Origin of the sequence: Aquipuribacter nitratireducens (assembly GCF_037860835.1) — a bacterium.
Classification (GTDB): domain Bacteria; phylum Actinomycetota; class Actinomycetes; order Actinomycetales; family JBBAYJ01; genus Aquipuribacter; species Aquipuribacter nitratireducens.
Genome location: NZ_JBBEOG010000008.1, coordinates 111,094 through 155,405 on the forward strand (window position 1 = coordinate 111,094; position 44,312 = coordinate 155,405).

Consider the following 44,312-nt stretch of genomic DNA (forward strand, 5'->3'; position numbering starts at 1 on the left):
GTGGCCGCGACCGTCAGCGCCTGGCTGCAGCGCTCGGGGGCCTCCGCGCCCGCCGTGACCTTCACCACGAGCGAGGCACCAGGGAGCGGTCCGGGCAGGTCCGTCATGGCCGCGAGGCTACGATGGCCGCATGCTCGAGGCCGTCTTCACCGGACTCCTGGTCCTGTCCTCCCTCGCGATCGGCTGGGTCGGCGTCCTGGTCCTCTACAAGCTCTTCGCCGGCCAGCGCTGAGCGGCCCGTGAGCCCCGCGCGCCCGATCGAGATCCCCGCCGACCTCGCCCGTCCCCTCGTCGCGATCGGCTGGCTCGTCGGCACCTGGCAGGGCGCCGGTGAGGTGACGTACCCGTCGATGGACGAGGCCGTGCCGTTCGGTCAGGAGCTCGTCGTGAGCCACGACGGCCGGCCGTTCCTCCGCTGGGACTCCCGTACGTGGCGCCTCGACGACGAGGGCCGCCTCGGCGCGCCGCTCGCCACCGAGACCGGGTTCTGGCGCGTCCCCGGCGGCGAGGCCGGGCTCGAGGGGACCGAGGTCGAGCTCCTCCTCGCCCACCCGATGGGCTACGTCGAGCAGTACCTGGGGCGCGCGCACGCCGGCAAGATCGAGCTCACCACGGAGCTCGTGGCCCGCTCCGCCGACGCGAAGGAGTACTCGGCGGCCCAGCGCCTCTACGGGTTCGTCCAGGGCGACCTGCTGTGGGCGATGGACATGGCGGCGGTCGGCCACGCGATGACCTCCCACGCCTCGGCGCGGCTGAAGAAGGTCGCGTGAGCGGCGTGCCCTCGACGGCCGACGGCGCTGTCCTCGTCGGCGAGGGTCTCGACGCCGGGGTCCCGGCGCACTACGGCGACCCCGTCCGCGAGCAGCGCCTCCTCGAGGAGGGGCTCGCGCACGTCGACCTGTCCACCCGGGGGGTCGTGACGGTGTCGGGGCCGGACCGGCTCACGTGGCTGCACAGCCTCAGCACGCAGGAGCTCGCCACCCTGCCGCCGCGCACGTCGGTCGAGGCGCTGCTGCTGAGCCCGCACGGTCACGTCGAGCACGAGCTCCACGTCGTCGACGACGGCGCGACCACGTGGCTCGTCGTGGAGCCCGGCACCGCGCCCGCGCTCGTCGCCTTCCTCGAGAGCATGCGCTTCATGCTCCGTGTCGAGGTCGCGGACGTCACCGCGGACTGGGCCGTCGTCGGGGAGCCGCTGGCCCGCGAGTCGGTCGACGGCGAGCCCGTCGCCTGGGTCGACCCCTGGCCCCGCACGGGCCCGGTGAGCGCGGGGTACGGCGCCGCCGACGACGCCCACCCCGGTCGCGACCGGCGCTGGCGGGAGCGGCTCGTACCGCGCGACGACCTCGAGGCCGCGCTGGCCGAGCGCCCGCGCGCCGGCGTGTGGGCGGCGGAGGCCCTGCGGGTGGCGGCCGGGCGGCCGCGCCACCTGCGCGAGACCGATCACCGCACCATCCCGCACGAGCTCGACTGGCTCCGCACCGCGGTCCACCTCCAGAAGGGCTGCTACCGCGGCCAGGAGACCGTCGCGCGCGTCCACAACCTCGGCCGCCCGCCGCGCCGGGTCGTGCTGCTCCACCTCGACGGGTCCGGGCACGTGCTCCCCGAGGCGGGCACGGACCTCCGCCTCGGCGAGAAGGTCGTCGGGCGGCTCACGACGGTCGCGCGGCACCACGAGCTCGGCCCTGTCGCGCTCGGGGTGGTCAAGCGCAACACCCCGACCGACGCCGTGCTGGTGGCCGACGGGATCGCCGCCTCCCAGGACGTCCTGGTGCGGCCCTGACGGGCTGATCGCACGGCACCGGTGACCACGCCGGGTCCCCTAGTGTCCCGGGCGTGAGCCGCTTCCTCCGCGCACCGTCGCGCACCATGATCACCGTCGCCCCCACGGGAGCGGAGTCGAGCAGGGCCGACGTGCCGGACCTGCCCACGACGCCGGAGGAGATCGCGGCGACCGCCGCGGCGTGCGAACGGGCCGGCGCGGCGATGGTCCACATCCACGTCCGCGACGAGCAGCACCGACCGACCCTCGACCTCCCCCGGGTCCGCGACACGCTCGCGGCGGTCCGCGAGGCGTGCGGCCTCGTCGTCCAGCTGTCGACCGGCGGCAGCGTCCACGACCCGCTCGACGCCCGGCTCGCCGTGCTCGAGGCCGCCCCCGACTCCTGCTCCCTCACCCTCGGCACCGTGAACTTCGGCGACGACGTCTTCATGAACCCGTGGGGCTTCGTCGTCGACCTCTACCGGGAGACCCGCGCCCGCGGGATCGTCCCCGAGTTCGAGGTCTTCGACCTCGGCCAGCTCACCACCCTGCGCCGGCTCCTGGACCGGGAGGGGCTGCCGGCCGGCGGACGCGTCCACGTCGACCTCGTGACCGGTGTGCCCGGCGGCATGCCGGGGACCGCCGACACCGTCGTGGCGTGCGTCGCCGCCCTGCCCACGGAGGTCACGTCGTGGTCGGCGACGGGCATCGGCCGGTCGCACCTCACGGTCCTCGCCGCGACGCTCGCGGCGGGTGGGCACGTGCGCGTCGGCATGGAGGACGTGCTCGTGTGGGCGCGGGGACCGGAGGGGCCGGTCCCCGTGCGCTCGAACACCGACCTCGTCGAGCGCGCGGCCCGTGTCGCCACGGAGCTGCAGCGCCCCCCGATGGACCCCGCTGACGCGGCCGACCTGCTCGGTCTCGAGGCCGCCCGGGCCGCGGTCGCCTGACACCGAGCGGGTCGCCAACCGGTGGCCGTGGGTGACCGTGCGGACGCGAACCGTGCCGGAGCCGTATCCAGGGCCGGGGTCGAGGGCCTACCCTTCCCGGCATGTCGTCCCCGATCGAGCCCCAGGCCGGCGGTCGCCGTCGCCTCGACCACGTGCTGGGCGAGGGCTTCCTCGACGACCTGCCGCAGCTGCCGGTCGAGGAGCTGAGGGCCCGCCGGGCCGAGGCCGAGCAGGAGGAGACCGACCTCAGCTACGCCCGGCGCCTGCTCCACGGCCGCCTCGACCTGCTCCGTGCGGAGCAGGAGCAGCGACGGGGGGACGGGGGCGCCAGCGGGACCCGGACGACCGAGGAGCTCGTCGCGACGCTCGCGCGCACGCTCGCCGACCCGCCGGGACCCAGCCACGGCCTGGGGCGGCACAACCTCGCGGAGCCCAGCCGCGTCGGTGAGCACCGCCGCGCCGCCGAGGCCGCCGTCGCCGACCCGTCGATCAGCGACCCCGGCGGTCTCGACGACGACGCGCTCGCCGCCGCGGTCGCGCGGCTGGAGGCGCTGGCCGACGCGGTCGGCACCCAGCGGACCGCCGTCCAGCAGGCCGCCGACGCCCTCGTGCAGGAGATCGGGCGCCGCTACCGCGAGGGGCTCCTCACCGTCGACGACGTGCTCGAGACCCCGACCTCCGGCTGACCGGAGGTCGCCGGCCCCCGGACGGCTCGACCGCACCTCCCACCGCGCCCTCGCGTCCGGAAACCGGACCGCCGGGCCCCACCAGCCCTCGACGACGCGCCACACCGTCCGGAAACCGGACCGCGGGGCCGCACAAGCCTCCGCCACCGCGCCACACCGTCCGGAAACCGGACCGCCGGGCGCCCTCGCTCGTGACGCGCGTCACGAGCGCTTGCATCTGCTAGCACTTTGCTAGCACCTTGGGGCCATGGCACGGACGGGAGCGCGCGCGGCGGAGGGCGAGGAGCCCGCGCGCAGCACGACGTCGTCCGTCGCCGGGTCCGTCTCGGACGCCGTCTCCGACGCCGTCTCCGAGGCCGTCACGGCCGTCGGGGGCGCGGTGGGCGGCGCCCGCACCAGGGTCGGCGACCTCGGGACCTTCCTCAAGGACCAGCGCACGCAGGCACGCATGTCGCTGCGGCAGCTCGCCGAGGCGGCAGGGGTCAGCAACCCCTACCTCAGCCAGGTCGAGCGCGGGCTGCGCCGGCCGAGCGCCGAGGTGCTCCAGCAGATCGCCAAGGGTCTGCGGATCTCCGCGGAGGCGCTCTACGTGCGCGCCGGGCTGCTCGACCAGGTCGACGCCCCCGGCGTACCGACAGCCGTCGCGGCGGACCCGTACCTCACCGAGCGGCAGAAACGTGCGCTGCTCGACCTCTACGCCTCGCTCGTCGCCGCCCGGGTCCCCACCGGGCCCGACGACCTCGGGCCCACCGACCAGCCGGAGCAGACCGGCGACACCACGAGCCCCACCACGACCACCGGTCCCACCACGAACCGTCCCAGGAGGACACGATGAGCACGACCACCTCCCGTACCCAGGCCGACGAGACCCGCAAGGTCGTCGTCGACGCCGCCACCACCGGCGCCTACGTCGCCATCGGCGCGACCGACCTCGTCGTCGCGCGGCTCCGCGAGGTCGCGACCGACGCCGAGAAGCGTCGCGACCAGGTCCGCGGCCTCGACACCAAGGAGCTGACGGAGCGCGTCACCAAGGCGTTCCAGCAGCTGCCGACGCAGGCCGTCAGCACCGCCCTCGACCTCGCCGGTCGCGCGGAGAAGCAGGTCGACGACCTCGCCGCGCGCGGCAAGGACGTGGCCGGGCGCATCCGCGGCCAGAAGGCCTCCGAGGAGCTCGTGCGCCGTTCCCGGATCGCCGTGAGCCGCACCAAGGCCGCCGTGACGACCGTCCGCGGCGCCGCCACCTCCACCGCGGCCGCCGGCGTCGCCACCGTCGCCGCGGAGGTCGCGGAGACCGCCACCGAGGCCGCCGACAGCGCCACGGGCACGACGGGCCGCGCGCGTCGCACCGCCCGCACCGGCACCCCCGCCTCGGCGCGGAAGACGACCACGCGCTCGACCTCGGCGACGACGACCGCGGCGAAGAAGTCCACCGCCAAGAGCGCGAGCGCGAAGAAGACCACGGCGAAGAGGACCACCGCGCGGAAGACCACCGCCGCGGGCTCCCCGACGGCCGCCGCCGCGCAGGCGCGCAAGGCCGCCGCGGCGAAGGTCGACACCGCCCAGGCGACCGTCAAGGCCGCCACCACGAGCACCACCCGCGCGGCCGAGGCCGCCGGTGACGCGGTCGCCGCGGGCGCCGACAAGGTCGGCAGCTGACCGACCGGGCACCTGCCCTGATCGTGGGCCCCGCGCACCGTCCGGTGCGCGGGGCCCTCGCACGCCCGGGGGCACCCCGTCGGTCGCCCTCCCATACGCTGGTCCGGTGAGCTTCCTCGGTCCGGCCCAGGGCGTCGTGCTGCTCGTCCTGACCCTCGCGGCCTTCGCCGTGTGCGTGTTCGCCCTCGTCGACGCGCTCCGGCGCCCCGCCCAGGCCTTCGAGTACGCGGGCAAGCGCACCAAGCAGTTCTGGGGGATCCTCCTCGGCGTCGCGAGCGCGCTGTCGTTCGTCTCGATCGGGGGCGGCGGCTTCCTCTTCCTCGTCGTCCTCGCCGTCGTCGCCGCGGGCGTCTACCTCGCCGACGTCCGCCCGGCCGTCCGCTCCTACGGGGGCGGGGGCGCCGGCGGACGCGGCCCGTACGGCGGCTGGTGACGGGAGCGGCCTCGCCGTGCGCGCCGTCGTCCAGCGCGTCCTGACCGCCGCCGTCGACGTCGTCGACCCCGACGGCACCCGCTCCCTCGTGGGGGAGCTCCGCTCGCCGGGGCTCCTCGTGCTCGTCGGTGTCGCGCCCGACGACGGGCCGGAGCAGGTGCGGTGGCTCGCCGACAAGCTCGTCGGCCTGCGCATCATGCGCGAGGAGCGTTCCGTGCTCGACGCCGTCCCCGAGGGCGCGGGCGTGCTGCTCGTCAGCCAGTTCACGCTGTACGGCGACGTCCGGCGCGGCCGCCGCCCGACGTGGGCCGCCGCGGCGCCGCCGCAGGTCGCGGAGCCGCTCGTCGACGCCCTCGCCGCCGCCGTCCGGGAGCGCGGCGTGCCGGTCGCGACCGGCCGCTTCCGCGCCGACATGCGGGTCCGGTCCGAGAACGACGGCCCCGTCACCCTCGTCGTCGACACCCCCTGACGCCCCCTCGACCGTGTCGCGTCCCCCAAAGAGGGGACACGAGGATCCGCCTTGTGACACTCCCGCGTGAGGGGCGGGGGCCGTATCTTGTGACTACCAGCCGGCAGGCAGGGGCAAGGGGAAGCGAGGGCGGTACCGGCGACGACGGTCGCGGGTGCCGCCCTCACCCGTGTCGCGGGTCGTCGGTGACGACCGGCGAGCACTCCGTGACGGCGCGCCACCCGACCGGCTCCCTGCCGGGCCCCAGGAGCGCGGACCGCCGGCGACGGTGGCACCCTGGGCGCACCGGCGCGCCCGTGACCTGCAGCGACGCCCCGACCAGCGACAGGAGCACCGACGATGCCGCGCGCCGTCGACGACCCCGGCCCCGTGACCGTGGCCGCCGTCGACGACCACGTCCCGGTGCGCCGCGGCCTCGCGGCGATGCTCGACGACACCGCCTCCGTCCGGGTCGCGGGCACGGCGGACTCCGTCCCCGCGCTCCTCGCCGTGACGGGCGGTCTCGCCGGGGTCGACGTCGTCCTCCTCGACCTCCACCTCGCCGACGGCTCGCGCCCCGCGGACAACGTCGCCGCGCTCGCACGGGCCGGTACCGCGGTCCTCGTGTACTCGAGCCTCACCGACCCCGCGCTCCTGCGGGAGGCGCTCGTGGCGGGGGCACTCGGCGTGGTGGACAAGGGCCAGGACACCGACGTCCTCGTCTCCGCGGTGCTCGACATCGCCTCGGGCCAGCCGCTGCTGACGACGGAGTGGGCGGCGGTCCTCGACGCCGCCCCGCGCGTGGAGCGGCCCGCCCTCAGCGAGCGCGAGGCCGAGGCGCTGCGCCTGTACGCGAGCGGCCTGCCGATGAAGTCGGCCGCGCGACGCATGGAGATCACCCTCGGCTCGTTCCGGGAGTACCTGCTGCGGGTGCGACGCAAGTACGCCGAGGTCGACCGCCCGGCGTCGACGAAGCTCGACCTCTACCACCGTGCCGTCGAGGACGGCTACGTCGACACCCCTGCCCGGTCCTCGGGCCCGGTCCCCGCACCGGAGCCGGGGGCCGAGGACGGTCGGTGGCCGCGTGGCCGCCGCTGACCCCGGCGACGCGCGCGGTCCCGGCAGCCGCGCCGTCGCCGACATGACCTCGCGCCTGGTCGGCGTCCTCGTGCTGCTCACCGTGCCCGCGTGGGGGCACGGCGCGCTCGACCAACGCGACCTGCTCGCACCCTGGTGGAACGTGCTGGCGCTCGCCACCGTCGTCGCGCCCGCGGCGTGGCTCGCGATCCAGTCGGCGCGCCGCCGCGGGGACGTCCGTCCCCCGGCCGTCGTCCTCGCCGCGGGCGTGGCCCTGTGCCTCCTGCTGTGGCCGTACGGCGTCGTCGACGTCGACGGGGCCGCCCAGGGACTGCCGTGGCTGTGGCTCGTGCTGCCGCTCACCCTGTCCGTGCTGGGGACGCTCGGCTCGGTGCCGGTCAGCCTCGGCTACGGCCTCGCGGTCGGGGTGGAGTACGCGCTGGTCCGCGTCGAGCCGTACGGCGGCTCCGGGCCCCTCAGCATCGTCCTGCTCGAGGTCGCCCTCATCACCGCCCTCGCGGCCGGGCCCGCTCTGCTCGTCGTCGCCGCCGGTCGGGCGGCGACCCGCCTCGACGTCATCGCCGCGGAGGCCGCGGCGGCCAGCGCCGCCGCCGCCCGCGCCAACGCCGCTCTGCAGACCCGGCGGGAGCTCGACGCCACCCTCCACGACACCGTGCTCGCGGCCCTCCACTCCGCCGTGCGCGACCCGGCGGCGCCAGAGCTGCCCCGCCTCGCCGACCGGGCGCTGCGGACCTTCGGCGAGGCTCCCGAGCGCACGTCGCAAGGGGCGGTCGACCCGCACGCGCTCGCGCAGCACCTCCACGACGGCCTCGCGGTCGTCGCGCCCGACGCCGACCTCGACGTCCGGGGCGGGACCGCGGTCCCCGCGGAGGTGGCCCGCGCCCTCGTCGAGGCGGCGCTCGAGGCCGCCCGCAACGCCCGGCGCCACGGTGGCGGCGCCGGGGCGACGCCGGACATCGCCGTCCACGTCGACGCGACGACCGACGGCTCCGGCGTCGCGGTGGTGGTGCGGGACGACGGCGTGGGCTTCGACCCGCGGCTCGTGCCCCCGCACCGCATGGGCCTGGCCGTGTCCGTCCACGCGCGCATGGAGCGGGTCGGCGGCCGCGCCGAGGTGGTGACGGCCACGGGCTCGGGCACCACGGTCCGCCTGTCGTGGCGCCCGGCCGCTCCCTCCCCCGACGGGGGCCCGCCCGCAGGGCCGCTTGCCGAGGACGCGACGGAGACCGACGACGGCGTGCCGACCACCGGGACGACCGAGCCGTGATCGGCCAGCTGTCGGGCCGGGTGGTCGCCCTCGCCACGTGCGGGATCGTCGTGGTCGTGGCGGCCCTCGCCGCGCTGAGCCTCGGCGAGGTCCGCAACGCGCCCGTGTACCTCCTCGCGCTCCTGCTCGGCGGCGCCTCGGTGGTCACGGTCCTGCTGCCGTGGTCGGCGCAGCGGTCCCGCGCCGTCGCCGTCGCCGTCGCCGTCGCGGTCGTGGCGGTGGGCCTGCTCGTGGTGGCAGTCCTGCCGGACGGCCGACCCGGCTACGCCCTGTGGTACCCGGCGTTCGTGTGGCTGCCGCTCGCCGGCCTCGCCCTGCGGGGCTTCCCCGTGCTCGCGGTCACCGGTGCGGTGCTGAGCGGGACCACGACCGTGCTGTGGGCCTGGCAGGAGCCGGAGGCCGCGGCGGTGCAGGACGGGCTGTACCGGGTCGTGTCGCCGACCGCCGCTGTCGTCGTCGCGGTGGGCATCGCCCACCTCCTGCGCCAGTACGGGCGCGAGGTGCAGCGCGTCCACGCCGAGCAGCTCGAGGCGGCACGGCTCAGCGCGGGCGCCCACGCGGCGGAGCAGGAGCGGCGCCAGCAGCTGTCCCAGGTCGAGCTCATCGCGGTGCCGGTCCTGCGGCGGCTGCGCGACGGCGCCCCGGTCGACACCCGGCTGGCGACCGAGTGCCGGCTGCTGGAGGCGGCGGTCCGCGACGGCATCCGCGGTCGCCACCTCGTCGACCCCGTGGTGCGGGACAGCACGTGGGCCGCCCGCAGCCGCGGGGTCGACGTCACGCTGCTCGACGACTCCGGCACCGAGCCCGGCGCCGAGCCGCCCCCGGTCGCCGACGTCGTCCGCCGCTGCCTCGTCATGCTCCTCGAGCAGCTGGAGGGCGGCAGCGTGACGGCCCGCCTCGCCGGCCGCGGGACCGGCACGGTCGTCGTGGTGGGCCCGAGCGTCGCCGAGCTCGCGGGCGTGTGCCGCCGCGAGGCCGACCGCGTCGAGGGTCCCGTCCGTCTCGTCGTCGACCCCGTGGAGCCGGGGGGCAACGAGCTCGTGCTCACCGTGGAGGAGCGCCCGGACCGCTGAGCGGTGACACCGCCGCCCACGGCACCTCGACGACCCCCTCGCGCCACCCTGCAGGGTCGTGCCGGACCGGCCAGCCCACCTCCACCACCCGCGCGACGGACGCCCGCATGCGCTGTCGCGCCCCGAGGGACCCGACGGGAGCCTCGCGCTCCCACGCCTCGTCCAGCGCCGCGAGGAGGCCGTGGACGCGCTCGCCGGGCACGTTGCGGTGGATGAGGGCCTTCGGCAGCCGCGCCGCCACCGCACCCGGGCGGTCCAGGCCCGCGAGCCGCCACGCGAGGACCAGCGAGCGCGGACCGGTGCCGTCGAGCACGACCCACGAGGCGAGCCGCCCCGGTTCGTCGCACGTCCCCTCGACGACGACGCCGCCGGGCGCGAGCCGGGAGCGCAGCAGCGCCCACGCCGCCGCCACCTCGTGCTCCTCGTACTGCCGCAGCACGTTGAACGCGCGCACGAGGACCGGACGCCGGTCCCCGAGCGGCCCCAGCTCGAAGCCCCCGATGTCGAAGCGCGGCCCCGGGAGGTCCGGGTCGACGAGCGCCCGCGCGGCGGCCACCCGCTCCGGGTCGATCTCGAGGCCGTGGACGTCGACGTCGGGCCGCACGACCGCGAGCCGCTGCGCGAGCTCGACGACCGTCACGGGGTGCCGGCCGTACCCGAGGTCGACGACCAGCGGGTCGAGGGCGTCGCGCAGCGACGCGCCGTGACGGCGCACGAGCCACCGGTCGACGCGCCGCAGGCGGTTGGGGGCGGTCGTGCCCCGCGTCACCCGTCCCGCCGGCGCCCCGGCGGGACGGCCCCGCGGGCGCGGCCGCCGGTCCGGGCGGGGGGACGGCGCGGCCACCCCCCGAGCGTAGGAGCCGGGACCCCGCGCGCCGAGGCGTCCGGGCGGGCGTACGGTCGGCCCGTGGCGCACCACTCCCCCGACGTGCGGCGGGTCCTCATGGTCTCGGTCCACACGTCCCCGCTCGAGCAGCCGGGTACGGGTGACGCGGGCGGCCTCAACGTCTACGTCGTCGAGCTGTCGCGGCGGCTCGCGGCCCGGGGCGTGGCCGTCGAGGTCGCGACCCGCCGCACGAGCTCGTCGCAGCCGGAGCTCGTCGAGCTCGAGCCCGGCGTCCACGTCCGGCACGTCGACGCCGGGCCGTACGACGGCCTCGCGAAGGAGGACCTGCCGGGGCAGCTGTGCGCGTTCTCCGCCGGCCTCATGCGGGTCGCCGCCCGCGTCCCCGCGGGTCACCACGACGTCGTGCACACCCACTACTGGCTGTCGGGCCAGGTCGGCTGGCTGTTCGCCGAGCGCTGGGGTGTCCCGCTCGTCCACACGATGCACACGATGGCGAAGGTGAAGAACGCCTCCCTCGCCGACGGGGACACCCCTGAGCCGTTCGGCCGGGTCATCGGCGAGCAGCAGGTCGTCGAGGCCGCGGACCGCCTCGTGGCGAACACGCAGGAGGAGGCCGACGACCTCGTCCGCCACTACGGAGCCGACCCGCGCCGCACGGGCGTGGTGGAGCCCGGGGTCGACCTCGACGTGTTCCGGCCCGGCTCCCGCGCCCGGGCCCGCGCCCGCCTCGGTCTGCCGCCCGACGCCGACGTGCTCCTCTTCGTCGGCCGGCTCCAGCCGCTGAAGGCACCGGACGTCCTCGTGGCGGCCGCCGCCCACCTGCGCCACCGCCGAGCGGGAACCGGACGCCCGCTCGTCGTCGCGGTCCTCGGCGGCCCGAGCGGGACCGGCCTCGCCCGGCCGACCGCGCTGCTCGAGCAGGCGCGGGCGCTCGGCGTCGACGACGTCCTCCGCACCTCCCCGCCCGTCCCGCGGCCCGCGCTCGCCGACTGGTACCGGGCGGCCGACCTCGTGACCGTGCCGTCGTACAGCGAGTCGTTCGGGCTCGTCGCGCTGGAGGCGCAGGCGTGCGGGACACCGGTCGTGGCCGCCGCCGTGGGCGGGCTGCGCCGGGCCGTCGTCGACGGGACCACCGGTGTGCTCGTCGACGGCCACGACCCGGTGATCTGGGCGGACGCCCTGGAGGCCTTGCTGGCCGACGAGACCCGGCGGGCCCGGCTCGGCGCCGCGGCCGCGCGTCACGCCGCCGGCTTCGGCTGGGACGTCACCGCCGAGCGGGTCCTCGCCGAGTACCGCCGCGCCGTCGCCGACTTCCGCCGGTACCCGACGCCCGCGCCCGCCGCCGCCGTCACCGGCCTGCCCGCGGAGGGCGGGCGGCTCGAGGCCTCCGGGTGAGCGACGCCTGGTCGGCGGTGCTCGCGTGGTGCGAGGAGGCCGGCGTCGACCACGAGCCCGGCGCCCGCGAGGGCGAGGTCGTCGTCCGGCTGCCGGGTGAGCACCGCCTCACGACGACGGCGTCCGTGCTCGTCGGCGACCGCTCGCTCAGCCTGTCCGCCTTCGTCGTGCGGCACCCGGAGGAGAACACCGAGGCGGTGCTGCGGTGGCTCCTGCGCCGCAACGCCCGCCTCCGCGGGGTCGCCTTCGCCGTCGACGGCGACGGGGACGTCTTCCTCGTCGCGCGGCTGCCGCTCGTCGCCGTGGTGCCGGACGTCCTCGACGAGCTGTTCGGGACCGTGCTCGCGACCGCGGACGACGCCTTCGACGAGCTGCTGCGGCTCGGTTTCGCCGGCAGCATCCGCCGGGAGGCGCGATGGCGCGCCGAGCGGGGCCTCGACGCCCGCAACCTCGCCGCGTTCTCGCGGCTCCTCGACGACGACGGGGAGGACGACGGGGAGGACGACGGGGAGGACGACGGGGGCGACGACCGGGACGCGGACGGACGCGACGCGCCCTGACCCGCCTGCCAGGATGGCGCGCATGAGCGACACCTTCACCCTCGTCCTGCTCCGCCACGGCGAGAGCGAGTGGAACGCGAAGAACCTCTTCACCGGCTGGGTCGACGTGCCCCTGTCGGAGAAGGGACGGCAGGAGGCCGTCCGCGGCGGCGAGCTGCTGAGCGAGGCCGGGGTCCTCCCGGACGTCTGCCACACGTCCGTCCTGCGCCGCGCGATCATGACGGCGAACCTCGCCCTCGACGCGTGCGAGCGGCACTGGGTGCCCGTGAAGCGGTCGTGGCGTCTCAACGAGCGGCACTACGGCGCGCTGCAGGGCAAGGACAAGAAGCAGACGCTCGAGCAGTTCGGCGAGGAGCAGTTCATGCTGTGGCGCCGCTCGTACGACGTGCCGCCGCCGCCCATCGACCCCGGCGACGAGTACGCCCAGACCGGCGACCCGCGCTACGACGACATCGACGGGACGATGCCGAGCGCGGAGTGCCTGAAGGACGTCGTCGAGCGGATGCTGCCGTACTGGCGCGACGCCGTCGTGCCGGACCTGCGGGCCGGCGAGGTGACGCTGCTCGCGGCCCACGGCAACTCCCTGCGCGCCCTCGTCAAGCACCTCGACGGCATCGACGACGACACCATCGCCGGGCTCAACATCCCGACCGGCATCCCGCTCGTCTACGAGCTGGAGGACGTCGACGGCGAGCTCCGGCCCGTCGAGCGGGGCGGGCGCTACCTCGACCCGGACGCCGCCGCCGACGCCATCGAGGCGGTCGCGAACCAGGGTCGCTGAGGCTCACACCGGGGGCAGGCCCGGGCCGCCGACGCGGTCCGGGTCCTCCCCCGTGATCTGGTACACCACCTGGTTGGCGACGTTGACGGCGTGGTCGGCGAACCGCTCGTAGAAGCGGCCGATGAGCGTGACGTCGATGGCGGTCGACACCGCCTCGTCCCAGCGCGGGGACAGCATGACGGTGAAGAGCTCGCGGTGCAGGCGGTCCATCTCGTCGTCGATGCGGTCGACCTCCCGCGCGAGCCGGCTGTCGTTGCGCGCGAGGACGTCGCCGGTCTTGAACGCGATGCGCTCCGCGACGTCACCCATCGACTCCACGTGACGGCGGACGGCGTCCGGCACGACCGGCTCGGGGTACTTCAGGCGCGTGACCTGGGCGAGGTGGCGGGCGAGGTCCCCCATCCGCTCGAGGTCGGCCGTGATCCGCAGGCCCGCGACGAGCTTGCGGAGGTCGCCGACGAGGGCGCCGTGGCGGGTCATCATCGAGATGATCTGGTCGTCGAGGGTCCACTGCCACGCGTCGACGCGGTCGTCCTCGGCGATCACCGCCTCGGCGAGCTCGAGGTCGCCGTGGAGCAGGGCGAACGACGCCCTGGAGATGGACTGCGCGACCAGCCCCGTCATCTCGACCGTCCCCGACACGAGCGAGGCGAGGTCCTCGTCGAACCTGCTCACGTCTCACCATCCTGGTGCACCACGGCGTCCCTGTCCCGTCCTGGTACGTACGACGGCCCGGACGGCGGCACGGCCCGCCGCCGTCGGCCGCACCCGTAGGCTGCCACGACGTGGCCGCAGCGGACGTCGTCCTCGTCGTCGTCGCCGTGTCGGCCGGTGCCGTCCTCGCCCTCGTCGCCGCGTTCGCGCTCGGCGTCCGCTGGGCGTCGCCGTCGAGCGGGCGTCGCACGCGGCCCGGCGCCGTCGACGTCATGGCCCGGGCGCTGGAGGAGACCGACCGTCCGCTGCTCGTCGTGACGCGCGGGGCGCGCGTCGTCCACGCGTCCCGCGAGGCGGTCGGCCTCGGTCTCGTGCGGGCCGGGTTCCTCACCCACGACGAGGTCCGCGACATCGTCCGCGCCGCGCTCGAGGCCCCCGGCGACCGCCCCGGTGGGGTCGAGCACCGCCTCGCGCTGTCCCGCGGCCCGCTCGGCCCCGGCACGGTCGAGGTGCGGCTCGTCGTGCGGCGCCTCGACGCCGACCACGTGCTCCTCGACGTCGAGAACCGCAGCGAGGCGATGCGCGTGGAGGACGTGCGGCGCGACTTCGTCGTCAACGTCAGCCACGAGCTCAAGACCCCCGTGGGCGCCATCAGCGTCCTCGCCGAGACGCTGGAGTCCGCGGCCGACGACGCCGACGCCGTCCGGCGCTTCTCGGGCCGGCTGCGGCAGGAGAGCCACCGCCTCGAGCGGCTCGTCGCCGACGTCGTCGAGCTGTCGCGGGTGCAGGTGGTCGACCGGCCGGGCGCGCGCGACGTGGTCCGCCTGGACGACGTCGTCGACGACGCCCTCGACCAGGTCCGCGTGACCGCCGACGAGGCGGGCATCGCCCTCGCCCGCTCCCGTCCCTCCGACGTCCGGGTCGTAGGGGACCGGGAGCTGCTCACCACCGCGGTCCGCAACCTGCTGTCGAACGCGGTCGCCTACAGCCCGGGCGGCACGCGGGTGTCGGTGGCGGTCGGGCGACGTGACGGCCTCGCCCTCGTGCAGGTCACCGACCGCGGGATCGGCATCCCGGTGCAGGAGCAGGAGCGCGTCTTCGAGCGCTTCTACCGCGTGGACCCGGCCCGCTCCCGCCGCACCGGCGGCACGGGGCTCGGCCTCGCGATCGTCAAGCACGTCGCCGAGGACCACGGCGGCGACGTCACGCTGTGGAGCCGCCCCGGCCAGGGCTCGACGTTCGGCCTGCGGCTGCCCGATGCGGACTCCCCCGCCCCGAGGGGGCATGATTCGCCCGACGCCGGACCACCCCGCAGCGGCACCCCCGGAGGACACGAGTGACCCGCATCCTGGTCGTGGAGGACGAGCCGTCGTTCCACGAGGCGCTGTCGTACCAGCTCGAGCGCGAGGGCTACGAGGTCGGGGTCGCCGAGACCGGCGACGACGCCATCGGGACCTTCGACCGGGAGGGCGCGGACCTCGTGCTGCTCGACCTCATGCTGCCCGGTCTGCCCGGCACGGAGGTGTGCCGCCGGCTGCGCTCCCGCAGCCGCGTCCCGATCATCATGCTGACGGCGAAGGACACCGAGGTCGACAAGGTGGTCGGTCTCGAGCTCGGCGCCGACGACTACGTGACGAAGCCGTACTCCGTCCGCGAGCTCGTCGCGCGCATCCGCGCGGTCCTGCGCCGGCACGAGGACACCGACCCGGGCGCCGGCGCCCTCGTCGAGGCGGGCCCGGTCCGGATGGACGTCGACCGGCACGTGGTGAGCGTCGACGGGCAGCAGGTGGCGCTCCCGCTCAAGGAGTTCGAGCTGCTCGAGCTCCTCGTCCGCAACGCCGACCGGGTCCTCACCCGGGCGCAGATCATCGACCGGGTGTGGGGCGCGGACTACGTCGGCGACACCAAGACCCTCGACGTCCACGTCAAGCGCCTGCGCGCGAAGGTCGAGCCCGACCCGTCGCGGCCGCGGCACATCGTGACGGTGCGCGGCCTCGGCTACAAGTTCGAGACCTGACGCGCCTCGGTCCCCGCGTCAGCTCGTCGCCGGCGAGGGCTCCTCGCTCGGCTCCAGCGCCTCGTCCGTCGGCTCCCCGGTCGCCTCACCGGTCGCCTCACCGGTCGGCTCGCCCGTCGGCTCCACGACACCGGCGTCGGGGTCGGTGCTGTCCTCGCCCGGCTGGCCGGCGGCCGGTGGGGGCGTGATGCCCTCGTAGGGGCCCTCGGGCAGCTGGACGGGCACCTGGAGCGTCACGGCGCCCGTCGCCTCGTTCGTCACCCGGAGGTCGACGTAGGAGCCGGGCGCGCCGTCGACGGAGTCGACGACCACCTGCTCGCCGTCCGGGGTGCCGAGCAGGACGCTCTCGCCCGCGTCGAGCTCGACGACGATGCTGCTCCCGCCCACCTCGAGGAGGACGTCGGTCGCCTCGTCGCTGCGGCTCACGAGGGCACCGGCGACGACGCCCGGCTCGCCCTCGCCGTCGGACACGACGAGCACGTTGCGCACGAGCACGTCGCCGAGGTCCGCGTTGATCCCGTCGGAGGCCGAGTACGGCTCGAGGGTGACGTCCGGCGACCAGAACGAGCACCCGCCGAGGAGCGTCGCGGCGGCGAGCGCGCCGGCCCCGACGACGAGGCGACGGGACGATCGGGTCCGGGCAGCGGGGCGCGACGGCGACATCACGGTGGCGATGCTATCGAGTGCGCCCGACCGCACCCGCGGAGCACCGCCGACGCAGCCGCGCCGGAGCGTTCCGAGGAGGGGCGAAGAGGCCGCAGAGACGCGCGCGTAGCGCGCCAGGTCCCTCCGTGTCAAGAGGTCCTGACACCGGCCTCAGCGCCCTGACCAGCACAGATGATCGTCCGCGATCTTCACCGCACCTCCGCGCGGTGATACCCTTCTCGTCGGAAAGGGGCATACAGCTATGGCGTTTGCAGTGGGCGAGACCGTCGTCTATCCACACCACGGAGCGGCCCTCATCGAGGCCGTCGAGACCCGGACCATCAAGGGGGTGGAGAAGTCGTACCTCGTCCTCAAGGTCGCCCAAGGTGACCTGACGGTGCGCGTCCCCGCCGAGAACGTCGACCTCGTCGGCGTGCGCGACGCCGTGGGCAAGGAGGGCCTCGACCGGGTCTTCTCCGTCCTGCGCTCGCCCCAGGCGGAGGAGCCGACCAACTGGTCGCGGCGCTTCAAGGCCAACCAGGAGAAGATCGCCTCGGGCGACGTCATCCGCGTGGCCGAGGTCATCCGCGACCTCCACCGCCGCGACGGGGACAAGGGCCTGTCCGCCGGCGAGAAGCGCATGCTCGCCAAGGCGCGCCAGATCCTCGTCTCGGAGCTCGCCCTGTGCGAGAAGACGGACGAGGTGGCCGCGGAGACCATGCTCGACGAGGTCCTCTCCTCCTGAGCACACCGCCGTCCACCGGGCGGCCGGTCCCGACGCTCGTCGTCGAGATCCTCCGTCTGTGCGTCGTCGTCCTCCTCGCGGGAGTCGGCGCCCAGGTCGGCGAGGTCCTCGCCGACGACCCCGAGCTCGCGAGCCTCCCCCTGGCGGCTCCGACGCTCGGGGTGCTCCTCGGCGCCTGCCTCGGCTACGTGCTCGGGGGGTGGCTCGCGCGGCTCGTGGCGCGCGGTGTGCGCACGGCCGACCGCGCGTTCGTCGGCCGCTCCGCCGAGCAGCTGCTGTCGGGGCTGCTGGGCGCGGTCGTCGGGGTGCTCGCCGCGGGCTTCGTCACGTGGCCGCTGCTCGTGCTCGGGCCGCCGCTCGTCGTGCTGCCCGTGTTCGTCTTCGTCCTCGTCGTGACGGGCACGGTCGGCTACCGCGTCGGTCTCGCCCGCCGCGAGTCGGTGCTGCGCCTCATCGGCTCGGAGAGCCCCGACGGACCCGGCGCCGAGACCGTCGCGCCCCGCGCGCGGCTCCTCGACACCTCCGTCGCGATCGACGGCCGCATCCTCGACGTCGTCCGGGCGGGCTTCGTCCACGGCCGTCTCGTCGTCGCGACCGCCGTCCTCGCCGAGCTCCAGGGCCTCGCCGACTCCGCCGACGACACCCGCCGCGCGCGCGGTCGGCGGGGCCTCGACACCCTGACGGCGCTGCGCAACGAGCGGGTCGTCGACGTCGAGGTCGTCGACCTGTCGGTCCCGGGCGTGACCGAGGTCGACGCGCTCCTCGTGCGCGCGGCGCTCGCGCGGGACGAGCCGCTCCTCACCCTCGACACGAACCTCGCGAAGGTCGCGGCCCTCGCCGGGGCCCGGGTGATGAACCTCCACGCCCTCGCCCTGGCCCTGCGCCCGCCCGTCGGCGCGGGGGACGACGTGACCGTCCACCTCCTGCGCGCCGGCCGTGAGCCGGGCCAGGCGGTCGGCTACCTCGACGACGGCACGATGGTGGTCGTCGAGCAGGCCCGCCGCCTCGTCGGCGAGGACGTCGTGGTGACGGTGACGAGCGTCCTCACCACCGCGAACGGCCGCATGGTGTTCGCTCGCACGGCGCGCACGGGTCCCGGTGCCTGAGCGGGGGCCGCTGCTCGTCGTCGTGCCCGTGCCCCCGGGCGGCGCGGACCGCCGGCTCGTCCTCGCCGGGAGCGCACCCGGCGACACGCTGCTCGAGCGCGCGCTGGGTCTCGGCCGGCACCTCCTCGCAGCGGCCGGGGACCCGGGACGACCCGTCGTCGTCGACCTCGCCGACCCGTCCCCGGCCGACCCGACCGCCGACGGGCCCGACGGGACCGACGTCGTCGTCGTCCACCCGCTGTGCGCCTTCGCCGACCCCGACGAGGCGGTCGCGCTCGTGCGGACCGCGCTGGCGGACGCGACGCCCGCGGCGGCGGTCGTGCCCGTCACGGACACGATCAAGCGGCTCGAGCGACCGGCCGACCTGCCGGTCGTCGCGGGCACGGTCGACCGCGACCGGCTGGCCGCCGCCGCGACCCCGGTCGTCCTGCCGGCCGGCTGCCTGCCACCGGGGAGCTGGGCGAGGCTGCCTCTGGCGGACCCCGCGTCGACCCTCGTCGCCGTGCTCGCGGCCACGGGCGGGGGCACCCGGCTGGTGCCGGTCGGTGGCACCGCGCGGCGCCTCCACGACCCCGACGACGTCTCCGTCGTCGCCGCCGTCCTCGCCGCCGGGTGACGTGCCGGGTCGTCCCGCCGGGACGACCCGCCGGATCAGCCGCCGGATCAGCCGCCGGATCAGCCGTCGGATCAGCCGCCGAGGAGCGCGGCCGCGACGGGCAGGTCGCCCGCGAAGGTGACCTTGAGGTTGCGGCGGGAGCCCGGCACCGCGACGACCGCCCCACCCCCGCCGTAGCGCTCGACGCACGCCGCGGTGTCCGTCCCCTCGAAGCCGTCACGCGCCGCGCTCGTGTATGCGGCGAGCAGCGGACGGGCGGCGAAGGCCTGCGGCGTCTGCACCGACCCGACGTCCGCGAGCGCGAGCGGGTGCCCCCCGTCCCACGGGCCCTCGACGGGCACGAGGTCGTGGCGCGCCACCACCGGGACGGCGCCGCCGCTGCGGGCCGCCGCACCCACGACCGCGTCGAACAGCGCGGCGTCGGCCAGCGGCCGGGCGGCGTCGTGGACCACGACGACCTGCACGCGCCCGGCCGCGACGTCGTCGGCGAGGACCGTGAGGGCGGCCGCCTCGGAGGCGTGCCGGCTCGCGCCGCCCGCGACGACGTCGACGGGGCCCGGTCGCGGGTCCGCCGCGGCGACGACGGCCGCGACCTCGTCGAGCTCGTCGGCGCGGGCGACGACCACGGTGCGCGCGCACCAGGTGGCGCCTGCCGTGCGGTGCAGCGACCACGCGAGGACCGGTCGGCCGGCCAAGGGCAGGAGGGCCTTGTTCGTGCCCGCGCCGACCCGCCGACCGCTTCCCGCGGCGAGGACGACGAGGGCGCTCGGCGGCAGGGCCTCGTCACGTGTGGCGCCGACGGCGTCGGCGGCGGGGTCCGGTCGCGCCGGGAGGTCGCTCACGGGGGCACGATGTCACCCATGGAGCCACCCGCGGACCCGCCCGCGACCGTCCCGGACCTCCGCGTCGGCACGGGCGTCGACGTCCACGCCTTCGCGCCCGGTGTCGCGTGCCACGTCGCCGGGCTCCACTTCCCCGACGAGCCCGCGGGACTGGCCGGGCACTCCGACGGGGACGTCGCGGCCCACGCGGCCTGCGACGCCCTGCTCTCGGCCGCGGACCTCGGTGACCTCGGCGCCGTGTTCGGCACGAGCGACCCGCGCTGGGCCGGCGCCTCGGGCACGGCGCTCCTCGCCGAGACCGCCGAGCGCGTGCGCCGGGCGGGCTGGCGGGTCGTCAACGTGTCGGTGCAGGTCGTGAGCCAGCGACCGCGGCTCGGCCCGCGTCGGGCGGAGGCGCAGCGGGTCCTGTCCGAGGCGGTCGGCGCCCCCGTGACGGTCAGCGGCACGACGAGCGACGGGCTCGGCCTCACCGGGCGCGGCGAGGGCGCCGCCGCGGTCGCGACCGCCCTGCTGGTCCGCGCGTGAGCGCCCCCCGCCACGCCGGCGAGCCCGACGACCGGCCCCTGCCCCCGACGGCCGAGCTGGAACGGGTGGCGTTCCTCCTCGAGCGCGCGCAGGCCGCCACCCCCCGGGTCAAGGCGTTCCGCGGTGCGGCGGCGCGGCTCGACGCGCTCGGCGAGGCGGAGGTGCGGGCTCGCGTCGCCGACGGGACGCTCACCGAGCTCCCGGGCATCGGGGCCAGCACGGCCGGAGTCGTCGCCGACGCCGCCGCGGGCCGGGTGTCGGAGTACCGGGCTCGGCTGGAGGCGCAGGTCGCGCCGCTCGTGCGCGACGGGCACGCGCTGCGGGCGGCGCTGCAGGGCGACCTCCACAGCCACACGCTCGCGAGCGACGGGGGCAGCAGCATCGAGACGATGGCCCGGACCGCGGCCGCGCTCGGTCACCGCTACCTCGCCGTCACCGACCACTCGCCGCGGCTCACGGTCGCCAACGGCCTGTCGGCGGAGCGGCTGCTCGCCCAGCTCGACGAGATCACCGAGGTGCAGGAGCGGCTCGACGCCGACGGCGTCGACCTCCGCGTGCTCAGCGGGATCGAGGTCGACGTCCTCGACGACGGCGCCCTCGACCAGGACGACGACCTGCTCGACCGCCTCGACGTCGTCGTCGCGTCCGTCCACTCGAAGCTCCGGATGCCCCGCGACGCCATGACCCGCCGCATGCTGCGGGCCGTCGCGGACCCGCGCGTCGACGTCCTCGGGCACTGCACGGGACGGCTGCTGGCCGGGCGGGCGGCGGACTCGCCGGGCGCAGGTCGGGGTCGCGGCGGGCGTCCCCAGTCGGAGTTCGACGCCGAGGCGGTGTTCGCGGCGTGCGCCGACCACGGCACCGCCGTCGAGGTGAACGCGCGCCCCGAGCGCCTCGACCCGCCGACGGACCTCCTCGCCCTCGCCCGCGACGCCGGGTGCCTGTTCAGCATCGACTCCGACGCGCACGCCCCCGGCCAGCTCGACTGGCAGCAGCTCGGCTGCGCGCGGGTCGAGCACGCCGGCATCGACGCGGACCGGGTCCTCACGACGTGGGACGTCGACCGTCTCCTGGCGTGGACCGCGACGTGATCCGCGGCGTGCGCGACGGCGTCCGGGGCGGCGTCGCCGTCAGCAGGTCGCGCACCGTCAACGACCGGTCACCGAGCGGCTACCGTTCACCGCGATGAGGCCCGACGTCCCGACGCCGACGCTCCCGCCGGGTTACCGGATGCGACCGCTGCGCGCAGCCGACACACCCCTCACGGCGCGACTGCACCGGGAGCTGCTCGGCAACGGGCTGTTCCCGAGCCTCGGCACCGCGTTCGTGGCCCGCTGGCACCGGACGTTCCTCGACACCCCGGCGGCGCTGGGGCTCGCCGTCGTCCACGACGGCCGGCTCGTCGCGTTCCTCCTCGCGAGCCTCGACCAGCGCCTCTACCTCCACCACACGCTGCGCCGCCACCGCCGCGCCCTGCTGTGGCGAGGGGCCCTGGGGCTGCTCGCGCGGCCGCACGTGCTCGTGCGCTTCCTCCGGACGCGCGTCCCCAGCTACGCCCGCCACCTGCTGCCGCGCCGGCTCGGGGGTCGCGGGCCGGACGGGGGTGCCGCGTCGGACGAGGGCCCGCCCGTCGAGCGCCGCGTCAGGGTCGCGGTCCTCCACGCCGTCGTCACGGTGCCTCTCGCGCGCGGCCACGGGTGCGCGCGCGAGCTCGTCTCGACGCTCGTCGCGGCGGCCCGCGCCGCTCGCGCGGACCACCTCGCCCTCGTCACCGACACGACCGACCCCGCCCTCGGCCTCCCCGCGGCGGGCGCCGCGGCCATGTACGAGAAGATGGGGTGGGTGCGGACGGGCGTGCGACGCCACCGCGACGGCCGGTGGGTGGCCGAATACCGGTACGAGCTCGCGGGGGACGCGGGGGATCGCCAGGAGGGTGTCGAGAGGCAGGCATGAGGGGACGAGCGTGGACGCGCCGGGGACTGCTCCTGGCGGCGGCCGCGGCCGGGGGGTCGGGCCTCGCCGCGTGCACGAGGGCCGACGTCACCGGCGGCGCCGCGCCGTCGACCGTGCCGGGGCCGACCGTCACGGTCGAGGGCGCCCCGCCGCCGCCCGTCACCGTCACCGCGACCCCGTCACCCGACCCGGTCCCGACGCTGCCGGAACGGCCCGAGCCGTACCGGAACCTCCCCGGGGAGGTGCAGCCGCAGTGCAAGCGCGACGCGGTCGCCTTCCTCGAGGCCGTCATGACCTTCGACGACCTCGGCCGCGACGAGGCCGCCCTCGCCGAGCGGCTCGCTCCCACCGGCCACGACCCCGCGACGGCCCGCCCGCTGCTCGGGCTGCTGCCCGAGCGGGGCCCGGCGGCGCTGCGGCTCACGTACCCCCAGTACGGGGGCCTCACGCCGCAGCTCGACCGGGCCAGCGTCCTGGCGGTCGGTGACCTCCTCGTGCTCGACGGCGCCGGGGAGCCCGCGCGACGACCGGTCGGGGCGGACGTCCGGCTGGCGCGCGAGGGCGACCGGTGGTTCGTCACGTCGGTGGTGCCCGCCTACCCCCAGCCTCCGCTCCCGCCCCTGCCCGCGCCGGTCCGCGCCCTCCTCGACGACGACCGGGTCGAGCTGTCGGGCGTCGCCGCCGCCGACCTCCGCGCCGGCGTCGTCGACGAGTCCGTGTGCCGGGGGCTGCTCGCGCTCGCGGAGGGCTGGCGCATCCGGGTCCACGTCTTCGTGTCCGCCCACCCCGTCAACGTGTACCCGACGCTGAACCCGTCCGCGCACAGCGTCGGCCGGGCGGTCGACGTCACCGCCCTGGACGGCGTCCCCGTCATCGACCAGGACCGCTCGCCGTGGCGCGCGTTCATGGCCGCCGCCCTGGACGCGGGCGCGACCAACATCGGCGGGCCCGTCGAGCTCACCCCGGTCGACCGGTACTTCACCGACCGCGTCCACCAGGACCACGTGCACCTCGCCTTCCCCGCGGGCTGACGAGCGGCACGACCGGTCGGCGAACGGGGGGTTGCCCCCACTGCCGGACCCGGAGAGGCCGACGTACCGTGGACTCATGTCCGCCGCCTCCCGCTGGCTCGTCCCCGCCGCCGTCGCCGCGCTGGTCGTCGGGGGCGGGGTGACCGCCACCGCGTCCTCGGACGGCGTCCCCGACCTGCCCGAGCGCAGCGCGGCGGAGCTCCTCGTCGCCGTCCACGAGGCCGAGCCCACGCCCTTCTCCGGCACCGTCCGGACCGTGGCGGCCCTCGGCCTGCCCGACCTCGCGGGGCTCGCCGGCGCCTCGGGGCGGCCCGACGGCGGCTCCACCGCGGACCCGACGAGCGTCCTCACCCGGCTGCTGTCGGGCGAGAACGAGCTGCGGGTGTGGGTCGGTGGCCCCGAGCAGCAGCGCGTCTCCCTCGTCGACGACTTCAGCGAGCTCGACGTGGTCCGCGACGGCGACGTCGTGTGGTCGTACTCCTCGACCGAGGACACCCTCACGCGCCTCGACCTCGCGGAGGCGGAGGACCGGGCCGAGGCCGCGGCGGCCGAGCGCGAGGCGTCGCTCACGGACGCGGAGCGCGCCGCCCGCGACGAGGCCGTCGCGGAGCTCGAGGCGCGTCGCGCCGAGGCGGAGGCCGCGAACCCGTACGCGGGGCTCACCCCGGACGAGGCCGCCCGGCAGCTGCTCGCCGACGCCGAGGACACCGACGTCAGCGTCGGCGCCGCGCGCGTCGTGGCGGGCCGTGACGCGTACACGCTCGTCGCGACGCCGCAGGACGACGACACCCTCGTCGGCGGGGTCGAGGTGTCCGTCGACGCCGAGACCGGGCTCGTCCTGCAGGTGTCCGTCGTCGCACGCGGCGCCGCCGAGCCGGCGTGGGTCTCGGGCTTCACCGCACTCGACCTCGGCGCGCCCGACCCGTCGGTGTTCGCCGTCGAGCCGGCACCCGGCACCACCGTCGTCGACGCCCTCGAGGCCGCCGACGAGAAGGCCGCCGAGGAGGCCGCCGGGTCCGGTGGCGCGGCGCCCGGCGACGAGGCCGCGCCCGGCGCCGGCGACGCCACAGAGCGAGCCCGGCCGGAGCCGGTCGTCCACGGCGAGGGCTGGTCGACGGTCGTCGAGGTCGAGCTGCCCCGACCCGGCGACGCGGCGGGCGACGTCGCGGAGGCACCGTCGGCCGGGACCGGCGAGGACCCGCAGGCGCTGCTCGAGCAGCTGACCACGCCCGTCGAGGGCGGGCGCGTGCTCACGAGCGCGCTGGTCAGCGTGCTCCTGACGGACGACGGCCGCGTGCTCGTGGGGTCGGTCCGGCCGGAGACCCTGCTGTCGTACGCCGGCTGAGCGCATCCCCGTGACCGACCTCGCGGTCCGCACGTCGGGGCTGGGCAAGCGCTACGGGAAGCAGGTCGCCGTCGACGGCGTCGACCTCGCCGTACCGGCGGGAGCCGTCTACGGCTTCCTCGGCCCGAACGGGTCCGGCAAGACGACGACGATCCGCGTGCTGCTCGGCCTCGCGCGCGCGAGCGCCGGCGAGGTCGAGCTCCTCGGGCGCCCCATGCCCGCCTCGTGGCGGGAGGTGCTGCCGCGCGTGGGCGCGCTCGTCGAGGGCCCGGCGTTCTACCCGTGGCTGTCCGGCCCGGCCAACCTGGCCCGCCTCGACGCCGCCGACCGCGACGCCGACCCGCGCACCCGCCGCGAGCGTGTCGCCGCCGCCGTCGAGCGGGTCGGGCTGACGGCAGCCGGGGGCAAGGTCGTGAAGGCGTACTCCCTCGGCATGAAGCAGCGCCTCGGCATCGCGGGGGCGCTGCTGCGCCCCCGCGACCTCCTCGTGCTCGACGAGCCGACGAACGGGCTCGACCCGCAGGGCACGCGGGAGGTGCGCTCCCTGGTCCGCTCGCTCGCCGCGGACGGCACGACGCTCGTCGTGTCCTCGCACCTCCTCGCGGAGGTCGAGCAGGTGTGCAGCCACGTCGGGGTCATGAGCGGCGGCCGGCTCGTCGCCCAGGGCACCCTCGAGGCGCTGGCGGCGGAGGGCGAGCGCGAGGTCGTCCTCCGCACCCCTGACCCCGGCCCGGCGCGGCAGGTGCTCGTGTCCGCCGGTCTCGCGCCGACCGACCTGGGCGCCCCGGCGGTCGACGACAGCACCGCGACCCTCGTCACGACCCTGCCGCGGACGGGCGCCCCACCGGTGGAGGACCTCGTCGCGCGCCTCGTCGCGGCGGAGGTACGGGTCCGTGGCGTGCAGGTGCGGACGCAGACGCTCGAGGAGCGCTTCGTCGCGCTCACCGGGGAGGGGTTCGAGGTCCGTGGCTGACACCCTGCTCCGCAGCGAACTCGCCGTGATGTTCCGCCGCCGGCGCCACCTCGCCGTGCTCGCGGTCCTCGCCGCCGTCCCCGTGCTCATCGCCGTGGCCGTCCGGCTCTCCGACCCCGTCGGCGCGGGCGAGGGTCCCCCGTTCCTCGACCGCGTCACGCAGAACGGCCTGTTCGTCGGGATCACGGCGCTCGTGATCTGCGTGCCGTTGTTCCTGCCCCTCGCGGTCGGCGTGGTGTCCGGCGACGCGGTGGCGGGCGAGGCCTCGCACGGCACGCTGCGCTACCTGCTCGTCGCCCCGGCCGGGCGCACCCGGCTGCTCGTCGTCAAGCTGCTGGGCGTCGTCGCGTTCTGCCTCGCCGCGACGCTCACCGTCGTCCTGTCCGGTGCGGCGATCGGGCTCGCGCTGTTCGGCGCCCAGGACGTCGCCGTCCTGTCCGGCGGCACCATCACCCCGGTGGAGTCGATCGGCCGGGCGCTGCTCGCCGCCGGCTACGTCACGGTGTCGCTCGTGGGCCTCGGCACGGTCGGGGTGTTCGTCTCGACCCTCACCGACGTGCCGGTCGGCGCCATGGCGGCGACGGTGACCGTCGCCGTCGTCGCCCAGGTCGTCGGCCAGATCCCGCAGGTCGACTGGATCCACCCGTGGCTGCTCACGTACCGCTGGTTCGACGTCGCCGACGTCCTCCGCGACCCCGTGGCGTGGGAGTCCTTCCGCCTGAACGCGCTCCTGCAGGCCGGCTACGTCGCCGTGTTCGGCACGCTCGCGTGGGCGCGTCTCACGTCGAAGGACGTGCTGAGCTGAGGCGCTCGGTCCGAGCCGCCCGCGTCCCGCGTCGCACGACCCAGGTCCACAACCACTGCGCCGCAGGGAACGTGGACCCCGAAACGGTCATCCGCCGTCCACAACCACTGCGCCGCAGGGAACGTGGACCCCGAAACGGTCATCCGCCGTCCACAACCACTGCGCCGCAGGGAACGTGGACCCCGAAACGGTCATCCGCCGTCCACAACCACTGCGCCGCAGGGAACGTGGACCCCGAAACGGTCATCCGCCGTCCACAACCACTGCGCCGCAGGGAACGTGGACCCCGAAACGGTCATCCGCCGTCCACAACCGCTGCGCCGCAGGGGTCGAGGGCGGCGTACACGGCTCAGGCGGCGAGGGGGAGGACGAGCGCACGGCGGACCGCCGACGGGATGGTGGCGGGCTCGATGGTGTCCACGGTGGTGAACCGGACGAGCCTGTGTCCGAGCGCGGTCAGCCCGTTCCCGCGGACGCGGTCGTGCGCGAGGACCTCCGGCATGGAGTGCGGCCCCACCCCGTCCGCCTCGACGACGACGAGCACGCGGGACCCGGGCACCAGGAACGCCATGTCGACGCGCGCGATCAGCACCCCGCGCGCGTCTCGGATCTCCAGCTGCAGGTGGTCGGGCCGCAGACCGTCGTCGACGCACCGCAGCCGCACCTTGCTCTCGAGCGACGACTCGGCGCGCCCGTCCGCCTCCACCCAGATGTCCTCGACACCCACCGAGCCCGGCAGCCCGCGGGCGACGTCCCGCAGACCGAGGAGCTGGGATCGGGTGAGCACGCCCCGACGCAGGGACTCGTCCAGCAGCGCCAGGCCGTCGAGCCGGCCGGCGAACCGGACGGCGTCGAGCACGCTACGAGCGGGTGTCGTGACGGGGATCCCGCGGATGGACGTCACGTCGTCGGCAGCGAGGCGCCACTGGTGGGGCCGGAGGTCGGGCTTCGCTCGCAGAGTGCCCCGAGGCGGCACGACAACCTCCGGCACGGCCGGCCGCTGAGAACGGAGACCCCACAGCTGGGTGGCGCTCGCCCCGGCGATGACCGCGTTCGGCGTCGTCAGGACGACGGCGCGGCACTGCACGAGTGGATGGGACAAGGAGCGCCCCGGATCCACGAGATAGGCACCACGACGGACCCGCCTCCACTCACCCGAGGCGAGCAGGCTCCGCACCGAGCTCTGGCTGTAGCCGGCGTCCCGCGCCTGCTGCCAGGTCACGACCCCGTCCTGGCGACGGGAGAGCATCACGATCTGCATCGCCGGAGCCTTGCCGCGACCGCCGTCGCACCGAGGTGGCCGCCCTCGTCGCTGTGGAGGCCGGGCACCGGCACGGCGCTGTGGAGACGTCGCCGAAACCGGCGGGCCCATCCGCTCCCGGGCGCCCCGCTGCTGCAGACGTCGACGGCCCGCCCCGCACCCACCATCCCTGCGGCACAGCGATCGTGGCGCGCGGGCGGGCCCTTTCGGCGCCATGACCCCTGCGGCACAGCGATCGTGGCGCGCGGGCGGGCCCTTTCGGCGCCATGACCCCTGCGGCACAGCGATCGTGGCGCGCGGGCGGGCCCTTTCGGCGCCATGACCCCTGCGGCACAGCGATCGTGGCGCGCGGGCGGGCCCTTTCGGCGCCATGACCCCTGCGGCACAGCGATCGTGGCGGGTGTAGTGGCCGATGCGCTCGGTGCCCGGTGCGGTCAGCCCGGGTGGACCGTCACCTCGGTCGCCTTGACGCCCGCCCACACGGGCGCCCCGGGGCGCAGGTCGAGGTCGGCGACCGCGAGGGCCGTGACGTCGGCGAGCGCCTCGGTCCCGTCCTCGGCGACGACACGCACCCGCACCGTGTCCGCGTGCGGCTCGAGACCCGCCACCCGGGCCGGCCACACGTTGCGCGTGGAGGCGCCGTGCGGCGCCTCGGCCCACAGCGTCACCGCGTGCGGGGGGAACGTGAGGAGCACCGGACCGGCGTGCCCGCCGACGACGTGCACCTGCCGGCCACCGGCCAGCCGGGCGACGCCGCCCGCGGCGACGCCCTCCCACCGGTTGAGCCCGACGAGCCGCGCGACGTAGTCGGTGCGAGGCGCGCGGGCGACCTCCCGCGGGGTGCCGGACTGCACGACGCGGCCCGCCTCGACGACCACGACACGGTCGGCGAGCACCATCGCGTCGACGGGGTCGTGCGTGACGAGCAGCGTGGGCACGGCGACGTCGGCCAGGTGGTGCCGCAGCTCCGCGCGGACGTGGACGCGGGTGCCGGCGTCGAGCGCCGCGAGCGGCTCGTCGAGGAGCAGGGCGTCCGGCTCGGGGGCGAGCGCCCGGGCGAGCGCCACCCGCTGCCGCTGCCCCCCCGACAGGCGGCCGGGCCGGTGCCGCACCTCGTCGGTGAGCCCGAGCCGCGTGCACCACCGCTCCGCGACGGCGCGCGCCGGCGCCGCCCGGGCCCCGGCCGCCCGCAGCCCGAAGGCGACGTTGTCGCGGACGTCGAGGTGGGGGAAGAGCTGGAGGTCCTGCGGCACGAGCCCCACCCGCCGCGCCGGCACGGGCAGCCGCACGCCCGCCGCCGGGTCGTCGAGCACGCGACCGGCGAGCGCGACCCGGCCGCGGGCGGGGGCCACGAGCCCCGCGACGACGTGGAGCAGCGTCGACTTGCCGGCGCCGTTGGGACCGACGACGACGACCACCTCCCCCGGCGCGACGTCGACCCTCGCGGTGACCTCCAGACCACCACGCGGGAGAGCGACGTCGACGACGAGCGCGCCCGTCACCGCAGCGCCCCCAGCCACCGCTCCCGCAGCAGCGCGAGCACCGCGAGCGACACGGCCAGCAGCACCAGCGACAGGACGACCGCCTGGTCCGGGTCGGTCTCGAGCGCGAGGTACACCGCGACGGGGGTGGTGCGGGTGGTGCCGGGCAGGCTGCCGGCGAACGTGATGGTCGCCCCGAACTCCCCGAGCGCCCGGGCGAAGCAGAGGACGGCGCCGGCTGCGAGCCCGGGCAGCACGAGCGGGAGCGTGACGTGGCGGAAGGCGTACCAGCGGCTCGCGCCGAGCGTGGCGGCCGTGTCCTCGAGGCGCTCGTCGAGGGTGCGCAGCGCGCCCTCCACCGACACGACGAGGAACGGCAGCGCGACGAACGTCTGCGCGAGCACCACCGCGGCGGTCGTGAACGGGACGGTGACGCCGAGGGCGAGGTCGAGCGGGCGACCGAGCAACCCGGTACGACCGAGCAGCAGGAGCAGCGCCACCCCGCCGACCACGGGCGGCAGGACGAGCGGCACCGTGACGAGCGCGCGGACGAGCGCCCGGCCCGGCATCGCCGTCCGGGCGAGCAGCCACGCCAGCGGCACCCCGAGCAGGAGCGACAGCGCGGTCGCGGTGCCCGCCGTCACGAGCGACAGTGCGAGCGCGGCGCGCACGTCGGCGTCGAGGAGGACCTCCGGCAGCCGCGACCAGGGTGCGCGGACGACGAGCGCGACGAGCGGCAGCGTGAGCACAGCGACGGCGAGCACGCCGGGGACGACGAGAGGGACCGGCGCCCGGCCCGCGGCGCGCGCGTGCGTCTGGATCGCGCTCACGGGACGACGAACCCGGCCTCGGCGAGCGCGTCCCGCGCCGCCGGGGCGCGCAGGTGGTCGACGAAGGCGGCGGCCAGCCCGGCGTCGGCGGCCGAGGTGAGGGCGAGCGCCTGGTACTCGTTCGCCGCGGCCGCGGCGCCGGGCACGGGCACGACCTCGACGGCGTCACCCGCCGCGAGCGCGTCCGTGCGGTAGACGAGCCCGGCGTCGACCTCGCCGAGCTCGAGGCGGGTGAGGACCCCGCGGACGTCCTGCTCGAGCGTGTCCGGAGCCGCCCGGACGCCTGCGGCCGTCAGCACCTGCTCGGCCGCTGCCCCGCACGGCACCTGCGCCGCGCAGAGGGCGACGACGAGGTCGTCGCGCGCGAGGTCGTCGACCCCCGACACCTCCCCCGGGTTGCCCGCCGGCACCGCGAGGACGAGCTCGTTGACGGCGACGACGACCGGCGCCCCGGCAGCCAGGCCGGCGTCCACCACCTGCGCCGCCGTCGCCGCCGACGCCGTGACGAGGACGTCCGCCGGCGCCCCCGCGAGCACCTGCTGGACGAGGCCTGCGCTGCCGCCGAACGACGTCGTCAACTCGACGCCCGGCTCGGCCGCCTCGAACGCCGCGACGACCGGGGGCAGGACGTCGGTGAGGGACGCCGCTGCGAGCACGAGCAGCTCCCGGTCGCCGGCGCCGGCGTCGCCGCAGCCCGCGACCGCGAGGCCGCCGGCGACGGCGCCCAGCACGGCGACGACGACGCCACGTCGTCTCACGCCGGCACCTCGAGCCCGACGTCCGTCGCCTTCACGACGGCGGTCGCGCGGGAGCCGACCTCGAGCCCGAGCTCCTCCACCGCCTCCCGGGAGACGAGGGAGACGAGGCGGAACGGCCCCGCCTGCAGCTCCACCTGCGCCATGACGCCGTCGACGACGACCCGGGTGACGAGACCCGTGAGCCGGTTCCGTGCGCTCGGTCGGCCGCGTGCGCCCGTCGGTGGGGTCCGGGCGATCTCCTGGGCGAGCGCGGCGGCCGCCGCGCCCTCGACGACCGTCGCCCCGCCGGGCCCGTCGGACGCCGGGAGGCGACCGTCGGCGACCCAGCGGCGGACCGTGTCGTCGCTGACCCCGAGCAGGTGGGCGACCTCGATGATCCTCAGGTGCGGCACGAACGGATCATAATCACCGCAAGTGCGGACAGCCGGACGCGACTGCCGATGACGCTCCCGGGCGGCGGTACCGGGTCCACCGACGGGAGGGCACCATGTGCCCACCATGCCCAGCACCGCGCCGCCGACCGCCGTCGGTCCCCGCCACGACCCGGGCGTCGTCGCTGCCCTCGCGGTGCTCGTCGTGGTCGCCGGGGCCGCGCTCGTCGTCGCCCTCCTCGTCGTCGGCGGCGGGTCGGCGCCGAACACGATCGCCGACCCCGGACCACTGACGACGACCGGGCTCCCCTTGGCCCGCTACGCCCAGGACCTCCTCGGGGTGGCGGTGGTCGGCGCGGCCCTCGTCGCCGTCCTCGCCCACCCGGTCGGCCGCGTCGTGGGGCGGTGCCTCCGACTGCTCACGACGCTCGCGCCGGCGTGGGCGGGCGTGACGGTGGCGGTGTACGTCCTCACCGCGTCCGACCTGTCCGGTCGCACGGTGGCCCAGGTCCTCACCCCGCAGGTGCAGCGGGCGTTCCTGTCGCTGCCGCAGGCCAGGGCGCACCTCGTCGTGCTGCTCGGGGCCGTGGTGGTCCTCGCCGCGGCGGGCCTGCTGCGCCGCCGGGCGCGGGACGGGCACGAGCCGACGCCCCGCACGCTCGCCGCCGTGCTCGCCCTGGCGGCCGCCGCCCTCGTCCCGCCCGCCTTCGCCGGTCACTCGGCGGCCTCCGACGCCCACGAGCTCGCGGTGGGCAGCCTCGCCGTCCACGTCGTCGCGGCGTCGCTGTGGGTCGGCGGCCTCGCGGTGCTCGCTCTCCTCGTGCTCGCCGACCGCGCCGTCACGGTCACCGACGCCGCCCGCTCGGCCGCGTCGTTCAGCACGCTCGCCCTCTGGTGCGTCGTCGTCGTCGGCGCGAGCGGCCTCCTCAACGCCTCCCTTCGCGTCACCGCCCCCGCCGACGTGCTGTCGGCCTACGGCGCGCTGCTCGCCGTCAAGGCCGCCGGGCTCGCCGTCCTCGTCGGGTTCGGTCACCGGCACCGCAGCCACAGCATCGCCCGGGCCGTCGACGGCGCGGGCCGCCGCGCCTTCGCACGGCTCGTCGCCGTCGAGCTCGCCGTCATGGTCGCCGTCGTCGCCGTGGCCGTCGCGCTCGCGCGGACCCCGCCGCCGGTCTGACAGCGGTCGGACAGCGGAGCCGGGTCACCCGTCCGGCGCGCGCCCGTCACGCACGGCGACCGCACGGGCCGCAGGCTCCCCCGATCGGCGTCACGGCCCCCGGCGGCGGCTACAGACCGGCCCGGTCCTGCCGATCCCTGTCGTGGGCCACCCGCAGGGACCGGCCCCCGCCCAGGGACGGGCGGTGCACGCGCGACGGCAGGAGGCCCGAGTGACGAGAGAGGACCACCTCGACCCGGGGGTGCGGCAGGCGCTGCTGCACGCCGCCGAGGTGGCCGGCGACGCCGTCCTCGTGGTCCGGGCCGGGGCACCGTCGACCGTCGCGTGGGTCAACCCCCGCGCGGAGGAGGTGCTGGGCGCGGCCAACGACACCGTCGCGGGCGCACCGCTCGGCCGGGTCCTCGACACCCCCGCCGACCTCCTCACGACGACCCGTGGCACGTCGGGGCGCGGCTCCCTGCGGGGCGCCGACGGCACGCGCACCGCGGTCGACGTCACGAGCCACCCCGTCCCGGGTGGCGCCCTGTGGGTGCTGACGGCCGTGCCGGCGCAGCGCCGCCGACCCGAGGCGGAGGCCGAGGCCGTCCAGGCCGTCGAGCGGCGCTTCACGGCGCTCGCGGAGCGGACGCCGGTCCCGACCGTCCTGTCCGACGTCGGGCTGCGGCTCGCGCACGTCAACGACGCGTTCACCCGCCTCGTGGGGCTGCCGGCCGAGGCGGTCCTCGGCACGGCGTGGCTCGACCTCGTCCACCGCGAGGACCTCGACGTCGTCACCGGCTGCGCCCGCACCGCGCTCGAGGGCACGGCCGCGGAGACCTTCGCGCGTCTCCTCACCGCCGACGGGGCGGAGCGGTGGGTGCACCTGCGGCTCGCACCGACGACCACGCCCCGGCACGGGTCGGGCTTCGTCGGCACCGCGGAGGACGTCACCGAGCGCCGCGCGTTCGAGCGCCAGCTCGCGTACCAGGCGCGCCACGACCCGCTCACCGGGCTGCCCAACCGGGCGGCCCTGTTCGAGCACCTCCAGCGCGCGCTGCTGGGCGCCCGCGGGGCCAGCCCCGACCTCGCGGTCCTCTTCCTCGACCTCGACAACTTCAAGCTCGTCAACGACTCCCTCGGCCACCACGCGGGCGACGCCCTGCTCGTCGACGTCGGGCGACGGCTGCGGGCCGCGGTGCGCGACCAGGACGTCGTCACCCGCATGGGGGGCGACGAGTTCGTCGTCGTGTGCCACGGCGTCGGTGACGACGAGGAGGCGGCCCACCTCGCGGCCCGCGTCCTCGAGGTGTGCACGCAGCCGACGCTCATCGGCTCGCTGCAGGTCCACCCCTCGGCCAGCATGGGCGTCGCACGCGTCGACCAGGGCACGACGTCCGCGCAGGACGTCCTCCGTGACGCGGACATCGCGATGTACCGGGCGAAGGCGCTCGGCAAGAACCGCTTCGCGCTGTGCGACGCCGCGACGCGCGACACCGCCCGCGACGAGCTGCGCCTGCTCGCCGACCTCCGCGCGGCGCTCGAGGGGACCTCGCCCGAGCTGCACGTCGTGTACCAGCCGGTCGTCGCGCTCGCCGGTCCGGGCGACGACTCCCGCGACGGCGTCGCCGCCGGGCCGCTGCCCGTCGTCGAGGCGCTCGCCCGCTGGACCCACCCGCGCCGCGGGACGGTGCCCCCGGACGTGTTCGTGCCGCTCGCGGAGAACCACCAGCTCGTCGGGCGCCTCGGCGAGACGGTCCTCGACGCCGCGTGCGCGCAGCTCGTCGAGTGGCGCGCGGCGCTCGGGTCGCTGGCCCCGCAGCGCGTCGCCGTCAACGTCTCCCCCCACCAGCTCGGCGACCCCGGCTTCGTCGACATGGTGACCGGCACACTCGCCCGCCACGGCCTCGAGGCGGCCGCGCTCTGCCTGGAGGTGACGGAGTCCGCCCTCGTCGCGGACCCGGCGACGACGCGGCAGGTGCTCCACGCACTCCGCAGCGCCGGGGTCGCCGTCGCGATCGACGACTTCGGCGTCGGGTACTCCTCGCTCGCCCACCTGCGCCGCCTGCCCGTCGACCACCTCAAGATCGACCGCTCCTTCGTCACCGAGCTCGCCGGGCCGCAGGCGGACACCGACGGCAGCGGGGCCCTCGCAGGCGCCGTGGTGTCCCTCGCCCGCGCGCTCGGGCTCTCCACCGTCGCGGAGGGCGTCGAGCACCCGGAGCAGGCCCGCGCGCTCCAGGAGCTGGGCTGCACGTACGCGCAGGGGTGGCTGTGGGCCCGCGGGATGGCAGGCGCCGACCTCACCGACTGGGTGCGCGGTCGCGCCGGCGGCGGGGCGGCGACCGCGGACACGAGGAGCCTGTCGTGAGCGCGGCCCAGGCTCCCGCGACCGACCACACGGGGACCGACGCCGCCGGCGACGGCCTCAGCGGGCCCGTCGTCCTCGAGGAGCTGCTCGCGTCGCTCGACGACCTGCCGGCGCAGCGGCCCGTCGCGGCGCGCATGGTGCAGCTGACGCACGACGAGGGCATCAGCGCCGCCGACCTCGCCGGGGTCGCGGCAGCCGACGCGACCGTCACGGCGCGGATCCTCCGCCTCGCCAACTCCGCGTACTACGGCCTGTCGGGCCGCGTCCGCACCCTCACGTTCGCCGTGACGGTCGTGGGCTTCACGACCGTCCGCACCATCGCCCTGTCCGCCGCCGCAGGAGTCGACGACCCCCGCGCGGTGCCCGACGGGTTCTGGGAGCGCAGCGCGTCCACGGCCGTCGCCGCGGGCGAGCTCGCCCGCCGCTTCCGGCTGACCTCGCCGGACGCGTTCTGCCTCGGGCTGCTGACCGGCATCGGGCAGGCGCTGCTCCACCGTGCCGACCCCGACGCCTACGGCCCGCTCCTCGCCGGCGCCGCGGACCGGGCCGCGCTCGTGGCGGCGGAGCGCGCGCGCTACGGCGTCTCCCACGTCGCGGTGTCCGCGGCCGCCCTCACCGCCTGGTCGTTCCCCACCGACATGGCGGCCGCGATCCGGCCGCTCGACACGTGGCCGCTCGGACAGCCGGCCGACGGCGTCGACGCGACGACGCGGTGCCTGCTCGTCGCCCGGGAGGTCGCGGACCGGCTGACCGGCTGGGGACCCGGGCCGCTCGAGGTGAGCCACATGTCGGGCGGACGGGTCGACGAGGTCGACGTCGCGACGCTCGCGCGGCGGGTCCCGGCCCTCGCCGCGGACCTCGTCCGCGCCGTCCAGTCCTAGCCGTCCGGCGTCAGCCCCGCGCGGAGCCCACGGGCACCGCGGTGCCGCCGGGCTCGAAGAGCACGTGCTCCTTGCCGGGCGCCCCGACGAGCCGCAGGGCGGTGCCCGTGTCGCGCCAGCGGAGCAGGACCTCGTAGGCCGCGTCGGCGGCGCTGCCCGCGGGGGCGTCCGCCGGGTCGGCGAGCACGAAGGACAGGTCGAGGACCACCGGCGGACCGTCCCCGCTCGTGTGCCGCCGACCGCCGCTGGTCCACGTCCCCCGCCCGCCGCCGGCGCGCAGGAGGAAGCGAGTGCCGTCGCGCACCACGGCACGCAGGACGAGACCGACGAGGTCGAGGGAGAGGTCGCGGTCGCCGGGCAGCGCGACACCGGTGCGGGGGTCCTGGTCGGCGTCCACGGGCGGCCTCCTGCTGGCGTCTGCGTGTGGTGTCGGCAGGCCCGGACCCGGACCTGAGGGGGCGCCACGCCCGTCGGCGAGCGCCTGCGCCGGACGGGTGACGTCCCCTAGCCTGCGGTCAGTCCTGGTCAGAGCGGGGTACACCAGGAGCAGCCGGGTCGACGACCCGGGGGCGAGGACGTCACGAGGCCGGACGACGACCGTGCGGGAGCGGTACGAGGGAGGGGTGCGTGGGCGGCGACGACCCGGACGAGCCGGTGGACGCGCCCGCCGATCCCGCCGCCGCGGCGTTCGCGACGAGTCCGGTCGGCACGCTCGTGACCGACCACGCGGGTGTCGTCGTCGACGTCAACCACGCGATCTGCCGGCTGCTCGGTCTCCGCCGCGACGAGGTCGTCGGTCGAGGCGCGATGGACCTCGTGTCCGGCCAGGACCGTCACCTCGCCGACGCCGAGCGCGGACGGATGCACGCGGGCGCCGCCGGCGGCCGCTTCACGTGCCGCGTGGTCGACGCCGCCGGCGCGTCGAGGTGGACCCGCTGGACGTGGCGGGCCCTCGCGCCCGAGGGACGGCAGCCGTACGCCGTGCTCCACGTCGAGGACGTCGACCGGGCCTCCCGCACGCTGCTCGTGAGCGACGACCTGCTCGCCGCCGTCGAGGACGAGCGGGCGGCCCTCACGGCGACGCTCGAGGCCATCCCCGACGGGCTCGCGATCTTCCACGCGCAGCGGGACGAGGCCGGCGAGGTCGTCGACGTCCGCCTCGTCCGCATCAACCGGACCGGCGCCGCGGGCATCCCGCCGGACCGCCTCGTCGGGCTGTCCGTGCTCGACTACTTCCCCGAGTCCAGGGCGACCGGCCTGTTCGACGCGCTCCTCGACACCCTGCGCCACGGCCGCACCAACCGCCTCCTCATCGAGGTCGGCGAGCACGGCACGTGGCCGGGGACCTTCGAGAACGTCGTGGTCCGGATCGACGAGGACCGGGTGCTGTCGACCTTCCGCGACGTGTCGCAGGCCCGCGACGACGCGCAGCGGCTGCTGCACGCCGCGACGCACGACGCGCTCACCGGCCTGCCGAACCGCGTCCTCCTGCGGGACCGGGTCGAGCACGCCCTCCAGCGCACCGCACGCGAGGGGCACCCGGTCGCGGTCGCGTTCCTCGACCTCGACGGCTTCAAGGCCGTCAACGACACCCACGGGCACCGGCAGGGCGACGTCCTGCTGCAGGAGGTGGCCCGGCGGCTCAGCGACGCGGTCCGCGAGGAGGACACCGTGGCGAGGCTCGGGGGCGACGAGTTCGTCCTCGTCCTCGAGCGCGTCGGGGACGAGGCCGAGTGGCGCCACGTCCACGAGCGGGTCGTCGCGGCCCTCGCACGGCCCTTCCTCGTCGCCGGGCAGGCCGTCACGCTGCGGGCGAGCGTCGGGGTCGTCTTCCCCCCGAAGGGCCAGACCGACGCCGACGCCGTGCTCGGCAACGCCGACATCGCGATGTACGCGTCGAAGAGCACCGGCAAGGCGCGCTACACCGTCTTCACCGAGCAGCACCGTCGACGCGTCATCGACCTCGTCGCGCTCGAGGCCGACCTCGGCAAGGCCCTGACGCGGGAGGAGTTCTCCCTGCACTTCCAGGGCATCGTCGACGTCACCTCCGGGGACGTCGTGGGCGCCGAGGCGCTGCTGCGCTGGCAGCACCCGCGCCGGGGGCTGCTGTCGCCGGCGGACTTCCTCCCGGCGGCCGAGGCCGGCGGGCTCATGGTCGACGTGGGGGCGTGGGTGCTGGAGGAGGCGTTGCGCCAGGCCGCGCGCTGGCGGCTCGTCGCCCGGCGGGACTGCTTCGTCACCGTCAACGTCTCGGCGCAGCAGCTCGTGCGGGGCGACTACGTGAGGCGGGTGCGGCAGGCGCTCGCGGGCAGCGGCGTGCCGAGCCGCAGCCTCGTCGTGGAGATCACCGAGTCGCAGGTGCTGCCGTCGAGCGCGAGCGTGCTCGACCAGCTCCGCGAGCTGCGCGACCTCGGCGTGCAGGTGGCGGTCGACGACTTCGGGACCGGCTACTCCAGCCTCAGCCACCTCGCGACGCTGCCCGTCGACCTCGTGAAGATCGATCGCGCCTTCCTCACCGACCTCGCGGACTCCCGCCGCTCGGCGGTGCTGCGGTCCGCGGTGGAGATGACGCGCGCCGTGGGGGCGACGTGCGTCGTCGAGGGCATCGAGACCCAGGAGCAGTACGACGCCGTCCGCGCGACCGGCGCGCGCTTCGCGCAGGGGTTCCTGCTGGGCCGGCCACGGCCCGGCTACGTCGTGTGAGGCGGCGGGACGACAGCTGCGGCGCTCACACCAGTGCGCGCAGGCGCGGCGCGAGGTCCGCCTCGAACAGCTCGAGGAAGCGGGCCTGGTCGTGGCCGGGGGCGTGGAGCACGAGGTGGTGGAAGCCGGCGGCCACGTAGGGCCGGACGAGCTCGGCGACCTCGTCGGGGTCGGCCGAGACGACCCAGCGGCGGGCGACCTGCTCGATGGGCAGCTCGTCGGCGAGCCGCTCCATCTCCACGGGGTCGTCGACGCTGTGCTTCTGCTCGGGCGTGAGGGACAGCGGCGCCCAGAAGCGCGTGTTGTCCAGCGCCGTGGCGTGGTCGCGGTCGTAGGACAGCTTCACCTCGATCATGCGGTCGATGTCGTCGGCCGGCCGGCCGGCCTTCTCCAGCCCCTCCGCCACGGCGGGCAGGAGACGCTCCTTGTAGAGGTCCATGCCCTTGCCCGACGTGCAGATGAAGCCGTCGCCCGCCCGGCCCGCGTACCGGGCGACGACGGGGCCGCCGGCCGCCACGTAGACGGGGACCCCGTCGGCGGGCACGTCGTAGATGCTCGCGTCCTGGGTGCGGTAGTGCTCGCCCTCGAAGGTGACCCGCTCGCCGCGCCACAGCTGCCGCATGAGGTCGACCGACTCGCGCAGCCGCGCGAAGCGCTCCTTGAAGTCCGGCCACTCCCCCGTGAAACCCGTCGCCACCTCGTTGAGGGCCTCGCCGGTCCCGACACCGAGGACGACGCGCCCCGGGTACAGGCACGCCATGGTGGCGAAGGCCTGCGCGACGACGGCCGGGTTGTACCGGAACGTCGGCGTCATGACGGAGGTGCCGAGGACCAGCCGCTGCGTGCGCTCGCCGACCGCGGTGAGCCACGACAGGGCGAACGGGGCGTGTCCGCCCTCGTGGCGCCACGGCTGGAAGTGGTCGCTGACGAACGCGGAGTCCATGCCCGCCGCCTCGGCCCGCACCCCGAGCTCCACGAGCTCGCGCGGCCCGAACTGCTCCGCCGACGCCTTGTACCCGATCCTCAACCCGTCCGGCACGCGACCCGCCATGGGCTCAGCGTCCCCCGTCAGTCCGGCAGCGGCACCTCGAGCACGAGGACGCGGTGCAGGCCCTTGCGGCGCAGCGCCGCGAGCAGCCGCGGCGGCGGCGCGACCACGACCATGGCCGCGCCGTCGGCCCGCGCCAGCCGGTGCAGCCCGAGGAGCAGCCCGAGCCCCGCCGTGTCGAACGTCACGACCTCACCGACCCGCAGCTCGACGAGGTCGTGCTCGGCGCCGGCGCGCCGCAGGGCGTTCCGCAGCCGCGGGGCCTCGGAGGCGAGCAGGCGGGGCCCCACCTCCACGACCGCGGGGCCCGCCTCGACCACGTCGGGGTCGGCCCGCTCGCCGGAGCCGGCGGGACGGACGACGGCGGGCAGGTCGTCGGCGGCCCCGGGACCGCGCCCCGGGACCCCCCGACCCCCGCCCGCCGTGCTCATGGACCAGAGATACCCGACCGGAGCGCCCGCACCCAGCGCCGCCGCACGGTTGTGACCGTATTGCGACGTTCGGCGCGACACCCGGTCATGGGGCCGTGACAGAGCCGGACGGTCAGTCGGTCAGCTTCTTCAGCAGCTCGTGGCAGCGGTGGGCGCGCTGGGAGTCCTCCTCCATCACCTGACGGAAGAAGGCGGCCACGTCGTCCATCCCCGCGTTCTCCGCGTCGCGGACGTACTGGCCGTAGTCGTGCCCCGCCTTGAGCGAGTGGTACTGGACGGAGATCAGGTCGAACTGGACGTCGCCGAAGCCGGTCTCGCCGGTCGCCATGGTGTGCCTCCTCGTTCGTGGTGCCGCGGCCGGGGGTCGCGGCGTCGGTCACCCCACGCGTACCCGGCGCCGCGCCATCGATTCGGCGCGTCGGCGAGCAGGTGCGTCGGCGCCGTCGGCGGGTACCTCGTAGCCGGAACCGGGACCACCGTGCCCGGCACAGGAGGTGGGCGGTGCTGCTCGCACGCTGGGCGCGACCCCGCCGCCGCAGCGGGACGGCGGCGGTCGGGGTGGCCGCCGTGGCCGCGCTGGTCGTCGACCACCGTCGGGTCGTCGTGGGCGGGTGGCTCGTGCTCGTGGCCGCGGCGGTGCTGTGGCTGCCGGCACCGCAGGGAGGCGGGGTGGGCGACCTCGACGACTTCGCCCCCGACGGCAACCCGTACGTCGCGACGGAGGTCCGCTCGGCGGAGGCCTTCGGCTTCCCGCTCCTGTCGCGCACCGTCGTCGTGCAGCGCGACCCGGACGGCCTGTCGCCCTACACGCAGGCGGCGGTCGTGCTGCGCGCCGCCGCGGTGAACGAGCAGCAGTACCCGTGGGCGGGCCCGGTGCGCGGCGCCCTTCCCCTGCTCAACGTCTCCGACGCGTTCCCGGGAGCGCGGGAGTCCGGCACCACGGGGCTCACGTACCTCCTCATGTCCCCGGACGTCGGGCTGTTCGCGCAGACCCGCGCCGGGGAGCGGTTCGCCGCACAGCTCGGGCCGGACGACGACGTGGTCGGCGTGACGGGGTCGTTCCCCGCCCGGGTCGCGCAGGACCGCCTCGTCGACAGCTCGCTGCGCACCGTCGAGGTCGCCACCGTGAGCGCCATCTTCGTCATCATGGCCGCGGGCTTCCGCTCCCTCGTGGCCCCGTTGCTCACCCTCGGGACCGCCGGCGTCGCCTTCGTCCTCACGCTCCACGTGGCGGGGGCCGTGGGCGAGGTGATGGGGGTGGCGGTGCCCGCGGAGCTCCGGCCGCTCCTGCTCGCACTGCTCCTCGGGGTCGTCACCGACTACGCGGTCTTCTTCCTCGCCGGGACCCGGACCGGGCTCGCCGAGGGCCGCGACCGGGTCGACGCGGCCCGCAGGGCCGTCGTCGACTACCTGCCGGTGGTCGTCGTGGCCGGCGTGACCGTGGCCGCGGGGACGGCGTCGCTCCTCGCGGCCCGGGGCGGGGTCATCCGCACGTTCGGGCCGGGCATGGCGATCGCGGTCCTCGTCGCGCTCGCGGTGTCGGTGACGCTGCTCCCGGCGGTCCTCGCGATGCTGGGGCCTGCGGCGTTCTGGCCCGCCCGCCCCGGTCCCGACGGTGCCGCCGTGCCCGTGCGACCGCGACGTGCCCGCTTCGCGCGGGTGCGGGAGCCGCTCGTCGGCCGCCTGGTCCGCACCCGCACGGCGGCCGTCGTCGCGGTGACGGTGACGGTGCTGCTGGGGCTGCTCGCGCTGCCGGTGCGGGGGCTGGAGCTCGGCCTGTCGTTCGTACCGTCGCTGCCGCCCGCGGACCCGGCCTCGCGGGCTGCGGTGGCGGCGGCGGAGGGCTTCGCCCCCGGGATCCTCTCGCCCACGGTCGTGCTCGTCGAGGGGGAGGACCTCACGGAGGACGTGCCGGCGCTGTCCGACCTCCGCGAGCGCATCGAGGCCGACCCCGGCGTGGCCGGGGTGCTGGGCCCCGGCTACCGGCTCCTCGACGAGCCCCGTGGCCTCGTCCTGTCCGAGGACGGAACGGCCGCGCGCTACCTCGTCGTGCTCGCGGACGAGCCCCTGGGGGCGACCGCCGTCCACACCTTCGAACGCCTCGAGGCGGCCGTGCCCCGGTGGGCCGAGGACGCCGGTCTCGCCGGGGCGCAGGTGAGCCTCGGGGGCGACACGGCCCTCGCCTCCCTGCTCACGAGCTCGACGCGGGCCGACCTCGCCCGCATCGCCGTGGCGGTGCTGCTCGTCAACCTCCTCGTCCTGGTCCTCTTCCTCCGGGCGACGGTGCTGCCGCTGTACCTGCTGGGCACGAGCGTGCTGTCGTTGCTGGCGGCGCTCGGCCTCACCACGTGGGTGTTCCAGGACCTGCTCGGCCACGACGGGCTCACGTTCTACGTGCCGTTCGCGGCGGCGGTCCTCCTCGTCGCCCTCGGCTCGGACTACAACATCTACGGCGTGGGGCGGCTGTGGCACGTGGCACGGGACGTGCCGCTGCGCGCCGCCGTCGTCCAGGTGGTGCCGCGGACCTCGCGTGCCATCACGGTCGCCGCGCTCACCCTCGCCGTCAGCTTCGGGCTGCTCTCGCTCGTGCCGCTGCGGCCCTTCCGCGAGCTCGCGTTCGTCATGGCGGTCGGCATCCTCCTCGACGCCGTCCTCGTCCGGGTGCTGCTGGTGCCGGCGCTCCTCGTGCTCCTCGAGCGGTGGAACCGCTGGCCGCTGCCGCGGCGCCCGGTCGGCTCCGACGACACGACGGGGGTGGTCTCGTGAGCACAGCCGGCGGCCCGCACGACCGGCGCGCGAGGGTGCGAGCGGGTGCCCTGCTCGCGGTCGGCCTCCTCGTCGGGACCGGGCTCGGTGCGGCAGTCGGCACCGGCGTCACCCGGTCCGACCGCCCGCCCGCGGTGGAGCCGGGGACGGGAGCACCGGCCGGTCCGGGCACGGCCGACGCCGCGTGCGTCGCCGCCGCGGAGCGGGCCCGGGTCGTCGTCGACCTCGCCGAGGACGCCGCCGAGGCGATGGCGGACCTCGACGCCCGGCGCCTGGAGGAGGTCGTGCGGGACATGCGGGCGGAGGACGCCGAGGTGCGGGCCGCCATCGCGGCCTGCCGCGCCCCCGCCACCCCGGAGCGCGGTGCGTCCACCGGAGCGAGCCCGCCTCAGCCGGCGCCGTAGGCGGTGAAGGCGGCCCACGCGCCGAGCGTGCGGGGGTCGTCGGGGTCGAGGACCTGACGCGCGCCGTGCAGCGCCTCCGCCACCGGCAGGCCCGCCGCGAGGCCCGCGTGGAGCGAGCGCACGAACGGCAGCACGTGGGCGTCGGCGACGAGCGTGGTGCTCGCGACGATGCCGCGGGCGCCGCGCGCCAGCAGGGTCCCGACGAAGCCGAGGAGCTCGTTGCCGGGGTGGACGACGCCCGCCCCGACGTCGCACGCCGCGAGGACGATCCGCCGGGGCACGTGCGAGCGGCCCTCGAGCTCGTGGACCGTGAGGTCGCCGTCGCTCAGCCGCAGCGAGGAGAACTGCGGGTTGTCGGCGCGCACCTCCCCGTGGCACGCGAGGTGCGCGAGCCCGGCACCGTCGAGGGCGCGCCGGACCGCCGACGACGTGCTGTCCGGGGGCACGAGCACCGTCGCGCCGGGGTGGACGTCCGCGAGGACCGCGACCTCCGCCGGCGCGGCCGCGAGCCCCGGCCCGGCGACGAGGACCGTGGGACCGGGGACGTCGGGCGCGCCCGTGGCCGGCACCGCCGTCCGCCACCAGAGGGCGGCGGACGGCGCCACGGACACCGGGCCGTCGACGAGCGCCGACCACGGCGCCCGCTGCAGCGCCCCGACCGGGACGACGACCACGCCCGCGGCGGCGGTCCCCACGGGCAGGTCGAGCGGGGCGACGACGAGGTCCCGGAGGCGACCGACGGAACGGTGGACGAGCCCGCCGAGGACCTCGCCCATCGCCGGCACGGCGGTCGGCAGGGCCCGCAGCGTGACCCGGAGGTCGTCGAGCACCGGCTCGACCTCGTCGAGGGGACCCAGCCGCACGAGGCGGCTGCCCCGCTGCTCCAGGACCACGGCGACGAGGTCCCCGTCGAGGACGTCGTACTCCACGAGGACCCGTCCGGCGAGGGCCTCGCGCACCCGGGTCACACCCGGCTCGCCCGGGCGGGTGCGGGCGCCGTTCCCCGCCACCCACGCGCGGCCCCGCACACGCTCCTCCAGCGACCGCTGCCGCACGAGGAGCGCGGGAGGGACCACCCGCCCTCGGCTGCGGGCCGCGGCGACGGCCACCTGGACCTCGTGCAGCGCCACGAGGTCCACCTCGCCCGCCTCGGTGGCCTCCCCCGCCTCGTCCCCCCGGGCGGTCGCCGCGAGGGCGTTGGCGCGGGTGCGCTCCATCCACCGCAGCACCTGCGTGGGTGTCCCGGTACGCACGAGGGCACCGAGACCGAGGGCGGCGAGCTCGGCACCGTGACCGGCGGCGAGGGCACGCAGCTCGGTCGACGGGAGGCTGTCGCGGTGGCGCGCGAGGTCGGCGAGCCCGGCGCGGCAGGCCCGGACGAGCGCGGCGTCGTCGCCTCCTAGCGAGGCGACGAGGGCGCGGGCGGCGCGGGCGGGCGCCCGGGCGAGGACGGGTCCCCGCGGGGCGGTGTCCGCCGCACGGGCGAGGTCGTGGACGGCGGCGTCCCGGTCGCCGTCGGCCGCGGCGACGCGGCCCGCGACGAGGTACGCCTCGGCGGCCTCCGTGAGGGCACCCGAGCGGCGCAGCGCCGCGGCGGCCCGCAGCGCGACGACCCGGTCGCGCGCTCCGGCGAAGGCGGAG

The 44,312-nt window shown here is 76.6% G+C and carries 47 protein-coding genes (1 of these 47 running past the window's edge); 32 read left to right on the plus strand and 15 right to left on the minus strand.

The annotated features are described in order from the left end of the window. Nucleotides 1-107, minus strand: partial view of a DsrE family protein gene (locus WAB14_RS14770; protein ID WP_340270916.1) — the beginning only. It extends 277 nt beyond the left edge of the window; the window shows 107 of its 384 coding nt (coding positions 1-107); the start codon lies at nt 105-107; the stop codon falls past the left edge of the window. 132 nt (nt 108-239) lie between these two features. Here WAB14_RS14770 and WAB14_RS14775 point away from each other — a divergent pair, with 132 nt between their 5' ends. The 11 genes from WAB14_RS14775 to WAB14_RS14825 all read left to right on the plus strand — a co-directional run bounded on the left by WAB14_RS14775 (nt 240) and on the right by WAB14_RS14825 (nt 9,373). After that, nucleotides 240-770 carry a heme-binding beta-barrel domain-containing protein gene (locus WAB14_RS14775; protein ID WP_340270917.1) on the plus strand — a complete coding sequence of 177 codons (531 nt, stop codon included), beginning with the start codon at nt 240-242 and terminating at the stop codon, nt 768-770. After that, the gene (gene ygfZ / locus WAB14_RS14780; protein WP_340270918.1) at nt 767-1,783 is read left to right on the plus strand and encodes a CAF17-like 4Fe-4S cluster assembly/insertion protein YgfZ; all 1,017 of its coding nucleotides are present in this window, start codon (nt 767-769) and stop codon (nt 1,781-1,783) included. Before WAB14_RS14775 ends, ygfZ begins: the two co-directional genes overlap by 4 nt. Nucleotides 1,784-1,836: 53 nt before the next feature. After that, nucleotides 1,837-2,712: a beta-keto acid cleavage family enzyme gene (locus WAB14_RS14785; protein WP_340270920.1), complete on the plus strand. Its 876-nt coding sequence runs from the start codon at nt 1,837-1,839 to the stop codon at nt 2,710-2,712. A gap of 101 nt (nt 2,713-2,813) precedes the next feature. Beyond that, nucleotides 2,814-3,398 carry an RsiG family protein gene (locus WAB14_RS14790; RefSeq protein WP_340270921.1) on the plus strand — a complete coding sequence of 195 codons (585 nt, stop codon included), beginning with the start codon at nt 2,814-2,816 and terminating at the stop codon, nt 3,396-3,398. Between the two features lie 247 nt (nt 3,399-3,645). After that, nucleotides 3,646-4,233: a helix-turn-helix domain-containing protein gene (locus tag WAB14_RS14795; protein WP_340270922.1), complete on the plus strand. Its 588-nt coding sequence runs from the start codon at nt 3,646-3,648 to the stop codon at nt 4,231-4,233. Beyond that, nucleotides 4,230-5,054 (plus strand): hypothetical protein, encoded by an 825-nt coding sequence (locus tag WAB14_RS14800; RefSeq protein WP_340270923.1) that lies wholly within the window; start codon nt 4,230-4,232, stop codon nt 5,052-5,054. Before WAB14_RS14795 ends, WAB14_RS14800 begins: the two co-directional genes overlap by 4 nt. A 106-nt stretch (nt 5,055-5,160) precedes the next feature. Continuing rightward, the gene (locus tag WAB14_RS14805) at nt 5,161-5,487 is read left to right on the plus strand and encodes a DUF2516 family protein (RefSeq protein WP_340270925.1); all 327 of its coding nucleotides are present in this window, start codon (nt 5,161-5,163) and stop codon (nt 5,485-5,487) included. A gap of 16 nt (nt 5,488-5,503) precedes the next feature. Further along, nucleotides 5,504-5,956 carry a D-aminoacyl-tRNA deacylase gene (gene dtd, locus WAB14_RS14810; protein WP_340270927.1) on the plus strand — a complete coding sequence of 151 codons (453 nt, stop codon included), beginning with the start codon at nt 5,504-5,506 and terminating at the stop codon, nt 5,954-5,956. Nucleotides 5,957-6,295: 339 nt separating this feature from the next. Beyond that, nucleotides 6,296-7,033, plus strand: a complete 738-nt coding sequence (locus WAB14_RS14815; RefSeq protein WP_340270929.1) for a response regulator transcription factor — start codon at nt 6,296-6,298, stop codon at nt 7,031-7,033. Beyond that, a complete protein-coding gene (locus tag WAB14_RS14820) occupies nt 7,020-8,300 on the plus strand; it encodes an ATP-binding protein (protein WP_340270930.1) in 1,281 nt (426 codons plus the stop codon). Before WAB14_RS14815 ends, WAB14_RS14820 begins: the two co-directional genes overlap by 14 nt. Then, on the plus strand, nt 8,297-9,373 hold the full coding sequence (locus WAB14_RS14825) for a hypothetical protein (RefSeq protein ID WP_340270931.1): 1,077 nt from the start codon (nt 8,297-8,299) through the stop codon (nt 9,371-9,373). Before WAB14_RS14820 ends, WAB14_RS14825 begins: the two co-directional genes overlap by 4 nt. Here WAB14_RS14825 and WAB14_RS14830 read toward each other — a convergent pair. Continuing rightward, complete coding sequence (locus WAB14_RS14830; RefSeq protein WP_340270932.1) at nt 9,345-10,217, minus strand: class I SAM-dependent methyltransferase; 873 nt, start codon at nt 10,215-10,217, stop codon at nt 9,345-9,347. The genes WAB14_RS14825 and WAB14_RS14830 overlap by 29 nt on opposite strands. Before the next feature lie 99 nt (nt 10,218-10,316). Between WAB14_RS14830 and mshA the strand changes: the two genes are divergently transcribed. Genes mshA through WAB14_RS14845 form a run of 3 tightly spaced genes read left to right on the plus strand, consistent with a single transcriptional unit; the run spans nt 10,317 to nt 12,956 of the window. Then, entirely contained in the window at nt 10,317-11,615 is a 1,299-nt protein-coding gene (gene mshA, locus WAB14_RS14835) for a D-inositol-3-phosphate glycosyltransferase (RefSeq protein ID WP_340270991.1), read from the plus strand. Beyond that, nucleotides 11,612-12,175 carry a type III secretion system chaperone family protein gene (locus tag WAB14_RS14840; RefSeq protein WP_340270933.1) on the plus strand — a complete coding sequence of 188 codons (564 nt, stop codon included), beginning with the start codon at nt 11,612-11,614 and terminating at the stop codon, nt 12,173-12,175. Before mshA ends, WAB14_RS14840 begins: the two co-directional genes overlap by 4 nt. A gap of 22 nt (nt 12,176-12,197) precedes the next feature. Next, nucleotides 12,198-12,956: a phosphoglyceromutase gene (locus tag WAB14_RS14845; RefSeq protein WP_340270934.1), complete on the plus strand. Its 759-nt coding sequence runs from the start codon at nt 12,198-12,200 to the stop codon at nt 12,954-12,956. Between the two features lie 3 nt (nt 12,957-12,959). Here WAB14_RS14845 and phoU read toward each other — a convergent pair whose 3' ends face one another. Then, entirely contained in the window at nt 12,960-13,631 is a 672-nt protein-coding gene (phoU, locus tag WAB14_RS14850; RefSeq protein ID WP_340270936.1) for a phosphate signaling complex protein PhoU, read from the minus strand. A gap of 110 nt (nt 13,632-13,741) precedes the next feature. On the opposite strand from phoU, the gene WAB14_RS14855 reads away from it, so the two are divergent. Then, complete coding sequence (locus WAB14_RS14855; RefSeq protein ID WP_340270938.1) at nt 13,742-14,950, plus strand: sensor histidine kinase; 1,209 nt, start codon at nt 13,742-13,744, stop codon at nt 14,948-14,950. After that, nucleotides 14,947-15,627 carry a winged helix-turn-helix domain-containing protein gene (locus tag WAB14_RS14860; protein WP_340270939.1) on the plus strand — a complete coding sequence of 227 codons (681 nt, stop codon included), beginning with the start codon at nt 14,947-14,949 and terminating at the stop codon, nt 15,625-15,627. The genes WAB14_RS14855 and WAB14_RS14860 overlap by 4 nt, the downstream gene beginning before the upstream one ends. Before the next feature lie 18 nt (nt 15,628-15,645). Here WAB14_RS14860 and WAB14_RS14865 read toward each other — a convergent pair whose 3' ends face one another. Beyond that, nucleotides 15,646-16,293, minus strand: a complete 648-nt coding sequence (locus WAB14_RS14865; protein ID WP_340270940.1) for a hypothetical protein — start codon at nt 16,291-16,293, stop codon at nt 15,646-15,648. A gap of 241 nt (nt 16,294-16,534) precedes the next feature. On the opposite strand from WAB14_RS14865, the gene WAB14_RS14870 reads away from it, so the two are divergent. Genes WAB14_RS14870 through WAB14_RS14880 form a run of 3 tightly spaced genes read left to right on the plus strand, consistent with a single transcriptional unit; the run spans nt 16,535 to nt 18,739 of the window. Further along, nucleotides 16,535-17,017 (plus strand): CarD family transcriptional regulator, encoded by a 483-nt coding sequence (locus tag WAB14_RS14870; protein WP_340270941.1) that lies wholly within the window; start codon nt 16,535-16,537, stop codon nt 17,015-17,017. Further along, entirely contained in the window at nt 16,957-18,123 is a 1,167-nt protein-coding gene (locus tag WAB14_RS14875) for a PIN/TRAM domain-containing protein (protein ID WP_340270942.1), read from the plus strand. Before WAB14_RS14870 ends, WAB14_RS14875 begins: the two co-directional genes overlap by 61 nt. Next, nucleotides 18,116-18,739, plus strand: coding sequence for a 2-C-methyl-D-erythritol 4-phosphate cytidylyltransferase (locus WAB14_RS14880; protein ID WP_340270943.1), 624 nt, complete (start codon nt 18,116-18,118; stop codon nt 18,737-18,739). Before WAB14_RS14875 ends, WAB14_RS14880 begins: the two co-directional genes overlap by 8 nt. A 71-nt stretch (nt 18,740-18,810) precedes the next feature. On the opposite strand, the gene WAB14_RS14885 is transcribed toward WAB14_RS14880, so the two are convergent. Then, complete coding sequence (locus WAB14_RS14885) at nt 18,811-19,581, minus strand: IspD/TarI family cytidylyltransferase (RefSeq protein ID WP_340270944.1); 771 nt, start codon at nt 19,579-19,581, stop codon at nt 18,811-18,813. A 9-nt stretch (nt 19,582-19,590) separates the two neighbouring features. Here WAB14_RS14885 and ispF point away from each other — a divergent pair, with 9 nt between their 5' ends. From ispF to WAB14_RS14920, 7 genes are all read left to right on the plus strand, one after another. Then, nucleotides 19,591-20,106, plus strand: a complete 516-nt coding sequence (gene ispF / locus WAB14_RS14890) for a 2-C-methyl-D-erythritol 2,4-cyclodiphosphate synthase (RefSeq protein WP_377002473.1) — start codon at nt 19,591-19,593, stop codon at nt 20,104-20,106. Then, nucleotides 20,103-21,197: a PHP domain-containing protein gene (locus WAB14_RS14895; RefSeq protein ID WP_340270948.1), complete on the plus strand. Its 1,095-nt coding sequence runs from the start codon at nt 20,103-20,105 to the stop codon at nt 21,195-21,197. Before ispF ends, WAB14_RS14895 begins: the two co-directional genes overlap by 4 nt. A gap of 94 nt (nt 21,198-21,291) precedes the next feature. Then, nucleotides 21,292-22,059, plus strand: coding sequence for a GNAT family N-acetyltransferase (locus tag WAB14_RS14900; protein ID WP_340270950.1), 768 nt, complete (start codon nt 21,292-21,294; stop codon nt 22,057-22,059). After that, complete coding sequence (locus WAB14_RS14905) at nt 22,056-23,090, plus strand: hypothetical protein (protein WP_340270952.1); 1,035 nt, start codon at nt 22,056-22,058, stop codon at nt 23,088-23,090. The genes WAB14_RS14900 and WAB14_RS14905 overlap by 4 nt, the downstream gene beginning before the upstream one ends. 76 nt (nt 23,091-23,166) lie before the next feature. Further along, a complete protein-coding gene (locus WAB14_RS14910) occupies nt 23,167-24,435 on the plus strand; it encodes a LolA family protein (RefSeq protein WP_340270954.1) in 1,269 nt (422 codons plus the stop codon). Between the two features lie 4 nt (nt 24,436-24,439). Continuing rightward, nucleotides 24,440-25,408: an ABC transporter ATP-binding protein gene (locus tag WAB14_RS14915; RefSeq protein WP_377002522.1), complete on the plus strand. Its 969-nt coding sequence runs from the start codon at nt 24,440-24,442 to the stop codon at nt 25,406-25,408. Beyond that, nucleotides 25,401-26,213 carry an ABC transporter permease gene (locus WAB14_RS14920; RefSeq protein ID WP_340270958.1) on the plus strand — a complete coding sequence of 271 codons (813 nt, stop codon included), beginning with the start codon at nt 25,401-25,403 and terminating at the stop codon, nt 26,211-26,213. Before WAB14_RS14915 ends, WAB14_RS14920 begins: the two co-directional genes overlap by 8 nt. Before the next feature lie 349 nt (nt 26,214-26,562). Here the strand turns inward: WAB14_RS14920 and WAB14_RS18290 are convergent, their stop codons facing one another. The 5 genes from WAB14_RS18290 to WAB14_RS14945 all read right to left on the minus strand — a co-directional run bounded on the left by WAB14_RS18290 (nt 26,563) and on the right by WAB14_RS14945 (nt 30,935). Next, entirely contained in the window at nt 26,563-27,117 is a 555-nt protein-coding gene (locus WAB14_RS18290; protein ID WP_340270960.1) for a hypothetical protein, read from the minus strand. Nucleotides 27,118-27,908: 791 nt separating this feature from the next. Continuing rightward, complete coding sequence (locus WAB14_RS14930) at nt 27,909-28,976, minus strand: ABC transporter ATP-binding protein (RefSeq protein WP_340270962.1); 1,068 nt, start codon at nt 28,974-28,976, stop codon at nt 27,909-27,911. Further along, a complete protein-coding gene (locus WAB14_RS14935) occupies nt 28,973-29,785 on the minus strand; it encodes an ABC transporter permease (protein WP_340270964.1) in 813 nt (270 codons plus the stop codon). The genes WAB14_RS14930 and WAB14_RS14935 overlap by 4 nt, the downstream gene beginning before the upstream one ends. Then, entirely contained in the window at nt 29,782-30,543 is a 762-nt protein-coding gene (gene modA / locus WAB14_RS14940) for a molybdate ABC transporter substrate-binding protein (RefSeq protein WP_340270966.1), read from the minus strand. The genes WAB14_RS14935 and modA overlap by 4 nt, the downstream gene beginning before the upstream one ends. Further along, nucleotides 30,540-30,935, minus strand: a complete 396-nt coding sequence (locus WAB14_RS14945) for a TOBE domain-containing protein (RefSeq protein WP_340270968.1) — start codon at nt 30,933-30,935, stop codon at nt 30,540-30,542. The genes modA and WAB14_RS14945 overlap by 4 nt, the downstream gene beginning before the upstream one ends. Before the next feature lie 106 nt (nt 30,936-31,041). Between WAB14_RS14945 and WAB14_RS14950 the strand changes: the two genes are divergently transcribed. From WAB14_RS14950 to WAB14_RS14960, 3 genes are all read left to right on the plus strand, one after another. Continuing rightward, nucleotides 31,042-32,091 (plus strand): copper resistance D family protein, encoded by a 1,050-nt coding sequence (locus WAB14_RS14950; protein ID WP_340270970.1) that lies wholly within the window; start codon nt 31,042-31,044, stop codon nt 32,089-32,091. Between the two features lie 211 nt (nt 32,092-32,302). After that, entirely contained in the window at nt 32,303-34,438 is a 2,136-nt protein-coding gene (locus tag WAB14_RS14955; RefSeq protein WP_340270972.1) for a putative bifunctional diguanylate cyclase/phosphodiesterase, read from the plus strand. Continuing rightward, complete coding sequence (locus tag WAB14_RS14960; RefSeq protein WP_340270974.1) at nt 34,435-35,319, plus strand: HDOD domain-containing protein; 885 nt, start codon at nt 34,435-34,437, stop codon at nt 35,317-35,319. The genes WAB14_RS14955 and WAB14_RS14960 overlap by 4 nt, the downstream gene beginning before the upstream one ends. A 10-nt stretch (nt 35,320-35,329) precedes the next feature. Here WAB14_RS14960 and WAB14_RS14965 read toward each other — a convergent pair whose 3' ends face one another. Next, on the minus strand, nt 35,330-35,716 hold the full coding sequence (locus WAB14_RS14965) for a hypothetical protein (RefSeq protein ID WP_340270976.1): 387 nt from the start codon (nt 35,714-35,716) through the stop codon (nt 35,330-35,332). Nucleotides 35,717-35,946: 230 nt separating this feature from the next. On the opposite strand from WAB14_RS14965, the gene WAB14_RS14970 reads away from it, so the two are divergent. Then, nucleotides 35,947-38,022, plus strand: a complete 2,076-nt coding sequence (locus WAB14_RS14970; protein ID WP_340270978.1) for a putative bifunctional diguanylate cyclase/phosphodiesterase — start codon at nt 35,947-35,949, stop codon at nt 38,020-38,022. Nucleotides 38,023-38,047: 25 nt separating this feature from the next. Here the strand turns inward: WAB14_RS14970 and fgd are convergent, their stop codons facing one another. The 3 genes from fgd to WAB14_RS14985 all read right to left on the minus strand — a co-directional run bounded on the left by fgd (nt 38,048) and on the right by WAB14_RS14985 (nt 39,829). Next, nucleotides 38,048-39,073 carry a glucose-6-phosphate dehydrogenase (coenzyme-F420) gene (gene fgd, locus WAB14_RS14975; RefSeq protein ID WP_340270980.1) on the minus strand — a complete coding sequence of 342 codons (1,026 nt, stop codon included), beginning with the start codon at nt 39,071-39,073 and terminating at the stop codon, nt 38,048-38,050. A gap of 17 nt (nt 39,074-39,090) precedes the next feature. Beyond that, complete coding sequence (locus WAB14_RS14980; protein ID WP_340270982.1) at nt 39,091-39,501, minus strand: STAS domain-containing protein; 411 nt, start codon at nt 39,499-39,501, stop codon at nt 39,091-39,093. A gap of 112 nt (nt 39,502-39,613) precedes the next feature. After that, the gene (locus WAB14_RS14985) at nt 39,614-39,829 is read right to left on the minus strand and encodes an acyl carrier protein (protein ID WP_340270984.1); all 216 of its coding nucleotides are present in this window, start codon (nt 39,827-39,829) and stop codon (nt 39,614-39,616) included. A gap of 173 nt (nt 39,830-40,002) precedes the next feature. Here WAB14_RS14985 and WAB14_RS14990 point away from each other — a divergent pair, with 173 nt between their 5' ends. Continuing rightward, a complete protein-coding gene (locus tag WAB14_RS14990; RefSeq protein ID WP_340270986.1) occupies nt 40,003-42,267 on the plus strand; it encodes an MMPL family transporter in 2,265 nt (754 codons plus the stop codon). Further along, complete coding sequence (locus WAB14_RS14995) at nt 42,264-42,671, plus strand: hypothetical protein (RefSeq protein WP_340270987.1); 408 nt, start codon at nt 42,264-42,266, stop codon at nt 42,669-42,671. Before WAB14_RS14990 ends, WAB14_RS14995 begins: the two co-directional genes overlap by 4 nt. Here WAB14_RS14995 and WAB14_RS15000 read toward each other — a convergent pair. After that, on the minus strand, nt 42,656-44,312 hold a 1,657-nt coding region (locus WAB14_RS15000; protein WP_340270988.1), incomplete at its 5' end, for a CHAT domain-containing protein. The two genes, WAB14_RS14995 and WAB14_RS15000, sit on opposite strands and share 16 nt — an antisense overlap.

What these genes read in the sequence shown, in the direction of transcription:
- WAB14_RS14790 (WP_340270921.1), top strand. Translation starts at nt 2,814, where the DNA reads ATGTCGTCCCCGATCGAGCCCCAGGCCGGCGGTCGCCGTCGCCTCGAC.
- WAB14_RS14795 (WP_340270922.1), top strand. Translation starts at nt 3,646, where the DNA reads ATGGCACGGACGGGAGCGCGCGCGGCGGAGGGCGAGGAGCCCGCGCGC.
- WAB14_RS14800 (WP_340270923.1), top strand. Translation starts at nt 4,230, where the DNA reads ATGAGCACGACCACCTCCCGTACCCAGGCCGACGAGACCCGCAAGGTC.
- WAB14_RS14815 (WP_340270929.1), top strand. Translation starts at nt 6,296, where the DNA reads ATGCCGCGCGCCGTCGACGACCCCGGCCCCGTGACCGTGGCCGCCGTC.
- mshA (WP_340270991.1), top strand. Translation starts at nt 10,317, where the DNA reads ATGGTCTCGGTCCACACGTCCCCGCTCGAGCAGCCGGGTACGGGTGAC.
- WAB14_RS14845 (WP_340270934.1), top strand. Translation starts at nt 12,198, where the DNA reads ATGAGCGACACCTTCACCCTCGTCCTGCTCCGCCACGGCGAGAGCGAG.
- WAB14_RS14870 (WP_340270941.1), top strand. Translation starts at nt 16,535, where the DNA reads ATGGCGTTTGCAGTGGGCGAGACCGTCGTCTATCCACACCACGGAGCG.
- ispF (WP_377002473.1), top strand. Translation starts at nt 19,591, where the DNA reads ATGTCACCCATGGAGCCACCCGCGGACCCGCCCGCGACCGTCCCGGAC.
- WAB14_RS14900 (WP_340270950.1), top strand. Translation starts at nt 21,292, where the DNA reads ATGAGGCCCGACGTCCCGACGCCGACGCTCCCGCCGGGTTACCGGATG.
- WAB14_RS14905 (WP_340270952.1), top strand. Translation starts at nt 22,056, where the DNA reads ATGAGGGGACGAGCGTGGACGCGCCGGGGACTGCTCCTGGCGGCGGCC.
- WAB14_RS14910 (WP_340270954.1), top strand. Translation starts at nt 23,167, where the DNA reads ATGTCCGCCGCCTCCCGCTGGCTCGTCCCCGCCGCCGTCGCCGCGCTG.
- WAB14_RS14950 (WP_340270970.1), top strand. Translation starts at nt 31,042, where the DNA reads ATGCCCAGCACCGCGCCGCCGACCGCCGTCGGTCCCCGCCACGACCCG.
- fgd (WP_340270980.1), bottom strand. Translation starts at nt 39,073, where the DNA reads ATGGCGGGTCGCGTGCCGGACGGGTTGAGGATCGGGTACAAGGCGTCG.
- WAB14_RS14980 (WP_340270982.1), bottom strand. Translation starts at nt 39,501, where the DNA reads ATGAGCACGGCGGGCGGGGGTCGGGGGGTCCCGGGGCGCGGTCCCGGG.
- WAB14_RS14985 (WP_340270984.1), bottom strand. Translation starts at nt 39,829, where the DNA reads ATGGCGACCGGCGAGACCGGCTTCGGCGACGTCCAGTTCGACCTGATC.